We start from the raw sequence: 57671 nt of genomic DNA on the forward strand, positions 1-57671 counted from the left end.
CCGCTCCCGCCCTCGCCCCCGCTCCCGCTCCCCGACCCGTATGGGTCAGCGGCCGAGGGAGATGTCCGGCGGCTCGGTCGGCGTGGGCTTGACGGTGGGGGTGGTGGTGGTCGGCGGCGTGCGCGGACCCCGAGGCCTGCCGCCGCCCGTCACGCGCGGCTCGTCCTTCGGCTCCGTCTTCGGCTCGTCCTTCGCGGCCTCGACGAGGGTGGCCACGATGCGCACCGATTCGTCGGAGGGACCCTGCACGACGGAGTAGGGCTGGAAGCCGTCCTTCTGCACGGTGAGCCGGCGCGGCGTCTCGCGAGCCTGGTCGTTCTGGACCGAGAGCTGGAGCGGCGTGGTGCCGAGGACCTTGCCGTCCTCCATCACCGAGGCGCCCGCAGGCGTCGACTCGACCATCAACGTGAACGAGGCAGGCCTCTTGTCCGGAGCCGTCGTGGCGGTCACCGGCGGCGTCGGTCCCGGCGTGCCGCTCTGCGGCTCTTCCTTCTTGCCGACGAGGAGGAAGGCGCCGATCGCCGCCGCCACGACCAGCGCAGCCGCCACCAGGATCGGGCCCTTGGACTTGCCCGTCTGGGTGGTGTTGGCCGCGATCGCCGGAGGCGTCTTGTCCTTGTCACCCGGCACAGAACTCGGGACCGAGGCGCGCCCCGGCGAGGCGCCCACGATGGAGATGTCCTCCGCCGAGGCAGGCAGGGTCTCCGCCTCCTTCAGCGCCTTCAGCGTGCCGTTGTTGCGGAACGAGGTGATGCCGCTCAGCGACTCCACCGCGTGCGTGAACCCACCCGAGACGCCGATGGACCGCGCGCACTCCCCGAGCTGCTGGACGAAGGCGTCCATTGTCGCGGGGCGACCCTCAGGGTCCTTGGAGAGACACCGCATCACCAGCGACTCGAGCGGCTCGGGGATCTCGACGTCGGGGTTGCGCTCCTTCATCCGCGGCACCGGCTGCTGCAGGTGCGCCATCAGGATCTGGATGGACTTGTCGGACTCGAAGGGGACCTTGCCGCAGAGGAGCTGGTAGAGGATGACGCCGAGCGAGTAGACGTCGGTCCGCAGGTCGACCTTGCCGTGGGAGATCTGCTCCGGCGACATGAAGCGCGGCGACCCGAGGAACGCGCCCTGCTGGGTGAGCTCCTCGGAGTCGTCCGAGAGCACCTTCACCAGGCCGAAGTCGAGGATCTTCACCGCCTCCTCGCCGTCCTCGCTCGCGCAGAGCATGACGTTCGAGGGCTTGAGGTCGCGGTGCACGACCCCCTGCTTGTGCGCCTCGCGCAACCCGCGCGCGATCTGCTTGGCGATGCGCATGGCCTCCGGCGGCGGCAGGCGCCCGAGGCGCCGGATGCGGCGGAAGAGCGTCTCGCCCTCGAGGTACTCCATGGCCATGAAGTACCGCTCCCCGTCGGCGTCCTCGATGCGGCCGTAGTCGAAGACGGTGACGATGTTCGGGTGCTGGAGCTTCGAGAGGATGCTCGCTTCGAGCGAGAAGCGCTTGTGGAAGTTCGGGTCGAGCTGGCGCGAGGTGACGTTCGGGATGAGGACCTTGATGGCGACAGTCCTGCCGAGAGGCATCTGCTCGCCCTTGTAGATGGTCCCCATGCCGCCCGTGGCGAGCTGCGATTGGATCTTGAATTTCCCGTTGAGCACCTTGCCGAGGAGGGGATCGGCCGCCTCGGTACGCGGCGGTTCGCTGGGCTTCGGTGCGACCTTGTCTTCGGTCATGGGAACTCCGTCACTTCTCCAGACCGACGGTGCCAGACCGCAGGTCCGAGGCCGCACGAAGTGCTCCTTCCGGGATGTCTTCGAGGCAGCTCACGTTCCATGGATGTGCACGTCTGGATTGTCGGCGCAGTCTAAACGGAAGGTGGCGCCTTGGCGACCTTTCCCGCATCAGAGTCGTCCGTGAGGTGCAAACAGGTCCAGGGTGCGCCTTCGTACTTTCGCGACCAGCTTGTGTTTTCGGGCAGTCTGGGCACCTTCAGGGTACAGCCCGCGCGCGCTCCAGGAGCCTCGGGGGCGTCGGCTCGATCCTACACGAAGAGGACACGCGGGGCTTGTTTCCACGGCACGGTCAGGGTTCGACTGGGGCCGGGTCGGCTGGCCGTCCCGGAGGAACAGGAGACCTGAGCAGGTGATCCGGCGCTGGTGGAAAACGAGGGAATACCGCCGGCTGTATGATGAGGCGGCCGATGCGTTCGCGGGCGGGCGGGACGCGGCAGCCGAGGAGGCGTGCGCGCGAGCGCTGGCGCTGGCAGAGTCCCTGTACGGTCCTGACCATCCGGAGCTTTTGTCGTTGCTGTACGCGACAAGTTCGGCCCAGCTCGCGCAGGGGCGGCTTGACGAGGCGGAGGCGAGCTGCCGGAGGGCGATCGGGATCGCCGAGGAGGCGCCCGCGGCAGAGCCGCCGCTCCCACGTCTGCTGATGCAGCTCGCGTCGATCCTAGAGCGGCGCGGCGATGCGGAGGCGCTGCGGGCGCTGTTCGAGCAGATGCTGGCAGGCTACGCGCGGATGCGGGATCCCGATGCGGGGGAGCACGCGGCGGTGCTGACGCGGCTCGGTCTGCTGCTCGGGCGGCAAGGTCAGCGCGAGGAGGCGCAGCCGCTGCTCGCGCAGGCGATCACCTTGCGGGAGGAGGCGTTCGGCGCAGAGCACCCGGCCGTGGCGGAGGCGCTCTTCAACGCGGCGACGCTGAGGCCACGGGAGTCGCCGGTGGGGCCTGCCGAGGAGATGCTGCGTCGGGCGCTGGCGATCGCGGAGCATCCATCGGGAGCCGGGATGGATCCGTGCGTGCGGGCGTCGATCCTGCACAACCTGGCGGTGCTGCGGGAAGAGCAAGGGGCAACCGAGGAAGCGGCGTCGCTGTACGAGCGGGCGCTGGCGACACGGGAGGCGCAGGTGGGGGTCTCGCATGCGTCGCTTCGTCCGACGCTGGTGCGGTTCGGTCAGCTTCGCCACGCTGCTGGGCAGCTCACGGGAGCGCTGTCGCTGTACGAGCGGGCGCTGGTGATCGCGGAGGCGGAGCTCGGGGTGGGGCACGCGATTCCCGAGGCGATCAAGGCGTGGATGGCGGAGGCGCGGAGCCGGAGTTGAGGAGCGGGAGCTGAGGAGCGGGAGCTGAGGAGCCGGAGCTGAGAGGAGAGCCTGGTTCTGGAGGTGGTGGGGGGGATGGTGGGGGGATGGTGGGGGATGGTGGAGGGTGAGGTGTTGCCGGTCTGACCGGCGTCGTGAGGGAGGGGCTCTCGGCGCTTGCGTTGCGGCGGGCAGTGCAGGACGGGGGGCATCTCCTCCGGGGCCGACGCTTCGGCGGGCCCAGGGAGTGGCCCGCCTGCACTCTGGCCCCTGCGGCGATGCCCCCCGTCCTGCACTGCCCACCTCCGCTCCAGCGCCGAGAGCCCCTCCCTCACGACGCCTGCGGTGGCTCAGGGGAGAACGCGTCAACGCGTTGGAAGCAGAGGGGAAACCTTGGGCCGTGCGGGGTGGATTTTGGGGAGCGCGCCGGGGACGAGGGCGGGCAGGTGACGGGCATTTGGGGGGAGGTGAAGGAGGTGCGCTGGCACGCGAAGGAGGTGCGCTGGCACGCGAAGGAGGTGCGGTGACACACGAAGCGGGGTCACTGTCACGTGAAGCGAGAACACTGTCACGTGAAGCGAGAACACTGTCACGTGAAGCGGGATCGCTGTCACGTGAAGTGGGATCGCTGTCACGTGAAGTGGGTTCGCTGTCACGTGACGTGGGTTCGCTGTCACGTGACGTGGGTTCGCTGTCACGTGACGTGGGTTCGCTGTCACGTGAAGCGCAGGTCTCGTCAGCATCGAGGAGAGGTCGCCTGGTGAACGCGCTTCGCTGACACGTGAAGTGGGTTCGCTGACACGTGAAGTGGATTCGCTGTCACGTGAAATGGATTTACTGCCACGTAAAGGCCGTTCGCTGTCACGCGAAGCGGAACCCCTGTCACGTGAAGGTCGTTTGCTGTCACGTGAAGGTCGTTTGCTGTCACGTGAAGGTCGTTCGCTGTCACGTGAAGGTCGTTCACGGCTGCGCTAATTGAGTTGACGACCCCTGAACTGAGTTGGCTGTCACGTGAAGCGGGTTCTCTGTCACGTGAAGCGGATTTGCTGTCACGTGAAGCGGAACCCCGTTCACGTGAAGCGGAACCCCATTCACGTGAACGCCGTTCGCTGTCACGTGAAGCGGATTTGCTGTCACGTGAAGCGGAACCCCGTTCACGTGAACGCCGTTCGCTGTCACGTGAAGGCCGCTCGCTGTCACGTGAAGCGGAACCGCGTCCACGTGAAGCTCGTTTACTGGCACCCGAAGACCGTTCTTCCTCGAGGGAAGTGAGGTCGGTGCTTCACGAGGCGTGCTGAAGGGGATGGTGAGCTGGGTCGCGCGCGAGAGGCTCGACGAGGATCAGCGGATGGCGGGGCTGCTCCAGCGGGAAACGAGCTCCGGGATCACGGTGGCTCCCATCTGGAGCAGGTGAGACATGTGGTGCTCCGGGGTGTTGCCCGTGTAGCCCCGCACGTGAAGATCGCCGAGCCGGGTGTCGCTGGTGGGTTCGAGGCGCTTTTCGAGGCGCTTCGCGACCGCGCCTTCGGCCGAGCGCAGGGCGAGGTGCGCCGGGGCGGGGCCAGGGGCCGTGCGCTCCAGGGGCTGTCCTGCGGCCTCGCGCAGGAGATAGTCGGCGGTCAGGGACGTGCCGGCGTAGGCGATGGGGTCGATGTCGGCATGGGTGATGGAGAACAGGAAGTCGCCGCTGGAAGCACGGCGCGCGGCGCGGGCGAAGGCGTCGAGGTGGAGAGGGTTGAGCGCGGCGAGGTCGTGGGTGCGCGAGCCTTCGAGCCAGCCGGTGTGGATGCCGTCGAGAACGAGGAGAGCGTCGAGGGGATCGGCTCCGCGGCGCATCTCGAGGATCTTGCTGATGGCGCCGTAGCCTGCGCTCCACGAGGACAAGGCCACCCGGCGTAGACGAGGGGACGGCACGCCGCGCAGGGCGATGACCCGGTTGATCTCTTCGAGGAGGGCTTCGTAGGTGCCAGGGGCGATGTAGGCGACCTCGTAAGGGCCGGAGCCGACGCCCAGGTTCACGACGGCGACGGCGGCGTTGAGCCCGGCCACCTCGGCGCTCTCGCGCACGACACGGGTGTTGCCGTGGAAGTGAAGCAGGAGGTCGTAGTCGGAGCCCGTGGGGGCGAAGCTGTCAGGGGTGAACAGCACACCGCCAGGGATGCTGCCGTAACCCTGGTGCTCGATCCGGGGCGGAGGCTCATGCTCGACAGGGGCGGCGTCAGGGGCGGCGAAGAGCGCAGCAGGCTCGACGGCGTGGGCCGGGAGCGCGGCGCGCGTGAGGGAGGACGCCGCCACGCTGCGACCGAAGTCGAGCACGGAGCGCCACGTCGGCACGGCGACGGAGGGCGTGCCGGCGAGCGCGCGCGAGACGAGGAGCGCCACCGTGATCGCGGTGACGAGGAAAGGAGCGACGGTCCAGAGAGGAGACGAAGACCGCGTGACGTTCGGGGTGGGCGCTGCGGAGAGAGCCTCCGGCGCGACAGGGTAGGTATGGATTGGAGCAACCGCGACAGGGGGAGGCGTGGGCGTTTCGTCTCCATCACCATCACTGTCGGGGAGGCACCGCACGTTGCGTGGGAGCCGGATCATCAAGTCCAGGCCAACACGAAAAGCCTTGGAGTGCCAAACTTATTGGCCCCCAAAAGACGCGCGGATCAGGCTGTGAAGTCCGTGAACACACGCAATCTTCCATGTCGATGGCAAGACGCGTGTAGGTGCTGGTGGTCAGCGCTTTCGCGAGCGCGTGTGGACCGGTTATTGCCCACCGCCTATTGCCCGTCGAGGCGTCAGAGCGAGGCGTCGGGTGGGGCGCCGGGCGAGGCGCTGGGTGAGGCGCCGGGGACGTCCGGGGAGATGGCTGGTGGTTTTCCGGCGAGGGCGCGGACCAGGAACACGACGATGGCGGCGGTGCCCCAGGTGAGCGCAAGGGCGACGCCCACGTCGACGATGGCGCGGTAGATGGGCGGCAAGAACCGGATCAGGACCACGAGGCCCACGATGCCGACGAGGAGCGACCAGCTCACGATGAGCAAGCGCCGCGTGGCGTGGAAGAAGCCCATGCAGACCAGCGGCGCGAAGGCCACGAGCAGGGGCTTCGGGTGCGCGGCGATGTACAGCGCGCGCGCCACGACCCGCGGGGAGAAGCGCTGCTGGAAGCCGCGGTAACCCTCGGCGTAGCAGATGAGGAGGGTCCAGACGACGAGCATCACCGTCTGCGCTGTCGTCAGGCTGTGGGTGCGCAGGAGCCGGAGCGCGAGCATGCCGAGGCGCACGATGGCCTCGGCGAGGAGCAACACCACGCCACCCACACCCCAGAGGACCACTGCGACGGCGCCCATGCGCATCGTGCTCTCTCTAGCATCCCCCTCCCCGGGTGTGTCCCATGTCGTGTCCGAGGCGCGCTCATGGGCCTCGGGCCGTCGCAAAAGAGGGTCAGCGGACGTGGAGGGTCACCGTCCGTGGGCGTCCGTCGCGCGAGAGGGTCGCGGTGAGGAGGCTGGTGCTTCCGAGCTGTGCGTGGAGCGCGAGCACGGCGCGCGGGTCGCGGACGTCGGCGCCGTTCACCTGGAGGAGGTGATCGCCGCTCTTCAGGCCGATGGCGGCGAGAGGGCTGCCAGGGCGGATTCCTGTGAGCCGTAGCCCCCCGGCTCCTCCGTCCTGCGGCGCGGGCGAGGGACGCACGCCGCCGATGAGGGCCGGCTGTTCGAGGAGCATGGCGATGGCGGAGCGATCGATCTCGAAGCTGTCCTCGCCGAGAGGGCGGATGCGCTCGCGGAGGCGCTCCAGGAGAGCCGAGGCGTTGCCGGGCCCTCCGCGCGCGGTCGAGGGCTGGGGAGGCTCGCGTGCGCTGGGCTCGCGCGTGCCGGAGACGATGGCGGGGGCGCCGAGCTTGACCTCGCAGCGGGTGCCGCTGGCTTCCAGCCAGATCCGGTCGGGGCCGATGGCGGCCACCACGTGGTCACCCACGGTGTCTCCCGTGCGACGCAGGACCGCGTTGCTGCTGCCGCCACGTGTCGTCTCGCCGGAGGCGATGGCTGCGAAGGACCAGCGCGTGTCATCGGAGGCAGCGACCAGCAAAAGGCGCGTGGACGCGCAGGTGGGCACGCTGTCCGGGGAGTCGGGCGCGGGGGGCGGTCTCGTGCCGTCCAGGGGACCCGTCACGGAGTCGAAGGGGTTGCGCGCCAGGATGGCGGCCGCGGTGGTGGCGTGGTGGTCCGTGCTGTTCGTGCGGGTGCTCGTGAGCGCGCTCGCGAGCGCGACGGGAGGCACGCGGCGCCACGGCGGGGCGAGGCCATGGCGCGCGTCGTCGAGCGCGGAGGCCACGAGCGCGGCGATGCCCTTCGCCTGGAGATGGGCGGCGGTGGCGATCAACAGCAGGACGGCGGGGAGAAACGCGCGCTTGAGGGCGAGATCGGCGTGCATGGCACCTCTGTGGCCGTGCACCGTCATGGGCTGGCCGTGCGTCGGGTCGAGCAAGGGCTGCGCCACAGGGTGAGGGTGGGCGTCAGCGGGGCTCGGCGAGGATTTCGCGGCGATCCAGGGCGCCTTGTGCAGGCCCGTGGGCGGAGGACGTTGCGAGGACGTTGACAAGATGTCGGCTGCGCGGCGCACGCCTGTCAGGGTGACAGGGGTCAGCGCGCGGGGCGCAGGCGGAAGGCGCCGCAGAGCGGATGATCCATGCGTCCGGCGAAGAGCGAGCCGTCCTCGGAGAGATCGCCTTGCATGCCGACCGACACGTAATCCTCGGGCTGCACGATCCAGGCGCCGGGCGTGAGGGTGACCCGGTAGGTCTCCGGGTCGAAGCGGCCAGCCATCAGGTAGCGGCCCTCCACGCCGGTGGGGACATGGTGGAACGCGAAGAGCGCGCTCAGGTGATTGCCGCGCACCCCCAGGATGTGGAGGGTCATCTCAGTATTGCCCTGAGGGCAGTCGTAATCGCCTCGCCAGGCGCGGACTTGAGCGAGGGGATTTCCCTCGCGCGGCTCTTCAGGGATCCAGGTGTCGGTGGGCGGCTCGGCGCCCGGCTCCTGCAGCACGACCACCACCGCCGGCTCTCCCGCCGCATACCCCGGCGGCGTCTCCGGCATTTCTGGCGCCCCCCGCGCCCCCCGCGACCCCTCTGCTTCCACGTAGGGCGCGGCGCCGCAGCCGAGCAGCGACGCGCTCATGACCACGACCGCGACCAAGACCGCGCTCCCGAGCGCTTTCGCGTGGCTCATGGGAACCGAGCGTAGCACGGCGCCCGCGCGCCCGCGCTCAGCGGAAGACCATCTCGCGCTCCCAGCTCCCGGCGGGCTGGGTGTGCAGCTTCCAGTACTCCTCGGCGATCAGGTCGGGATCGTAGCGCGTCCCGGGCTTCACCATGCCGCACACCGTCACCGTGGCGGCGTGGATTCCGTCCGCTTCCAGCTCCTTCGCCAGGCTGAAGGCCAGGCTGCGAATGCCCGCTTTTCCGATGGCCAGCGAGGCGAACTGGGGGAAGGGGTCCAGGGCCAGGCCGCCGCCCGTGAACAGCAGCGTCCCTCGCTGCGCCGCCCGCATCGCGGGGAGCACCTGCTGCGCCGAGGCCAGCGCTCCGGTGACGTTCACCTGGAAGTCGTTGGCGAGCTGCGCCGGGTCGAGGGCGCTCGCAGTGGCCATGTGGAGCACCGCGGCGTTGTAGACGAGCACCGACGGATCACCGAGGGCCGCCCGCACCTCGGCGAAGGTGGCAGCGAGGGAGGCCGGGTCGCCTGCGTCGGTGACGAAGGCGTGCGTCTCCATGCCCTGCGCCGCGAGCTCCTTGCGGCAGCCCTCCAGGTTCGCGCTGCTGCGGGCCAGCGCTGCCACACGGAAGCCCTCGCGCCCGAACCGCTTCGCCACGGCGAGGCCGATCCCCGGTCCCATCCCCACCACCGCGCATACTCCTGCCGTCATGAGCACCTCCAGGAGGTCGGTAGCATAGACGGGGCAGGTCTCCGGTGGGCGCTGGGTGCTGGGTGCTGCGTCAGGGTGGGGTGACGCGGATCTGGCGGGTGTCGGTGACCACGAGGTGCACGGGCACGTCGTGGGGCGTCTCCGGCACCTCGGAGACGAGCTGGAAGTCGAAGGCCACCGCGATGGCGTGCGCAGGAGGGCAGAAGCGCGGCAGGGTGCGGTCGTAGTAGCCGGCGCCGTAGCCGATGCGGTAGCCGCGGGGATCTATCTGGAGGCACGGCACCACGACGGCGCCGAGGGTGAGGGCCTCCTCGGCGGCGGGGTCGGGCTCGCGGAAGCCGTAGCCGCGCTCCTCCAGCGCGTCGGGGGTGTCGACGAAGCGGAAGGTCATCGTGCCCGCGTCGGGATCGATGCTGGGGTACGCGACGCGGATGCCTCGCTCACGCAGGCGGGGGTCGAGGTCGACGAGGTGCACCTCGTTGCGCCCCTCGATGGGGTAGAACATCGCCACGCTGGCGGCTTCCATGATCTCGGGAAGCGCGCAGAGGGCGTCGAGGATGCGTGACGAGCGGCTGAGGATGGCGTCGCGGGGCACGGCGCTCCGCAACCCGCGGGCTCGTTTGCGCAGCTCCTTCTTGGCGCGCACGCGCAGGACAGTTTCGATCTGATCGTCGGTTTCCATGGGGATGGTCGCGGCCAGGGTAACATCCGGTGGAGGATTCGCTCACCGCGAGCGGCCCCACCACGCTGTCCTGGTTGGATGCTGATCCGCGGCCCGATGGTGCGGCCGAGCAGGACGGCTCCAGCGCTCCGGGAGCGGGCGTCGGGCGTCGAGACGTCACGCTCCCGGGTGGGAGGCGAAGGACGCAGGGGCGCGCCGCGCGCGAGAGGAGACGCCGGTCGGGTGCGCCAAGAGGCGAGGTGGCTTGAAGGAAACTGAGAATGCATTTACGGTTTCCTGAGCCCTCACCCCCCTCCGCCGTACCTCAGCTCCCAAGGAGACCGTCATGTCGGGACTGCCGCCTGGACCGCCCCTCGCTCCGCTGCACCTCTTCGCCGCCGCGATCGATACGCCCCGGTTTTTCCAGGCCTGCGCGGAGCGCTACGGGGATCCCTTCACCGTGTTGCTTCCCGCAGGGAAGGTGGTGATCACCGGTCATCCCGAGGGGATCCGCGAGATCTTCACCGCCGACCCTTCGACGTTCGGGACCTTGACGCAGATCCCGCTCCAGCCGGTGCTCGGGGAGGGCTCGATGCTGCTGCTCGCCGGGCAGCGTCACAAGCGCGAGCGCCGGCTGCTCATGCCGCCGTTTCATGGCGACCGGATGCGGGCCTATGGCGCGCTGATGCGCGACATCACCCTGCGGCTCGCCGGGAAACTGCCCCGCGGGGGAGACTTCAAGGCGATGGATCTCACCCAGGCCATCTCGCTGGAGGTGATCATCCAGGCGGTGTTCGGGGTGAAGGAGCCCGAGCGGGTCGCGGCATTCCAGGACGTGATCGCCAGGTACTTCGAGGCGTACACGATCCCGCTGATGTTCGTGCCCGTGCTGCGCCGCTCGTTCCGCGGGATCGCGCCGTGGGACCGCTTCCAGGGGGTGGCGGCCACGTTCAACCGGATGCTCGACGAGGAGATCGCGGCGCGGCGTGCGGCTGCGGCTCCGGGAACGCACGAGGACATCCTGAGCCTCCTCCTGTCGGCGCGTGACGAAGAGGGGCAGCCGATGACGGCCGACGAGATCAAGGACGAGCTGCGGACGATGCTGATCGCGGGTCACGAGACCACGGCGATCAGCATGGCGTGGGCGCTCTACCACGTGCACCGCCTGCCCGAGGTGAAGGAGCGGCTGTTCGACGAACTTGCGGCGCTCGGGCCGGACCCGTCGCCCGAGGCGCTGGCGCGGCTGCCCTACCTCGGGGCGGTGTGTGACGAGACGCTGCGGCTCAACCCGGTGGTGATCCTGGTGCCGCGCCGGCTGAGCGTCCCGATGACGCTGCGCGGTCACGCGCTGCCGGCGGGGATCGGGGTGATGGCGGCCATCGTGCTCGCCCACCGGGATCCGGGGCTCTTCCCGGAGCCCGAGCGCTTCCTGCCCGAGCGCTTCCTGGAGCGCAAGTTCTCGCCGTTCGAGTACCTGCCGTTCGGCGGAGGGTCGAGGCGCTGTCTGGGCGCGGCCTTCGCGCTGTACGAGATGAAGATCGCGCTCGGGTCGTTGCTCGCGGCCCACCGGTTCTCGCTGGCCGAGGAGGGACCGGTGCGGGCGGTGCGCAGGAACGTGACCTTCGGGCCGAAGACCGGGGTGCGCCTTCGTTACGAGGGCGAGCGCGTGCAGGCGCGGGAGGCGATGAGGCCGTCGCCGGAGTCGCCGGAGTCGCCGGAGTCGCCAGATAAGCGAGGCGCTGCGACGGAAGGGCTCGGTCCGGAGCAGGCGGCATGAGCGCGGGGTCCGCGGCGGGAGAAGGGGCGAGGGAGGCACGCGCGCAGACCGAGTCGCGCGAGCGGAGGGAGGCGCGTGAGCGGATCCTGAGCACTGCCGAGCCGCTCTTTCTCGCCCAGGGGCTCGGGGCAGTGACGATGGACGCCATCGCGGCCGCGCTGCGGATGAGCAAGAAGACGCTCTACCAGCACTTCCCGAGCAAGGAGGCGCTGTGCGTCGCGGCGATCGAGCGGGCGATGGACGTGCTCGACGCGGAGCTCGAGCGCATCATCTCGGCCGAGGGGAAGAGCTTCGACGAGGTGCTGTCCCGGGTGGTGGCGCTGGTGGCGGCGCGCCTGAAGGGGACGGGGCTGCTCCTGGAGGAGCTCGAGCGCGACGCGCCTGCGCTCTACGAGCGGCTCCAGGTGCTGCGACGGGAGGTGATCCACAGGCGACCCTTCGCGCTGCTCACCTCCGGCGTCGCGTCTGGCGCGCTGCGGTCCGACGTGCGGCCGGAGCTGGTGCTGCGGGTGATGCTGACCATGGCGCAGCACGTGATCGAGCCGCGCGCGCTCGCGGAGCTGGGGATGGACCCGGCGGACGCCTACCAGCAGGCGATGTCGATGATCTTCGAAGGGATCCGGGCGCCGCGAAGGGCGCCCGTCGTCACGTAGAGGGGGAAAGGCGCGCCTCCGCGGGGGAGATCAGGGGTTGGCAGCGCCGGGGCTGAGGGTGCTCGACGCCTGCCAGTCCGCGTTGGCGTTGTCGGTGTCGGTGCCGTTCGGGACGCGGGCCAGCACGCGGGCGGCGGTGTTGCTGTCGGCCTTCGCGGCGGCGATGGCCGTGCCCTCCACGAGGTTGACCGTGCCCACGCCCGGGATGATCGCCGCGGTGACGGAGCCCTCGTAGGAGACCTTGTCGATGACGGAGCTGCCGCTCACCAGCACCACGCCCTCGGTGTCGTTCTGGATGCGGTTCGACTGGCTGCCGGAGAACTCGATCTTCTTGGCGCCTGCGGCGACAGAGACGGTCTTCGAGCCGACGACGAGGTACTGACCTGCGGCGAGCACCCCGGCGACACCGAGATCCGCGGAGAGGTAGACCGCGCCGTCGCTGCCGTTGATGAACGCCAGCGCGTAGCCGGCGAGGTCCACGGGGGCGCCGGTGGGGTTGTAGATCTCGACGTACTCGTTGTTGTCGGTGGAGACGTTGTCGTAGTCGATCTCGTTGATGACGAGGTGGGAGGTCGGGTTCGTGTACGAGACCTTCAGGGTCACGCCCGCATAGGCCGCGTAGGCCTCGAGCATGATGAAGTACCTGCCCGGCACGGCGGTGACCGAGCTGCACGCCTCCACGTTGCCAGGGAGGTAGGGGCGGCAGTCGTTCACGGTGGCCGTGGGCATGCCTTCCAGCCTGACGCTGAGGTCGACGTCGCCGGTGCCTCCTGTGGTGAGGAACTCGAGGTTGGTCGCGCCGGGCGGTACGACGACGGAGTAGTACTTCTTGCTGCCCGTGGCGCCGCTCAGGCCGGTCAGGGGGACGTTGTTCTGGAGCTGCGGCGCAGAGGGCGGGGTCCAGTCGGGGATGCCCACCGCTTCCCAGGCCTTCGAGACAGCGTCCATCTCCGCCGGGGTGTAACCGAGGTTCACCGCTGCCTGCACGGTGGCTTCGCGCGCGTCGGCGTAGGTGGAGCTCGACATCAGGAAATGGATGTTCGCTTCGTAGAAGACCTTTGCTGCCTTGAGGATGCCGATGCCAGGGACGGTGACGGTGGTCCGGCCCCTCGGGTGGGTACCGCCCTGGGCCAGGAGGTAGAAGGCCAGGTTGCCGATGCCGGAGGCAAACTGGACGTAGGTGCCCGGCAGGTAGTCGTCGTAGAGATCGAGGGAGTAACCGTCCACCGCCGGGTCGGCCATGTAGCGCAGGCCGTCGCCGGGCGTGCCGGGCGTGGTGATGTCCTCGCCGAAGAGCCAGGTGTTGGTGGTGACGACCTGGCCGTCGCGGTACCACTCGCAGACGGCGCCGAAGATGTCGCTGAGCGATTCGTTGAGGGCGCCCGACTCGCCGGTGAAGGCGAGGCCAGATTCGGCGGCGGTGACGGCGTGGGTGAATTCATGGGCGGTGATGTCCATGGAGTGCGCCATGGCGTCGAATGTGACGCCGTCGCTGTCGCCGTACACGAGGTGCTTGGCGATGTCGTCCCAGTAGGCGCCGCCCCATTGCACGCCGTAATGGACGGTGCTGTTGATCACGGCGCCGGCGCCGTCGTAGGAGTCGCGGTTGAACAGGTTCTTGTAGCAGTCGTAGGTGTTGCCGAGGATGCCGTAGTTGGTGTTCACGGTGGCGTCGGCGACGGCAGCGCCTCCCTCGCTCCGGATGAGGGTCCCCGGCACGGAGGTGCCGTTCGCGGCGCTGTGGACCTTGCGGCTCCTGGCCGGGTGGATCTGGGGCATGCGCTGGGCGATGGAGCCGTCGGTGGCGTCGACGAGCACGATGTCGCGGATGGGGAAGCCCTCGTCGTCGGCGCCCTCGACCAGGACCTGGTAGACGAGCGCGAGCTGCTTGCCGCGCGCGTGGTAGGCGAGCCTGGGCTCGCCGCTCGCCGTGATGTCTGCGCCGTCGGTCCCGTCCCGCGCGGCGCGGAGCGCGTCTGCCGCGCCGAGGGTGGGCGCGTCTGCTGACGCGACGTCACCTCCCACGCTGCCGTTGGCGGCGATGATCACGCCGTCGCGCACGTGGAGCACGAGCTCGGCGCCGAAGACGGGCAGCCCGTCTTTCACCCGAGAGAAGCGGAGGTGATGGTCACCCTGGGCGTCGGTCCGCGCGCGGCGGAGCCGCAGCTCGCTGGCCTCTGCCTGGAAGACGGGCGCGATCGCCGCGAGGGCCGCGTCGACGCGGGTATCTTCGAGGCGGGACGCGATCTCGATCCGACCGAGGTCGCCGGTGACGAAGCGGGGCGTGGCGTTCTCGTCGAGCTGGACAGCGCGTGCATCGGGGAGTGCGGCGAGGTGCGCGAGCGGACCGACCTCCGCGGTGCGTGCGTCGTGCGCGTCGTGATCGAACGCGGGTGTTCCCTCCAGCGCGCGCTGTTCCGTCTGCTCAGCCGTGCTCTGACACGCCGTCGCGAGGGCGATCACCATGGCCACACCGAGACCCCGAACCACCGTGTGTCGCATCAATGCAATCTCCTTCCAGCGCCACGCGCGATTGGCAGTGAGCCGCCACCATTCCGTTGGCAAGGTGCCCGGATGGAGAGGTGTTCCAGGGAGAGCCGGCGTCGTTCCCGCCCGTGGGCGGCTCATGCAGCGCAGCGGAGGCGAATGGTTATCCGTTCCGGTGAGCGTGGTCAATGAGCGTCCGCATTGGACGAACACGGGACCAGATCATTGAAATCATGATTCGAAGGAGCGCTCTCAAAGCCCATCGCTCCGGCGCGTTGTCGGTGCAGGGGCGTGATTGCGTCCATCGACTCACCACCGCGGACGCGCATTGGACCGAAGCGCCGAGGTGGGTGAGCCGATGCAGAGAGCCCGGCGTCCGCGTGGGCTCTGGATCTCGCGTGTGCAGCGACGGGGCGGCGGGGCGGCGGGGGCGCGTGCACCCGCCGGGTGGATCAAGAAACCCAGCGGAGGGCGTCGGCGGAAGCGAGGGGCTCGGCCGCGCCTGGCGAGCGGCGCGTGGCCATCGGCCCGTCGAGGAGGGCGAGGTGCTGGTCGAGGCGGCGCGCCACCTCCGACACGTGCGGCGTGTCCATCATGCTGAAGTGATTGCCCGGGACACGGTGCAGAGAGAAGGCTCCCGGTGCGAGCTGTCCCCAGTCCTGCTCGGGGCAGGGGTCGAGGGGATCGCGCGCTTCCCGGGCGCGGAGGTAGACGGTCTCCACGTCGAGGGGGGTGGGCTCGTAGGTGGAGATGGCGCGCCAGGTGGCGACCATGACGGCACCGAGCGCCGTCTCTTCGCGCAGCGCCGTGGTGAACCCCTGGTAGGCGCGCTGGGCATGGTCACGGAAGGACTCGGCGTGGCGCAAGAGGTCCTCCGCGCCCTCGATGCGGGCGCGGCGGATGCCCAGGGGAGAGGGCGTGTCGAGGAGGGCGAGGAGCGCGATGCGCTCGCCGGCCGCGACGAGCTGGCGCGCCATCTCGTGGGCGATCACGCCGCCGGCCGAGTGGCCGCCGAGGGTGTAGGGGCCCGAGGGCTGGATGGTGCGGAGCTCCTGGAGGTAGCGCAACGCCATCTCGCCCACGTCGTCGAGGACGGGCTCACCAGGTTCCATGCCCGAGGCGCGGATCCCGTACACGGGGATCCCGACGCCGAGGGCGCGCGCGAGCGGCACATACGAGAAGACGGTGCCGCCGATGGGCTGGATGAGGAAGAGAGCGCGCCCTGCGCCGCGCTGGGAAGGAGGGCTGCTGTCGCGCCGGAGGCTCCGGTCGACACCTCCCGAGCCGTCGGAGAGGCGGACGATGAGCCGCGTGCGGCGGGAAGGGGGAGGGGGGACGCTCGGGGGCGCGCTCGGGGGACCGTCCACCTCCCGCGAGACGGGCAGGTCGGAGCGGATGCGCGACGTGAGCGCGCTGAAGGTGGGGGTCTCGACGAGGGCATGGACCGGGAGCTGGACGCCGAGCTGCTCCATGACCCGGGCGAGCACCTTGACGGCGATGAGCGAGTCGCCGCCGAGATCGAAGAAGTTGTCGTCAGGGCGTGTCTGGTCGACGCCGAGGGCCTCGCGCCAGATGGCGGCGATCGTCTGGACGACGTCGTTCTGCATCGTCATGTAGACGTTCGAGCTGCGCCCTGACGCGTTGGGCGGGAGGGTGGGCGGCGGGAAGCTTCCGGGCGGGAGGCTCCCGGGTGGGAAGCTTCCGGGCGGGAAGCTTCCGGGCGGGAGGCTCCCGGCCGAGGGGACCATGGTCGGCAGCGTGAGGTGCACCGAGGGGGTGGGTGGCGCGGGAGCCGCGGCGCTGCGGAAGAGGTGCGGGGTCCGCTCGAAGGGGTAGGTGGGCAGGGGGATACGGCGGCGCTGCTGGCCGCGCCACAGGGCGCCGAAGTCGACGGCGGCGCCAGCGCACCAGAGCTGGCCCACCGTGAAGAGCACGGCTTCGAGGTCGCTGCGGCTGGAGCCCGCGCCGGCCATGGTGGAGTACGCGGCGCGCTGCGCGCCGTCGGGGTGACGGCGGGCGAGGGTGGAGAGCGTCCTGCCAGGGCCGACCTCGACGAGCACGTGTGACGGGTCCTTGAAGAGCGTGGTGAGCCCGTCGGAGAAGCGGACGGTGCCGGCGAGATGGCGCGTCCAGTAGTGAGGGTCGCAGGCCTCGCGCGCGTCGAGCCAGCCTCCGGTGACGTTGGAGACGACGGGGATGCGCGGCGGGTGGCGGTCCATCCGTGCGGCGCGTTCACCGAGGCGGTGCGCGAGGGGCGCGATGAGCGAGGAGTGCGCGGCGGCGGCGAGCGGGAGGCGGCGGGGTTCGAGGCCGTCGCGCCGGATCTCGTCCTCCAGGGCGGCGAGGGGCCCGAGCTTGCCGGAGACCACGCAGACGTCCGGCGCGTTGACCGCGGCGAGCGAGAGGCCATCGCGGAGATGGCGCCGGAGGTTCGCCTCGGAGAGGGGGACGATGAGGGTGGCAGTGTCGCTGGGCAGCTCTTCGTAAAGCCTGGCGCGCAGGGCGACGAGGGCCACGGCGTCTTCGAGGGAGAGCACCCCCGCGAGGCGCGCGGCGGCGTACTCCCCGAGGCTGTGGCCGGTGACCGCGGCCGGGGTGATGCCCCAGGCGCAGAGCAGCTCGGCGAGGGCGTGCTCGGTGGCGAAGATGGCCGCGAGGTTGAGGCTCGGCGTGCGCAGGCGCGCGTCGGCCTCGGGGCGGCCTGCGTCGTCCGCGAAGAGCAGGGGTCGGATGTCGACCTCGAGCGCGTCACGGAACAGGCTCGCCACGTGGTCCAGGGCGTCGCGGTAGACGGGCTCGGCCTCGTAGAGGGCGCGGCCCATGGCGCGGTCCTGGCTGCCGCCGCCGGGGAACATGAACACCACCTTGGGGCGCGTGCTCGTGACGGCGTCGGTGCAGACCCACGCCGCGTCGCGGGTGCGCAGGCGGTTCGTGGTGGAGGTCGCGTCACCGCCGAGGATGGCGCGGCGGCGGGGGAACTCCGCGCGGCCGAGCTGCAGGGTGAAGGCGGCGTCGGCCGTGTTGAGTTCGGGCTCCGCGGTGAAGCGCGCGGCGAGCCGGTCGGTGGCGGTCTCCAATGCTGCGTCGGTCCGTGCGGAGAGCAGGAGGAGCTGGGGGTGGCCGCAGGGGGCGGACGCGGCGATCTCCGGGGCTTCCTCCAGGATGACGTGGGCGTTGGTGCCGCCGACGCCGAATGCGCTCACCCCGGCCCGTCGCGCCGTGCCGCTGCGCGGCCAGGGCAAGGGGGTGGTGTTCACGAAGAAGGGCGAGGCGTCGAGGTCGAGGCCGGGGTTCGGGCGCCGGAAGTGCAGCGTCGGCGGGATGACGCCGTGCTTCAGCGCCAGCGCGGCCTTGATCAAGCCGGCGACGCCCGAGGTGGCGCCGGTGTGGCCGATGTTGCCCTTGAGCGAGCCGAGGGCGCAGTAGCCGCGCCGGTCGGTGGCGCGGCGGAAGGCGCGGGTGAGGGCGGCGACCTCGATGGGATCTCCGAGGGCGGTGGCGGTGCCGTGCGCCTCGACGAGGCCGATGGAGTCGGGGTCGATGTCGGCGGCCTCCTGGGCGCGGGTGATCACCTCGGCCTGGCCTTCGAGGCCAGGGGCCATGAAGCCCACCTTGCTTCCGCCGTCGTTGCCGATGGCGCTGCCCCGGATGACGGCGTGGATGGTGTCGCCGTCCCGGAGCGCGTCGTCGAGGCGCTTGAGGACGACGAGCGCGACGCCGCTGGCGCCGACGATGCCCTGGGCCTCGGCGTCGAAGGGTCGGCAGTGGCCGTCGAGGGAGGTGATGGCGCCCTCCTCGGCGATGTGGCCGAGCCGGTCGGGTGGGAGGATGACCGAGGCGCCAGCAAGGGCGACGGTGCACTCGCCGGCGCGGAGGCTCTGGCAGGCGAGGTGCACGGCGACCAGGGAGGTGGAGCAGGCGGTCATCACGGTGAGCGCCGGACCGCGCAGGTCGAGCTTGTAGGCGGCGCGGGTGGTGAGGGTGTCGGCGACGTTGCCGACCATGACCTGGTACTCCTCGACGCTGAGCGGGGTGTACTGGGCACCGATGCGCTCCATCCAGTAGCGCGGCGCGTCGCAGCCACCGAAGACCCCGACCCGGGCGCCCGGGTGGGCCTCGCGCGTGCCGACCCCGGCGACGGCGCGCGGGCCATAGCCGGCGCTCTCAAGAGCCTCCCAGGCGCACTCGAGGAAGGTACGGTGCTGGGGGTCCATGAGCTTCGCTTCGAGGGGGCTGTAGCCGAAGAAGCCTGCGTCGAAACCGAGCGCGTCGTCGATCTGACCCACGGCGGGGACGAAGCGGGGGTTGCGCTGGAGCGCGACGTCCACGCCCGCAGCGTCGAGCTGCTCGGCGGTGGAGAAGGTGATGCTGTCGACGCCCGCGCAGAGGTTGCGCCACAGCTCGTCCACGTCGCGCGCGCCGGGGAAGCGGCCCGTCATGCCGATGATGGCCACGGCGTTCGGGGAGGTTGCGTCGCGCGGGGACGTGGCGGGTAGGTACGCATTGCGTGGGGGCGCGTCGCTCGAGGGCGAGGTAGGGAGCAGCGCGGGCCGATCGGAAGGCGTGGAGGCGGTCTCCGCGTGGGTAGAGGACGCCTCCTGAGGCGAGGTGGCCTCGCGGGTGGAGGCGTCGAGGTGGGCTGCGAGGCTGCGGATGGTGGGGCGCTGGAACAGCTCCACCATGGGCAGGTCGTGGCCGAGGCGCGCCGTGATGGTGGCCCGCACCCGCGCCAGCAGGAGCGAGTGCCCGCCGATCTCGAAGAACGGGTCGTCGATGCCGACCTGCTCGATCTCCAGGGCCTCGCACCAGATCGCGCAGAGCGCCTCTTCGAGCGGGGTGCGCGGCCCCGTGAAGTCCCGTGACAGCTCCGACTTCTTGCGGTCGGGGGGAGGCAGGGCGCGCCGGTCGATCTTGCCGTTGGGGGTGAGGGGGAGCTGGTCCAGCGCGACGAAGGCGCTCGGCACCATGTAGTCCGGCAGCCGGTGCTGGAGCGCCGCGCGCACGGTGGGCAGGAGGCGCTGGGCGCGCTTGCCGCTCACGGGATCGTTGGCGAGCGCCGCCGCGGGGAGGCCATCGGCGCCGGCGTGGCTTGCGTGGCTTGCGCGTTCGGGGCACCCGGTGCGCCCGGCGCGCGACCACCAGGTGCGTGGCCGACCGAGCGCTGTGCGCTCGAACAGGACGTCCACCGTGTACGGGTCCTCGTGGCCCGGGGCGACGCGGACTTCGTAGCCGAGCCGCTCGCCGAGGAGCCAGAGGTTCTCGGGAACGATGGCGCCTACCGCGTCCTCGGCCGCGCGGGCGCCGAGCGCTTCGGCGGTGCACGACAGGGTGGCGAGGCGTTCGTGGCAGCGGGCGTCACGGAGCACGCGCGCGTTCGGGACGCCGTGGATCTCGAGCGCTCGTGGCTGGTCTGCGGTGAGCCAGCGCTCGATGGATGCGAGGCTCCCCGACGCGTCGTCGAAGCGCCGCAGGCCGTCCACCACCACGGAGGGCGGGGGGGAGCCGACGTGGAGCAGCACGTCGTAGCGGTGCCGGGTCATCTCGTCGTCTCCGGGGCCCCGCTTCACCCAGACCTCGGCGCCCCCGAGGCCAGGGATCTCGCGCGCGAAGCGATGGAAGAGCCCGGGATCGAGCACCAGCTCCGACTCGGTGGCGATGGCGCGCCGTACCCGCTCGCGCAGGACCTCCGTGGGGAGGCGGGCAGGAGCGCGGTGCAGCTCCACGGAGGCGTGGAAGGCGGGCAGGAGGGGCAGGCTGCGCACGTCGCCGATGAAGATCACCCCGCCAGGGCGGACGGCGCGCGCGGCGCCCTCGACGACGGCGCGCAGGTAGCGGGCGTCGGGGAAGTACTGCACGATGGAGTTCAGGACGACGACGTCGAAGCGCCCCTCGTCGGTCGGATGGAAGCTGTTGGCTTCGCGCTGTTCGAGCCGAACGTGGTCGTACCCGCGCGCGGCGGTCCCGCTGCGCAAGAGGGAGATGGCGGCTTCGGAGAAGTCCGTGCCGAGGTACGCGGCGCAGCGGGGGGCGAGCTGGTAGAGGAGCAGGCCCGTCCCGCAGCCGATCTCCCAGACGCGCTGGGGTCGGAGGGCGAGGATGCGCGCCACGGCGCCGTCGCGCCAGGTGCGCATGTCCTCGGCGGGGATGGGGGCGCTCGTGTAGCTGCTCGTCCAGCCCGAGATGTTGAAGGTGACGTCGCCCTCGGGCGCGGGCGCGCGGCCATAGGTGTCGTCGTAGAGGTCACGCCAGTCGGAGACCTGCTCGGCCTCGATGGCGCCCTTCTCGACGGCGATGCCCGGGCAGCCAGGGCGGGGGGCGATGTACGCGACGAGGCGGCGCTCGCCAGGCGTGTCCTCGCGGAGGAGGACCGTCGCCTCCTGGACGGCAGGGTGCTCGAGGATGACCTTCTCGATCTCCTGCAGCTCGATGCGGACGCCGCGGACCTTCACCTGATCGTCGATGCGGCCCAGGAACTCGAGCTGGCCGTCAGGGAGGAAGCGCGCCCAGTCGCCCGTGCGGTAGAGCCGGGCCCCCGGGGTGTCGTCGAAGGGGTCCGGGAGGAAGCGCTCCTGGGTCAGCTCGGGGCGGCGCAGGTAGCCGCGCGCCACGCCGGAGCCGCCGAGGTGCAGCTCGCCCGGGACACCGACGGGGACCAGCTCGCCGCGGGGGCCGAGGGGCAGAACGCGGACGTTGGCGAGGGGGCGCCCGATGGGAGGCGCGCCCTGGCCAGGCGAGCACGCGGTCATGGTGGAGGCCACGGCGCACTCGGTGGGGCCGTAGGCGTTGAGGAGGCGGCGGCCCTGCGCCCAGCGGTCGACCAGCTCCGCCGGGCAGGCCTCGCCGCCGACGATGAGGGTCTCGAGATCCGGGAAGGCCTCGACGGGCTGTTGCGCCAGCACCGAGGGCGGCAGGAACACCGCGGTGATGCGGTGGCGCCGGAGCGAGCGAGACAGGTCGGCCCCGGGGAGCAGCGCGTGGAGCGGCTCGATGTAGAGCGTCGCGCCCGCGCACAGGGTCATGAGGAGCTCCCAGATGGAGGCGTCGAAGCCGAGCGCCGCGGTCTGCAGCACCCGGGAGCCAGGGGCCAGGGCGAGCGGGTCGCGGCCCGCCTCGACGAGGTGCACGGCATTGCGGTGCTCGACGACGACGCCCTTGGGCCGTCCGGTGGACCCGGAGGTGTAGATCACGTAGGCGGGATCCGCGGGGCGCACCTGGGAGCAGAGCCGGGGGGCGCCGCTCGGCTCACGACCTGCATCGACCGCCGGCATCTGCAGCGTGACGGCGCAGTGGCCCGCGAGCCGTCCGGCCGTGGCGGCGTGCGAGAGGAGCACCGGAGCGCCGCTGTCTTCGAGGAGGAAGGCGAGGCGATCGGCCGGGTGCGCCGGGTCGAGCGGCAGGTAGGCGGCTCCTGCCTTGAGGATGCCGAAGAAGGCCACCACGACGTCGCTGGAGCGGGCGAGGCAGCTCGCGACCAGGGTGCCGGGGCCCGCGCCAGCCTCCCGGAGGCGGCGCGCGAGGCGGTTCGCCGCCTCGTCGATCTCCCGGTAGGTGAAGGCGCGGCCCTCGGCAACGACGGCCGGCGCGTCGGGGTCGCGGTCGACCTGGTCCTCGAAGAGGGTGTGCAGGCAGTGCGACAGGGGAAGCGGACGCGAAGGACCGCGCCCGAGAACGTCGACGATCCGGAGCCGCTCCTCGGCGGAGAGCATGGGGAGCGTCGACAGGGGGGCGTGCGGCGCCAGGGTGGCCTCCTCTGCGAGGGCCAGGAAGTGCCGGATCATGCCGTCGATGCGCCAGCGGTCGTAGAGGTCGGTGCTGTGCTCGATGGCACCCTGCACGCTGCCGTCGCTCTCCTCCCAGCAGAAGAGGCTGAGATCGAAGATGGTCGAGCGTGCCTTTGCCGCGATCGGGTGGACGGTCACGCCGTCCAGCGCCAGGTGGCGCTCGCCGGGAGGCTGAGGCGCGAAGGCGATCTGGACGAGGGGGTTGTAGCTCGGGTTGCGCGCGATGCGCAGCTCCTGGACGAGCCTCTCGAAGGGGACGGTGGCGTGCTCGTAGGCCTCCACGCTCGCCTTCCCCACCCGGTGGAGGAGTTCCTCGAAGGTGGGATCGCCCGAGAGGTCGAGCCGCACGGGGACTGTGTTGACGAAGAACCCGAGCGTGGCCTCGAGCTCCACGCGCTCGCGGCCGGCGACGGGGATGCCGATCACCAGGTCGTCGCGGTGGGTGTAGCGGTGGACGAGCGCCGCATAGACGGCGAGCAAGGCCATGGTCGGCGTGAGGCTCCGCGCGCGCGCGAGCTCCCGCAGGGCGTGCGCGGTGCTGGCCTCCAGGCGGAAGGATGCCGTCGCGCCGCGGAAGCTCAGGGCAGCAAGGCGGGGGCGGTCGGCGGGCAGCTCGAGGAGCGGCGGCGCTCCGGCGAGCGTTGCCCGCCAGTAGGCGAGGTGCTCGTCGAGGGCCGCGTCGTCGAGGGTGCGGCGCTGCCACGCCGCGTAGTCGGCGTACTGCACGGCGAGGGGGCACAGGGGCGTCGGGAGGCCGTCGCGGCGCGCCTTGTACGAGGCGGCCAGCTCGCGCAGCACGATGCCCATGGACCAGCCGTCCGTGACAATGTGATGGAAGCCGAGGAGCAGCACGTGCTCGCCGGCACCGGCCCGCAGCAGCGCGGCCCGGAAGAGGGGCCCGCCCTCCAGATCGAAGGGGCGCGCCATCTCCGCGTCGAGGTGGCGGTGCATCTCGGCGTCGCGCTCGGGTACGGCCAGGGCCGACAGGTCCTGGGCCGTGAAATGGCACGTCATCTCCTCATGGACGCGCTGTGCAGGCGCGCCGTCGGTCTCGATGAAGGTGGTCCGCAGGATCTCGTGGCGCTGCGCCAGGTCGTCGAGGCTCTTCCGGAGCGCGTCCGTGTCGAGCGGCCCCTCCAGCCGGAACAGCGTGGCGCAGGTGTACGCGGTGCTCTCGGGGGCGAGCTTGTGGAGGAACCAGAGGCGCTCCTGGGCAAACGAGAGCGGGAGCAGACCGCCACGGGGCAGGGAGGGGATGGGAATGAGGGCCTGCGCGACGGAGGGCCTGCGCGCGCAGAGGAGGGCTGCCAGAGCGGCCACGGTGGGGCTGGCGAAGAGGTCGGAGAAAGTCAGGTCGACGTGGTGGTCGCGGCGGATGCGCGCGAGCATCTGCACGGCCTGCAGGGAGTGCCCCCCGAGCGCGAAGAAGTCGTCGTGGATGCCGATCCGGGCTGTGTGGAGCAGCTCCCTCCACAGGGCGACGAGGTGTGCTTCCTGCGGGTTGCGCGCGTCCACGAAGGCGCCGAGGTGTTCCTCGCGGGTGCCCTGGGGTGAGGGCAAGGCGCGCCGGTCGACCTTGCCGCTGGGCGTGAGAGGGAGCACGTCCAGCACCACGAACGCCGAGGGGATCATGGCGTCGGGGAGCCTTTCGCGGAGGAAGGTGCGCAGGGTCTGCGCCGAAGGAGCCTCCACGGCGGGGCGTGAGGTGGAGGTGCAGGCCACGCCTTGCGCGACGGCAGGCGGCTGCGGTGGCGCGACGACGTAGGCGACGAGGCGCACGTCGCCGGGGCCGAAGTCCCGGGCGATGACGACGGCCTCGTGCACCGTCGCGTGCTCGCAGAGGTGCGCCTCGACCTCGCCAAGCTCGACGCGGACGCCGCGGATCTTGAGCTGGTGGTCCAGGCGTCCCAGGAACTCCAGCGCGCCGTCTTCCCGCCATCGCGTCCGGTCGCCGGTGCGGTACATGCGCGCGCCGGGCGCCTCTGCGAAGGGATCCGGAACGAACCGCTCCGCCGTGAGGGCGGGGCGACCGAGATAGCCGCGAGTGACGCCGGTGCCGCCGAGGTAGAGCTCTCCGGCGACGCCCACCTGCGCGGGGTGACCGTGGCCGTCGAGCACGTAGGTTCGCGTGTTCGCCATGGGCCGACCGATGGGAGGCGCGCCCGTGCCCGGGGCGCAGTCGGCCGTGGTGGCGTAGACGGTGCACTCCGTGGGCCCGTAGGCGTTCACGAAGCGGCGACCGGGCGCCCAGCGCTCGACCAGCGCGGCGGGGCAGGCCTCCCCGATCACCACCACGGTGGCGAGGTCGGGCAGCGCTTCCAGTGGCTGCTGGTTCAGGACCGAGGGGACGAAGGTCGCAAAGGTCACGCGATGCCGACGCAAGCGCGCGGCGAGCGCCGGACCGGGCAAGGACGCGGCCGGGGGGATCAGGCACAGCGTCGCTCCCGCACAGAGCGCGAGGATGAAGTCCCCGACGGAGACATCGAAGCCGAGCGAGACGAGCTGGAGGACCCGGTCTCCAGGTCCCACCCCGAACGCGCGTCGCTGGGCCTCGACGAGCTGCGCTCCGTTGCGGTGGTCCACCACCACGCCCTTGGGTCGGCCCGTCGAGCCCGAGGTGTAGATACTGTACGCGGCGTTGAGCGGGCTCGTCGCCACCTGGGGCCGCGAGGGGCTCCTGCGGGCGATGTCCGCCCACTCCAGGTCGAGGCGCAAGGTGACCCCGCGTCGGGGCGGCAAGCGCGCTTCGAGGTGCCCGAGCGTGAGGACCACAGGGGCCGCGCTGTCTTCCAGGATGAAGGCCAGCCGCTCCGCCGGGTACGCGGGGTCGAGGGGAAGGTACGCGCCGCCGGCCTTGAGGATGCCGAGGAACGCCACGACCGCCTCGAGGGAGCGCTCCATGCAGCAGGCCACCAGGGTCTCCGGCCCCACGCCGAGTTCGCGAAGGCGGTGGGCGAGCTGGTTGGCGCGACGGTCGAGCTCCAGGAACGTGAGCGACTGGTCTTCGAGCACGACCGCTTCGGCGCCCGGGGTCAGCTCCACGTGACGCTCGAAGAGGTGGTGAACGCCGGCGTTGCGCGCGAAATCGGCAGCGGTGTCGTTCCAGCCGCTGACCATCACGGCACGTTCGCCGGCGGTGAGCACCGGAAGCGACGATACCCTCGCGGCGGGGGATTGCCTCCCGGTGCGTACCAGCGCTTCCCAGGAACGCAGCAGCCGCCTTGCAGCCGTGGTGCTGAAGAGGGCCGTGCGGTGCTCGAGCCGCAGCGTGCCATCCTGCTCGCTGAACGATGCGGAGAGGTCGAAGGGTGACCAGGAGGGGCGCAGATCAACGGCGTTGAGCGCGAGGTCCAGGCCCCCGTGGAGCGCTGGGTAAGGGATACGATGTTCGAAGAGCACCTGAGCGAGGGGTGTGCGACCCGGGATGCGTGGTGGGGCGAGCGCCTCGACGATCTGCTGGAAGGGGACCACCTGCCGTGCGCGTGCCTCTTCGATGGACGTGGCGACGCGCGCGACCAGGACGCGCCAGGTCGGGTCGTCGTCGAACGAGACCCTGACGGGGACCAGGTTCCCCACAGGCCCCATCAGATGAGCCCACCTGGGCCGGTCTCGTCCACTCGTGCGCAGGGCGAAGACCACCTCTCGCTGCCCGGAGGAGCGGTGCAGCACCGTCGCGAGCGAGGCGAGCAGCGACGCTTCGTGCTCCATGGGAGCGGCCTCTCCGGAGTGGCTTGCCGCAGCGGCGAAGCCACCGCGGAGAGTGCACTCGGTCGCAGCGGATTCGAGGGAAGGGTCCGGCTTGATGGCCACGTCGCCCCACACCTCCAGCACGGGTGCGGCTCCGGTGAGCTGCTCCCGGAAGAAGGCGAGGCCCTCGGCCGTTCCAGTGGCGACTTCAGAGGCCTGAGCGTGGGCGTACTCCACGTAATGCAGGGCCGGAGCAGGGCCTGCGTCTCCCCGGTACGAGGAGAGAATGTCTGCGAGCAGCAGCCCCACGCTGGTGGCGTCTGCAACGAGGCTGTGGAGCGAGAGCGCCAGGAGATGACGACGAGGGTGGACGTGAACGAGGCGCGTCCGCCAAGGCGGCGCCGCGCTCGGTGTGAAGGGACTCGCCGCAGCCACCCTGGCAGCCTGCAGCGCTGCTTCGTCCGAGGCCGTATCCAGCAGGATGGGCGCGAAGTCGACCTGCAAATGTGGTCTGACGATCTGCGCTGGCATCCCGTCGCGCTCGACGAACACCGTGCGGAGGATCTCGTGCCGGCTCGCCACCTCCTGCAGTGCAGCGTGCAACCGTGCGACGTCGAGATCTCCGTCGATCCAGGCACCACCACCCTCCTGGAGGGCGGGAGAGTGCCCGTGGATCTGACTCAGTAACCAGATGCGCTCTTGCTCGAAGGAAATGGGATGTCCATCGATCTTCTTCATGGTCCACCTCTGTCGCTCCGCCGCTGGACGGCGAGCGATCACCGACAAGGTTGCAGAATGCAGCAGGACGCGTGTCATTAACGACCACGCCTCCGCGCGCCTCAGGGATGATTGGATGGCTATGATTCGGTGAAATAGAGCCGATCGCCCATTGAGGGGCGAACGCAGACACCAAAGCTCACTCGGACTGGGAGGAGGGCAAGCACTGCCATCGCTCAGTCGATCTGGCCATTTATCCTAATCCTATTATGCGGACGATATGATGGATCGTGAACCCGCTGCAAGTTAAATGTCCCTTCTTATGCGGGGACGGCACCGCATATGTGCGGCACGAGCGTCAAAAATTAGACAGGTTTCGTGATATGCGAGCAATCCGCTCGACGCGTATTCTGTGCCGAAATCCGTGACCCCAGATACAGCGTGAAATCGGCGCATGCCTTCTGGAATTGTGCCATCGAAGCGGCATCTCTCGCGGGGGCGTGTCGTCGGAAGGGAGTCCGGCTACCGGGGTTGGCCCACGAAAGCACCGGGAAACGAGCCCACACCGCCCGAGACGCCGGGCCTTCCTTGCTACGCCCGCAGCGCTTCGAGGGTTTCGAGATTCCGCGGAACTTCGTTCGCGGTGCATCCGACGGGGCGAGGCGACGCGAATCTCGTTCCACGCGTGGAGGTCGCCCTCCTCCGATAGGTACGCAGGATCGCAGGCATCGATGCATGGTTCAGGTATCGCCTCGACGCGTGGAGGCACACCATGGGTCATGAATGGTGCTTCTAAGTGATAGGTGATTATCTCTACCAGCGCGCTCACTTTTCGTTCATAGAGGCAGCGACTCCGTCAGCAATTGGTGCAACGCGAAAGCCCAGGGGACGAATCGCGCAAATCATGCGCGCACCGGGGAATGTTCACCACGGAGCAGCCACCCTGCCTCCACCGAACGGTGAGACGTCCCCCTCGCGCCGTGGACGACCCGTCATCTCCACAGAATGACGCCTCGTCCGGCCGCGGCTCCCCCTGTCGCGCCATGGTCGTGTTCCCCCAGGACGATAGGGTAATCTTACGCACGAAGCAGTGTCAACTTTGGACGTAGCCCTCTCTGCTTCCAGCATCGCTCCGGCATCGCTCCGGCATCGCTTCGGCATCGCTCCGCATCGCTCCGGCATCGCTCCGGCATCGCTTCGGCATCGCTCCGCATCGCTTCGGCATCGCTCCGGCATCGCTCCGGCGCATCGCGGCTGCGTCTGTATTGGACGGGCTACGCTGAAGCGCCGCTGCCGTTGCGCGATGCACCCGAGCTGACCCTTCCGTCCCGTCACGACCTGCCGCGCATCTGACTGGTGCCCCCACGTCGCGTGCTTACACTGCGCACGTGGGATCCACGCTGCGCCAACTCTCCGTGGTCGATCACGATCGTGATGCGGCCGGCATGACCTATGTCTATCCGGTGGTATCGAGACGGGCGGGAGGGGTGTCCGTGGGCATCAATCTGAACCCGAACAATGCGTGCAACTGGCGATGCGTCTATTGCCAGGTGCCCGGATTGATCTTCGGAAAGGGCCCGCAGGTGGACCTCACGAGGCTCGAGGAAGAGCTGCGAAGCCTGCTGCAGGAGATCACGCATGGTGACTTCATGGAGCGCTGTGTCCCGGAGGGCGCGCGCCGTCTGAATGACGTGGCGTTCTCCGGTAACGGAGAATCGACGACGTCGCCTCAGTTTCGCGAAGCCGTCGAGATCGCAGGCAGGGTGCTGAACGATCTCGGCTTGCTCGGTACGGTGAAGCTCGTCCTCATCACCAACGGCTCCATGATGAACAAGCCTGCAGTCATGGCTGCAGTGTCACGTCTCTCCGAGCTGCACGGGGAGGTCTGGTTCAAGCTCGACAGCTTCACGGCCGAAGGCTCGCGCTGGATCAATGGCAGTGCCGTCCCCGTCGAGGATCACGTCGCGCGCCTCGGAGCCGCGGCCGAGCGCTGCCCCACCTGGATTCAGACGTGCCTGTTCGCGTGGGATGGGCAGCCTCCCTCCGAGGAAGAGCAGCGCGTCTACCTGGAGGGCGTGCGCACCCTGGCGGGGGGGAGCGCGCCGCTCCTCGGCGTGCTCCTGTACACCGTGGCGAGACCCTCGATGCAACCCGAGGCGGCGCGCATCACGCCCCTCTCCGAGGACTGGCTGCGTTCCTTTGCCTCGCGCATCGAAGAGGCTGGACTGCCCACGCGGGTGAGCGTTTGAGCCCACGCGGAAGCGGGATCGGGCGGCGGTGATGGGGGGGTGATGGGGTGAAGTCTGCGCGCCCTCTCGGTGGAGAGCGCGCGCAGTGTCGTCACTGTTCGAGCGGCGGGTTCTCGTCCGTCTGATCTTCCCCGCGGACCGGAGCGCGCGGTTCTGGCGCCGGCTCCGGCGGGATCGGGGCCGCTTCTTCAGGCGCGGGAGGGGGCGCAGGTACCGGCATGGGCTCTGATGGAGGTTCCACCTGCTCCTTCTCGCGCGTCACCTCTTTGTCCGGGCTGGCCGAAGGACCCGGCTTCTTCGCCTCCGACGTGCCGAGAGGCAACCCCAGCCCCCCGGGCTTCTTGGTACCACCTCCCGCGAAGGGGGAGTCGCTGCTCTTGCCACGTTGCCGGGTCGCCGCTGGCGTATCGGTCGCGTGGGGATCGAACTTCGGCCGCTTCAGCGCTCCGTGGGCATGCCACCCGTAGAAGCCATCCGAGCGCTTGGCGCGCTTCATCCGCGGCTCCAGGGTCTCGATGAGGGGGGGCGGCCCGGAGCCACTGGGATCGCCCAGCACCGATTTCGTGGTGTCGTTCTTCCCCCGGTACGCATCCGAGAACTTGAAGCGCACGTACAGATCCATCGAGGAGTTGTTCCAGGGCTCGCGCACGTTGACCTTGCCGTCGCCCTCCAGCTCGATGTCGGGCCCGCCGGCCGAGAGCTTGGTGATCTTGAGGACCCCCTCCTTGGCTTCAGCGGAGATGGTGAGGTCACCGAGGCGCGCCGTCGGCAGCTCGATCAAGCCCTTGATCTTGGTCTTGCCGTCTCCAGCCATGACCTCCGAGCCGGTGAGCTCGAGGAGGCCGTCGGCCTTGTTGAACTTCCCCTCTGGCGCTTCGAGTTCGAGCTTCCCGCTCACCGTGCCGCGCAGGGGGATGCCGCCAATCGCCTCGCCGAGCGGCTCGATCTTGCTCAGATCGAGGTTCTCCATCTCGACCTCGATCGCGCCATCCGTCTTGCCGACGGGGGCGACGCCCTGTACTTCACCGCCGAACACGCTTGCCCAGAAGTCGACCCTCACCCGCCCGAGCAGCAGCGGCAGGAGCCGCACCCGCGCGTGTGCCTCGTCGATCTCGATGACCGTGGGCTTCGGCCCCGTGGCCTTGGCGTCCGCGGAGCCCGCTCCTGCGGACGCGGTGGTGGTGCTCCGCCCCGTCGCGCCGTCGGCGGGAGGCATGATCAGCCGCGCTCCCTTCACCTCGACCCCGGTGAACCAGTAGGAGTCCAGCTCGTCGATTTCGAGCTTCTGTGCAGCCGCACCGCCACGTTTGGATTGCGTGCGATCGAACTCCGCGATCAGCCGGTCTTTCAGCCGGTCGTAGGGGAAGGTGAGGTAACCGAACATGAACAGGCAGAGCAGGTAGAAAGCCGGGTAGGCCAGCCACTTTGCCACCCTGAAGAAGCGTTCCTTCATTGCTCGCTCTCCCCATCCTCCGAGGAGTCACCTGCGCCCGCCTGCGCCGCGCCCGTGCCCGCGGCCGCGCTGCTCGGGTCGGGCTTGCGCTCGAAGGCCGAGACGCCGAGTTCCACCTGGTACGAGTCCGGCTCGCCAGCGCGCGGCTTGAGGTTCAGCTTGGACACCGAGAGCGGATAGCCCGACGTCTCGATCTGCTCCAGCATCTTCGCGAGCGGAAGCATCCCGATCTTGTTCATCTTCACCACGGTCACCTTCTCGGTGTACCGCTTTCCGTGAGGCACGTCGGGCCGCTCCTGAGACTCCGACGCCGAGAGGCCCTGCTTCTTCGCCGTCTCTTCGAGGTACCCGGCGAGCGCTGGCGCTGGCTTCGCGTAGCGCGCCAGGAGCGCGTCCTTCTGGGATTTGCGCTCGGCGAGGCGCGCATCGGCCTCGTAGACGGACGCGATCAGGTCCCGGACCTCCTGGTTCTCGCTGCGCTGTGACGACACCATGCGCAGCAAACCGAGCGGCAGCGCCAGGAGCAGCAGCGCGCCCATGAAGACGGAGAGGATCGTGAGGAGGCGCTTCTCCCGCGGCTCCAGCTTGTCGAGGCGCTCGCGAAGTGTGCTCATCAGATTCCCTCCGGCTTCTCGGACGGAGAGGCGCTGCCCTCGGCGTCAGCGCCGCTCTTGGTGGTCTTCTTCTTCTTGTCCTCGCAGGCCAGGGTCATCTCCAGCACGTACTTCTGCTTGCCCTCGGTGTACTGGGAGAAGCGGCCGACCTTCACGTCGCGGAAGCAGCGGTACTCCTTCAGCTTCTCGGTGATCGCCTGCGCGTCGGCGACGGAGGGGACCACGCCCTGAATGGTCGCGTGACCACGGCTCACGTCGAGCTCGAGGACGTCGTGGGTCACCTCCTTGGGCACCGCCTTGGAGAGCTGCACCATCACGTCGAAGGCGTCGATGCGAGGCATGGGATCTTCATCCGCTGCGGGGCCGCTCTCGAGCAGCTCGCGCGCGCGCACTGGGTCGCTGGTCTCCTCGCCCAGCACGTCGCGCGAGGCGGTCGCCAGGGCGGCCGTGAGCGCCTCGTTCTCGGCGTCCAGACCGCGCATCTCGGCGACCATCGAGAAGCCGAAGCTCAGCGCGATCACCGTCCCGAGGCCGGCCAGGAGCGGCACCTTCTCCCGCAGGAACGGGTAGCTCCGCTCCGCTTCGAGCGCGCCGCGGCGCAGGTTGAGGCCCTTGGGTCGACCCGCGAGGCCGAGCGCGAGCGCCAGGGCCTTGGCGAAGCGGGGCAGGGCAGCCGCTTGCTCCGGCGTCACGCCTTCGAGCTTCGGCTGAGGCATCGGCAGGATCGACACCCCCACCTCGCCGGCGAGGAACGCTTCGGCGCCGTGCACGCTCGCGCCGCCTCCGATCAGGTACATGCCTGCCGGAGCTTCCCCGCCCAGGTTGCGCCACGCCGCGAAGGTCTGGCGCAGCTCGCGGGCGAGCATCGACGCCGAGCCCGGCAGCCCCGCTGTCCCGCGGGAGAGCGTTCGCGCGAACACGGGCTCTCCGTCCTGGAGGATGAGCACGTCGGAGCTGTGATGCTCGAGATCGAGGATCGCCACTGGCCCTGTGGCCGCGCTCGGGGGTTTCGCCAGGGAGGGCATCACCGCGTCGAGGTTCGCGAAGGAGAGCGGCCCCGTGGACACCCGCTCGGGCTCCATGTCGATGGCCTCGCGCACGGCCGCGATCCGCTCACGCACGTCGCTGACCCGGGCCACCGCGGCGAAGATCGGGATGGTGGCCGAGCCAGCCTCGCGCTTGAGCACGCGGTAATCGAAGATGGCGTCTTCCATCTCGAAGGGGATGGTGGCCTCCAGCTCGAAGGCGAGGACGCTCTCCAGCTCCTTCTGGGCCGCGGCGGGCATGTCGAGCCGCCTGTAGAACGACTGCTCGCCGGAGAGCGCGATGGCCGCGGCGTCGGGCTTGATCTGCCCTGCTGCCTCCCGCAGGGCGGTGAGCTGGGAGCCGGCGTCGGCGACCGACACCTCGCCGAGCGCTTCCAGGAACACCTTCCGGTACGCGGTGCGGATGAGCACCGTCCGCACCACGTTCTTCTCTGCGTCGATTCCGAGCAACCTTGCCATCGAAAGACTTCCCTTGTGCTCTGATCCTACTCGATGCGCCAGTAGACGACGTTGCCGGCGGGGTTGATCCGGACCTGTGATTCGTAGGCTTGCGGCGTCAACGCCGAGCCCACCATCGTGGACCCTCCGGTGGGCATGATGGGGAACCCTTGCGCCACCTCCGTGAGCGCCTGCGCCCCCGTGATGTCGATGACCGCGTGGATGCGCACCCGCGTCTCGCGCTTGTTCCCCGGCACGACCCCATCGGCGTAGATGCTGAAGAACTTGCTGTCCGTGCTGACGGCGGCGGTGAAGTCCTTCTTGAGCGCCTGGTTGATGGTGACGGGCTGCACTCCCAGCGAGGAGAGGACCATCGCGCCGATGCCACCGCCCTGCCCCTGGCCGGTGACGGCGTTGACGAAGTCGGCGCCCTTGCCGAAGACGGGGGCGCCCTGGAGCATCCCCTGGACCAGCGAGAGCCCCATGATGAACTGCGCTGCCTGCGCGGGGTCGACGCAGAGGGGTGTGGTCGGATCGGCGTAGGCGCAGACGATGGCGAGCAGGGTCGCCGGGTTGGCGGTGTTCACGTTGACTGCCGCCTGAGGCTTTCCCCACACGGTCAGGATGCGCTTGCTCGGGTTGCTCGAATCGGGGTCGACGAAGGTCGCCCAGAAATCGTCTCCCATGCCCCGGACCATCCTCAGCTCTTCGAGCGAGTCGAAGGCCGCGTTCTTGCGGAGATAGCGCTGCCCGATGGTCTGGTAGAAGTTGTCCTCGGCGCCTGTGGCCACGGCGCCGGCCGTCGTCGCGGTCGGGTTGCAGCCGTTGATCGTGTCGTCGTAGTCCGCCCAGTCGATGATGGCGCTGCAGATCGTGGTGCTGTCGGAGAACTGCCCGTCCGCGTCACGCCCCTCGAACATGGGGCGGTACTGCTCCTGGTTGAAGAGCGCGAGGAGCTGCTGCGCGAGGCGTCCCTGATCCCTGAACGACAGGTGCCCCTTCGCGGCGAGGTTGACGTTGATCTTCGAGTCCTCGTCGACAATCTTGAGCTCGAAGCGCCCGCCGCCCGTGATCCCCAGGTTCTTGCCCGTCGACGCATCGACCCCCGCGATCCCCGTGAATGCGGCCGAGCCCGAGGCGTCGTTGAAGGGGCCGATCAGCATGTCCGCGTAGTTCCACACGGGGAGCTGCGGCGACTGCTGCATGCCCATCAGCATGAACATGGGCGCCAGCGCGTTGCGCACCGTGGGCTCCATGGCGATCACCAGCCGCGCGAGGTTCACCGCGCTCCGGGCGTGATACTCAGCCTTGAGGGAGTCACGGTCCGCGAGCGCGGCAGACAGCTCGGAGCTGGTCTCCTCTTGCAGCTCGGTGAGGAACACGGTGAGCACCGCGATCGCTCCCATGACCATGACCAGCGCGACCCCGCGCCGATCGTGCCGTCTCCGGGCACGCTTCCGCCGACCCTGCAGCCCGGGAGCGCTCATTGCCTGGTCCCTCGGGTGGAGGGGCTCCCGGCGGACATGCCGGTGCCGGTCATGCCGCCTCCTCGCGTCGCCCCGCCTCCCTGCACCCTGCCGTTGCCTGTGTTCCCCATGCCTCCTGAGAGGCCTCCTTGCGAGGCGCTGTTCAGCGCGGAGTTCACGTCGTTGCCGGACTGGACCCCGCCGTTCTGGCTCTGGCTCGAGGTGTTCGGGTTCTGATCGGCCCACCCGAGCGGCACCTGCATGGCGATGGGCACCTTGGTCTCGAACTTGATGAGCTGCCCCCCAGGACCTCCCCGGAGCACCAGCGTGATCCACACCTGGAGGGGCAACCGGTCGTACTGCCCCGTGACCTGGCTCGAGTCCCACGAGTCGGTCCATTCGCCCGTCATCGGGTCGAAATACTGAAGGCTGAAGCTGTCGATGTCCTCGGCCAGCACGTTGACGACCCCACCGCGCTCCGGCTCCAGGTCGATGAACTTCGACTCGCGCCGCACCAGATCGAGCTTGTTCCGCTGCTCTGGATCCCTCACGGCGAAGAACCCGATCTCCGTCTGATCAGACTCGTGCGCGTCGCTCATCAGCCGCCGGTGAGCGAAGGCCGTGAAATCGACGCGGTCTGCGGGCGATGAGTCCTCGGCGATGAAGATCGTCTTTCGCACGAGGTAGTTCTGATCCAGCGGCATGTGCCTGGAGAGGAAGGCTGTCTGGAGCTCACGCGCCACCCGGCTCAGCGCTTGCCGGCCCTGGTGGTATCTGTCGCTCATCTGGCCAATCCCCCTGCGGGTGCGGTTCATCCCGTCGAACGCGCCGTAGATGAGCGTGCCGATCAGGGCCAGGATCGAGATCGAGATCAGCACCTCGACCAGCGTGAGTCCTGCCTCGCCGCGGCGTGCGGCGGACGCGCGCCGCCGTCTCCTGGAAAGGACCCGCGGGGTGCTCACTTCGACGTCCCCTGCGAGCCGCCCAGGGAAGTCCCCGTCCCTGTGCCCCCGCCGAGCATGCCGCCCATGTCCAGGGGGGGCATCCCCCGCTGCGGGATGGTGAACCACTGGCCGATCTCGATCTCTCGCTCCTTGCTCCCTTCCCTCCAGGTGATCTTCACCGTGAGGCGCCTGGTGCTCGCCTCGAAGATCATCTTCAGGTCCGGATAGACCATCTGCATCACGGTCCCGAGCATTCCCGACATCGCCCCGGCAGCGCCCTCCGTCCCGCCGCCCGCGAGCTGCTGCGCGATGTCGGTGACCGAGGCGTTCTCGCCGAACGGGTTGCCTGATTGCGTCCCCTGGGCGAGTGGGCCGAGCTTTTCGAGTCCCGATGAGTCCAGGTCTGCGTTGAGATCCAGGTCGCCGTAGTTGGGATCAGGGAACTCGGGCTTCTCGATCTTCCACGAGCACCGCATGGACGACTCGTCGCCCTCGCAACAGGCGCCGCTGTCCGCCTCATCCATCTCGGGGAATACGCCCTCGCGCATGAGCCGCTCTTCCAGCTCGCTCATCTTGCAGCGGAGCAGCCCCGTGGCCTGGCTGATGTTGCGCGCCTGGGAGGCGTTCGACAGCGCCCCAGCTTGCGCCGCGAGAATGGTCGTGAGCGCCAACCCGAGGATGGCGATGGCCACCATCACCTCCAGCAGCGTGAACCCGCGCTTCTCGGATCGCATTGCCATTCCCCTTGCCAGCCCTGGAAACCAGCGAGTCACCGCCGTGCTTCCCGTTCAGAACCCGGAATCCTGGCGCTCGGACTCCTCGTCGTCGTCCCGTGGCTTCGGCAGGTTCACCGCGCCCTTTCTGATCTCCGCTTTCCCTGTCAGCGGCGAGACCAGGACCGTGAGCACTGTCCCCTCGTCGGGTTTGCCGGAGTCGCTCATCAGGAGCTGGATGGCTGCCCTCTCCGTCTGACCTCCGGGCCAGAAGTAGAGGTACGCCCGCCCCGTCTGGAGCGGGTCGTCCTGGTGCGCCGTCTCGATCTGCAGAAACCGGATGCCCTTCTCGAGCTGCTTTCCGGGACGGTCTTCTTCGAGGTTCCACCCGAACGCCTTCGTGGCCTGAAACGACGGCCGCGGTGCGCGGGGGCCCTTCAAGATCGCGTCGGCCTCCTCGATGGCGGCGCGCTCGGCCTCCGTCGCGGCCGCCGCCCCCCCGGTCGCGTCCTTCTTCTTCAGCGCCATCGAGCCCGCCGTCGACTCTTCGAGGACGATCATCCGCTCCTCGAAGTCGAAGACCAGCCGGACCGGCCGGGACTTCGCGTTGGCGTGCGCGTAGGCGATGCGCACGGCCCCGGCGATCATCGAGGCGCTACGCTTCAGGCGCGCGCTCGCCACGAGCCCCATGCTCGTCACCGCACCTCCGGTGACCACCGCGACCAGAGCGATCGCGATGAGTACCTCGACGAGGCTGACGCCTCGACTCCGGCGGTGACGATGCATGACCCTAGCCCCTCTCCTCGGCGCGCGAGCAACGCGCGCTCGATGCTTGATCGAAGCGTGATTACAGCTTGGCGACCTTCTCGATGTCCGACTGCTTGAAGTTGTCCTTCACGTCGTCGGGTGTCCCTTCCTTGCGATCGTTGCCGTTCGAGTACACGCGGATGTCACCGCCATCCTCGCACTTGATCCGGTAGGGCATACCCCACGGATCGTCGGTCTTCGAGGCGTCGATCTTCTTCCCGCTCACCAGGTCCTGGATGGTCGGGCACGCGTCCGACATCGATTCAAGCTCGCGGTACACCTCCGCAGCTTGCTTGATGGTGGTCGCTCCGACGACGGACGTCTTGATGCGCGCCTTCTTGTACTCAGGGAACACGAGGTAGGTCGCCCCGCCGGCGATGACGGCCATGATGGCCACGACGATCAGCACCTCCACCAGGGTCACGCCCCGTTGAACGGCCTTGCCGAGCTTGCGGATCCTCTTCTTCGTTGCGCTCATCTGCATGGTATTCACTCCACCCTGTCCAGCCCGCCGATCACGCCGTCGGGACCGTCGCTCGTCAGATCATACCCCTCCGCGTCACGCCTGCCTGGGCAGGTCAGCCGGAGCGGCCTCCCCCAGGCGTCGACGGGATCGATCGGTAGGTACCCCTTCTCCCTGACCTCCGCGAGGGAGGTCGGACACGTGCGGCCGTTGTCGGCCCGGTACATCTCCACCGCGCGGTGGACCACCTCCATCGTCGCGCGCGTCGACCGCTCGCCCACGCGGTCGCGCTCCCGCGCGCCGAGGAGGAGCAAGAGCAGGGCCATCGCCAGCCCGGCGGCGAAGGGGCGGGCCCTCGACAGCCCGGAGCGCCGCCAGAAGCCGCCGCCCCGCTCCCAGGGGAAGAAGATGGTCTGCTCGCGCTGTCTCCGTCGTGCCACGTCGCCCCCTCACCCTGCGAAGCTCGACATCTGGGTGAGCGGCAGGAGGATCGAGATCGCGATGAAGCCGACGGCTCCTCCCATGACCACGATGATGAGCGGCTCCAGGATGCTGGTCAGCGCCTGGATCTGGGACTCGACCTCCGTGTCGTAAGCGTCGGCGACGCTGCGCAGCATCTCTTCGAGCTGCCCCGTGCGCTCACCGATGGCGATCATGTGCGTGACCAGCGGCGGGAAGCGGCCGCTCTTCTTGAGCGGGTCGGCGATGCTCTGGCCTTCCCGGATCGAGCTGATCGCGTCCCCGACGACCTTCTCGAGATCGGCGTTGCCGAGCACGCTCCGCACGATGTTCATCGCCGTGAGCAGCTCCACGCCCGAGGAGAGCAGCGTCGCCAGGGTGCGCGAGAAGCGGGCGATGGAGACCCGCTGGAGCACCCGGCCGAAGAGCGGCAGCTTGAGGACGATGCCGTCCCACTTCAGCCGCCCCTCCGTGGTCCGTACCCACCGCCGGAACAGGGTCGCCCCGCTGACGCCCAGGAGGAGGAACACCCACCAGTAGCCGGCGATGAGGTCCGACGTGAAGATGAGCAGCGCCGTGTACCAGGGCAGCGCCTGGTCCATCGACGCGAAGATCGAGGTGATGTTCGGCACCACGCCGACCATCAGGCCGGTGATCAGCCCGGCGCCGATCAGGGTCAGGAAGATGGGGTAGACGAGCGCCCCGGTCACCTTCCCTTTGAGCTTCGCCTGCGACTCCATGAACTGGGTGAGCCGCTCCAGCACGGCCTCCAGCGTCCCTGACGCCTCGCCGGCGCGCACCATGTTCGTGTAGAGGTTCGGGAAGATCTTGGGGTGCGCCTCCAGGGATTTCGCGAAGCTCTGCCCCTCGCGGACCTGCTCGCGCACCTGCGTGAGCGCGCGTTTCAGCGCCTCCTTTTCCACCTGGTCGATCAGCGCGTTCAGCGATTCGAGCAGGGGCACGCCGGCCTTGAGCAAGGTCGCGAGCTGGCGCGTCATCAGCGCGACGTCTCCGGTGCTCGGCCGACCGAAGAACCCCTTCAGGCTGATGCCACGCGACGGGGCGGCGGACTTGGAGCGCTCCTCGGTGGCGCTCGTCAGCATGATGCCGTCTCTGCGCAGCACCACCCGCAGCGCCTTCGCGTTCTCCGCGTCGCGGACGCCCTTCACCGGCTTGCCGGTGGTGGCGAAGATGCCTCGGTATTCGAAGACGGCCAAGAGGGACCCCCTTACTCGTCGATGACCACGTCCTCTTGCGTCGCCGCGAGGACTTCTTCCACCGTCGTCATCCCCTTCAGCACCTTGCGGGCTCCATCATCCCGCATCGTGTCCATGCCGCTGCGGGTGGCCACCCGCTTGACGGTCTGCGCGTCCGCGCTCTTCAGGATGAGCGGACCCACCGCGTCGTCCACGACCATCAGCTCGTAGATCCCGCGCCGCCCGATGAACCCCTTGTTCATGCATGCGTCGCAGCCGCCCGGCTTGTAGAACACTGGGTCCACCATGGTCTGGCCGATGTACTCGTACTCCTGTCCATGAACCTGGTAGCGGGGCGTTAGCTTCCTGCGCGCCTTCCAGGACAGGCGAGTTTTGTCGAGGCCGAGCTGGTACAGCTCGTACTCGGTGGGTCGATAGGGGACCTTGCACTGCTGGCAGAGCATGCGCACGAGGCGCTGCCCCAGGATCCCGATCACGCTGCTCCGCACGAGGAAGGGCTCGATCTCCATCTCCACGAGGCGGGTCACGGCGCCCGGGGCGTCGTTCGTGTGGATCGTGGAGAGCACGAGGTGACCCGTCAGGGAGGCGTGGATCGCGATCTCCGCCGTCTCCTTGTCGCGGATCTCGCCGACCATGATCACGTCAGGGTCCTGGCGGAGGAAGGCCCTCAGCGCGCTGGCGAAGGTCAACCCGATCGCCGGGTGCACGTGGATCTGGTGGATCCCGCCGATCTCGTACTCCACCGGGTCCTCTGCGGTGAGGATGTTCCGGCTCGGTTCGTTGATGCGGTTCAGGCAGGCGTAGAGCGTCGTGGTCTTGCCGCTACCCGTCGGCCCCGTCACCAGGATGATCCCATCGGGCCGCTGGATCAGCTCGTTCATGATCCCGTACTCGCGCGGGGCGAAGCCGAGGTCGGGCAGATCGAGCAACACCGAGGCCTTGTGGAGGATACGCATCACGATGCGCTCGAACCCCCGGCTCGTCGGGACCGTGGAGACGCGGATGTCGACGCTCTTGCCCGCGATCTTCAGGGTGATGCGGCCGTCCTGCGGGAGGCGCTTCTCCGCGATGTTCAGGCTGGCCATGATCTTCACGCGCGCGATGATCGGTGCCATGAACTGCTTCGAGGCGCGGCGCGACACGTAAAGCTCGCCGTCGATCCGGTAGCGCACCACGACGTCGCGCTCCTCCGGCTCGATGTGGATGTCGCTGGCCCGCTCGCGCACGGCCTGGGCGAAGAGGCTGTTCACCCAGGCGATGATCGGCGCGTCGTCGTCCGACTCGATGATGTCGACGAGGTTGTCGTCCTCGTGGGCGTGGTCCCCCTGCAAGGTGCCGCCGTCGTTCTCCTTGCGCTCCCACACCCGGTTGATGGCGTTCACCACCGCCTCGCTGGTGGCGACCGCGATCTCCACGGGCATCCCGAAGAGCGCCCTCACGTCGTCGATCGCGGTGGTGTCGAGCGGATCGGCGAGCGCGCAGAAGACCGCCCCGTCATGGATCCCGAGGGGCAGGATCCGGTGCAGCTTCGCGTAGCCGATCGGTACCCGCTCCGCGATCTCCAGCGGCACCGCGTCGGTGTCGATCTTGGGGAGGAGGCCGTAGCCACACTCCTCCGCGAGAGCGCGCGCGATGCTCTGCTCGTCGGTCACGTTGTTCTGCACGAGGAGCTCCGTGAGCGATTGCCCCCGCTCGCGCATCGTCTCGAACAACGGGATGAGCCGCTCCTCGGGGACGACGCCCCGCCGGACCAGGATCTCTCCGAGATAGTGCTGCTGCGCGCTCATGTTTCCTTGTACCACCGAGCAGTGCTCGACGCTTCTGACCCCGCGGACGAACGGGCAGCAGCGTTACTCGACCGATTCGGCCTGAGGCCGCGCTCTCTGCGTGCGCACCCGAGGCGTGCGCGGGAGCCGCGGCGCCGATTCCCCTTGGTCCTGGGGAGCCGCGGCCCCGGGCGTGTCTTCCGGGCTCTTCGCCCCGAACGAAGGCATTCCGATGGGCTCGACGGCCGTGTGCTCCATGCGGTCCTTCGGCCGTGACTCCTCCTCGAGGCGGGCCCGCTCCTCTTCCTTGATCATCGACTGGCGGATGTCCTCCACCAGCCCGTTCTGGCGGCCCCAGTCGCGCGGAGGCTCCCACGCCCGGCTGTCGGAGAACACGAAGTACCGGTCGATGAACTCCTGCCGCTCCTCCATCTTGCGCTCGAAGATGGCGCGGAGGTCGTCCTGGTTCCGGATCACGTAGGGGGTGAGGACGAGCAGGAGGTTGCTCTTCGTGGTCGTCCGCTTCGACTGCTTGAAGAGGAAGCCGAGCACGGGCAGGTCGCCGAGCACCGGGATCTTCGTCTCCGCGTTGAGCACCACGTCGCGCACGAGGCCGCCGATGACCACCGTCTGCTGGTCCTTCACTGTCAGGATCGTCGACGCCGTGCGCTTGTTGATGGGGATCGCGCCGAGGGCGCCGACCGCGGTCCCTGCGTCCGAGATCTCCTCGGCGATCTCCATCCGCACCAGGTCGGAGTCGTTGATGTGGGGCGTGATGGTGATGGTCGTACCCACGTCCTGGCGGGGCGCCGCGAACCCGCCGAACCCGCCGAGGAGGCTCCCGACGCCGCCGAGGGCGCCCGCGGCGCCCGCCGCTCCGCCCGCGAGCCCGGCGAGGCTGCCCAGGCTCGACCCGCCGACGTTGGTCTGGAGCGGGATGTTCTGACCGATCGAGATCTCCGCCTCCTCGTTGTCGGTGGCGATGATGTGCGGCGTCGCCAGCACGTTGGAGTCGCCGTTGTCGGCGAGCCAGTGCAGCACCACGCCGAGCGCGGGAATGGACACGCCCGTCCCGAGCAGGTTGTTCGACCCCTCGATCTCTGGCCCCCGGATGCCGAGCGCCAGCGCCTCCAGGTTGGCGGGCACCCCGAGGATGGACTGCCCCGGGTTGTTGCCGCCGTAGATGAAGGCGTCGTTCGTGTTCAGCGTCGAGAACGGCGCGCCGCCGTGGTAGCCGACGCCCCAGTCCCTCACGCGCTCGACGCTGACGTCCATGATCACGGCCTCGATGAACACCTGCCGCCGCGGCATGTCGAGCTCGTCGATGACCCCGCGGAGCTGCGCGTAATCGCGCATCGACGAGGTGACCACCAGCTTGTTGCTGGCCTCGTCGCAGGTGACCTTGATCTGCCCTTCGAAGAGCGTCTCCGCCGAGCCGGGGATGGGCGGACCCGCCTGCCCTGCGCCTCCCCGCGCCCCCCGGCCACCCACGGCCGCGCCGCTCGAGGCGCCGCCCGAGCCGCCGAGGATCTGGTTCAGGGTGGTCGACAGATCCTTGCAGAGTGCATGCTGGAGCGGCAGCACGTGGATCTGCCCCTCGCCCGTCTGCGGCACGTCGAGCCGCTTCAGGATCGAGAGGACGCGCATGTAGTCCGGCTCGGTGGCGGTGAGGATCAGCGAATTGGTCCGGTCGTCGGCGATGATCCGGGACTTGCCCGCGGCGCCTCCGCCCGCGCCCCCCCGACCCCCCGCGCCGCCGCTGGCCTTCGACGGGTCGAGGATCTCGCCGAGCTTCGTGGCCATGTCGGCCGCAGAGGCGTAGTGGACCGGCTGCACCCAGAGCTGCTCGCCCGCGCCGCCCACGTCGATGGCCTCGACGATCTGCAGCATGCGCTGGATGTTCGCGCCGGTGTCGGTGATGATGAGCAGGTTCCCCGGCGCGTACACCGAGACGTCACCGTCCTTCGACTTGAACTTGGTGAGCACTCCGCTCGCATCCGTGGCGTCCACGTTGCTCAGCCGGTAGAGCCGGGTGACGTAGCGATCCTCGTCCGGCACCGGCGCGGCGGTGTTGAACACTGGCGTCGTGTCGTTCACGATCCCCTGCGTCTCCACGATCTTCAGGAAGCGTCCGTGCGGGATCACTGTCATCCCGTTGGTGTGCAGGATGGAGAGGAACGCGCTGTACGCCTCGCCGACCGTGACCTTCTCCGGCGCGTACACGCTCGCCTTGATCTGGCGGAGCTTGCCTCCGTAGATGAAGCGGCGCCCGGTGATGTTGCTGATCGCCTTCACCAGCTCCGGCAGCTCGGCCTCCTCCAGGTTGAAGGAGACCCGGTAACCGCCCGGCTTGGGCTTGAACTCGATCTCCTGCACCCCCTGCTTCACGCTCGCCATGGGGTCGTCGTCACCTGCGCCCGACGCCGCTCCGGGCGCCGGCGCGGGCGGCGCGACCGCAGCGCCCGGGGCCTGTGCCCGTGGCGATCCACCCGCGGCGGGCGGACGCTCCACCTGCCGCTGCGCCGGCGTACGCAGCACGGGGGCGCCACGCGCGGGCTGCGCGTGCGCGGCGGGAGAGGCGCCCCAGAGGGCGAGCGCCAGGGCGGACGTGGAGACGAGCCGCATGCGGCGAAGGGAACGCTCGGGGGAAATCATGGCCATCGGATCGGTCCGGCTTCTGTACTGCGTCCTCGTGGGTAGGGAAGCTCGATGGAGGGAGCGCCCGTCGAAATTCTATTCGGCGTCACCTGCGGGCGCGGCGGGCGCGGCAGGCGCGGCAGCCGCTGCGTTGCGCTGGCGGCGCGTGCGCAGGGGCTTGTTCTGCAGCGAGGGCTTGTCGGCGAGCGGCAATTCCTCGGCGGCCGCTGCCTCGTCCGGAACAGCGCTGCTCTCTGCGTCAGAGGGGAGCACCGCGCGCGTGATCGTCACGAGCAGGAAGCTTGTCAGCGCCACGAACGTCATCGATCCCAGCGCGAAGGTGCCCACGTGGACCAGCGTCCGCTTGAGCAAGCTCCCCTCGTTCAGAATCCCGATCAGCCGCGCCATGCCTCACCCTTCTTCCCTCTGTCACCACCCCAACCCTGCGCCCTCACGATCATTCCCCGACGCGCTGACGTGCGGTGCGGCATGGCGACGTGCGCCAGCGCTCCTGCACCTCACTTGATGTTGAAGTCGAGCGTCATCGGGCTGCCCTTCCGCTGCACGTTCACGCTCAGCTTGTCGGCGCTCCGGAGCCGCGCGTACGCCTCGAGCGCCTTCTGCGGATCGCTCATCTCGAAGCCGTTGATGCTCTGCAGGCGATCGCCATTCTGGAGCCCCAGGGTGCCGAGGAGAGAGTCGGGGCGGACGCCGAAGAGCCGGATTCCGACCACCTTGTCGCCCTCCTTCTCGGGCACGATGCGCGCGCTCCGCATCAGCTCGGCCTGGTTTTCGAGGATCTGGTCCACCACGCTGCGCTCGATGGAGAACTCCGTCTCGCTGACCTTGTGGATCTTCGAGGCGATGTCCGCCGGCACCTTCCGGCCCCTCCCGCGCTTCGTGGTGTCCGCAGGCGTCGTCGCCGCCGCCTTCGGGGGCGCCACGTTCTTGTCACGCATCGACGTCTGACACCGCGCGCCCCCGGCACCTGCCGTGAGCCACACCCGATCCCAGCCGACGTAGTAGACCGTCTTGCCGTTGATCTCGTCGCCCTGGCGCCGCATCTGGGTCTTGCCGTCCGAGGCCGCGAAGGCCGCGAACGACCACTCCGGATCCTCCGACTGCGAGATCAGCACCACCTTGGTCCCGTCGCAGGGCGGATCGTCGTACGGGTCCTCCTGGTTCCGGACCTCGGCCACCGGCGCGTCCTCGATGCTCACGGGCTTGCCGTCGAGCGGCCCGGTCACCGAGTCGAACGGGTTGCGTGACAGGATGGCCCCCGCGCTCGTCGCGTGGTCCTGGTTCGCTGGCACGCTCGCTGGTGCGCGCGTCGTCGGCGCTGTCGCGCCCACCGCCGGCGCTGCGCCGTCCGACACGTTGGATGCCACGAGCTGCCCCATCCCAGACGCCTGGAAGTAGGCGGCGATGGCGATCAGTACGCAGACGATCGCAGGAAAATACCGCTTCAGGATCGCGTCAAAACCCATGCGCCCGCCTCCGTGTAAGCGAGAGTCGTGCCAGAGGTCAATGCTCCGGGCCTCCCGGCCCAGGCACCCTCAGGAAGACCCCAAACAAGCCTCTCGACCAGGCACCTTCGTGGCTCGCGATCCCTGGATCGCGGGATCCATCGCGCCAACGTGGCGCGCGGGGGAGTGCCCCCGGGAGCGACTTTGCCAAAGTGACAACCCGACTTTGCGCCCCGAGGTCTCAACCTCCTGCGGCGCCGCCCGATGGCCCGGCTCCCCCCTCGACTTCGCCGAGCTTGCGGTAGATCGTGCGCGTCGAGATCCCGAGGAGCTGTGCTGCCAGCGATTTGTCCCCCCGGGCGAAGCGCAGCGTCTCCCGGATCAGCCGCCGCTCCACCTCGTCGAGCGGCGTACCCACCGAGAACGTCAGCGTGCTCGGCGCTGTGTCGGCAGCTTCGCGCACCGGATCCGGCAGGTCGTCCACCGAGAGCCGCTCGCCCCGGCACAGCACCACGGCGCGCTCGATCACGTTCTCCAGCTCGCGCACGTTTCCCGGCCACGGATAGTCCAGGAGCCGCGCCAGCACCTCGCGCGGCGCCTCCAGGCGGCTCCGGTTGTTCTTCGCGCAGTACACCCCGAGGAAGTGATCGGTGAGGAGCGGGATGTCCTCGCGCCGCGCCCGCAGTGGAGGCGCCGTGATCGCGATCACGTTCAGCCGGTAGAACAGATCCTCGCGGAAGCGCCCTGCCGTGACCTCCGCCCGCAGGTCCTTGTTCGTCGCGGCCACCACCCGCACATCGGCCCGCTGCGTATCGCCGCCCACGGGCTCGTACTCGCCCTCCTGCAGCACGCGCAAGAGCTTCACCTGCACCGCCGGCGACAGCTCCCCGATCTCGTCGAGGAACAGGGTTCCCCCGAGGGCCCGCGCGAACCGGCCTTCCCGCCGCGAGAGCGCTCCCGTGAATGCCCCCCGCTCGTGCCCGAACAGCTCTGCCTCCAGGATCGACTCCGGGATCGCGGCGCAGTTCACCGCCACGAACGGCCCCCGCGCCCGCGCGCTGCGCTCGTGGATGTAGCGCGCCAGCAGCTCCTTGCCCGTCCCGCTCTCCCCGAGCACCAGCACCGTCGCGCTCGACGGCGCAGCCTGCGTCGCCACGTCGAGCACCCGCCGGAGCGCCGGGCTCGATCCCACGATCTCGCGCCGCGTCAGGAGCTTGATCTCCTGCTTGAGGGAGCGGTTCTCGGCGACGAGCGACTGCCGCTCCGCCGCCTTGCGCACGCTCTTGATGATGGTCATGCGCTTGAGCGGCTTCTCCACGAAGTCGTACGCCCCCTCGCGCATGGCCTGGACCGCGGTCTCCACCGTCCCGTACGCGGTCATCATCACCACCTCGGTGTCCGGCGAGACCTGCTTCAGCGCGCGCATCAGCTCGATCCCGCTCGTCCCCGGCATCATCAGGTCCGTCAGCACCACCTGCACGCGGTGGTGACGCGACAGCTCCAGCGCCGCCCGCGCTCCGTCCGCGGTCAGCACCCGCATCCCGTCGCGCTGGAAGATCTTCTGGATGGACGCCAGGTTCGAGGCGTCGTCGTCGACCACGAGCACCGTGGGACTGCCCGCTTGTTCCGCGTCGGCGGCCTCCAGCGGGATCCCCGCCTGCTCGTCAGCCATCGAGCCACTATGTCACGCCCTCTGACAGGGTGTCCAGGCGACCCCCGCCTGCCAAACTGGCAAGGGATGGCTCAGCGGATCAGCTTCGAGAGCATCCGGAACGGCTCGGTCCCGGCGACCCGCAACCAGTCGAAGACCACCGTTTCCATGGTGGTGATGGTCGCCCCTGCCGACCGGCACAGATCGAGCCCCACCTGCCGGTGGTCCTCGCGTCGCGACGCCACCCCGTCCGCGGGCACCAGCACCTCGATCCCCTGCGCGCAGAGGTCCCGCACCGTCTGGTACACGCACACGTGCGTCTCCATGCCCACCACGATGGCCACGCGGGCCCCGCGCTTCGTCCACAGCGCCTCGAAGCCCTCTGCCTCGCACGCCGAGAACGTCATCTTCGGCAGCACCGTCACGCCGGCAGCGTCGAGCTTCTCCTGGATCCTGGGGATCGTCGGCCCGAGCCCCTTCGGGTACTGCTCGGTCGCGAGGACCCCTGCGCCGAGCAAGCCGGCTCCCTCGATGAGCACCGTCGCCGCGCGCGTCAGCGCCGCGAGCTGCGCCTCCGGCATCGCAGGCGCGAGGCGCTCCTGCACGTCCACCACCACCACCACGCTCTCTGCAGGCTGGACCCGTCGCACGCTCATAGAACCACCACCTTGAAGCTGCGGAGAAACCGCAGGAGTTCACCCCGCAGGTCGAACCTGAGCAGCGCCTGCCCGATCTCGTCGCCCCCCTCGCCGAGGAGCTTTCCGGGCAGCACCGTCATCGTCTCCACGAGGTCGTCGAGCCGCACTGTCTTCTCCCCCGCGAACGTGCAGCGCTGCCCCCCGTTGTCGTCGAACTGGAAGCTGTACCGGAGCTTCCCCGTGCGCAGCACGTCGAGGTTCATGAGGCCCTTCAGGTAGCGGTGATCCGCGAATCCCTCGGCGTCCACCTCGCCTTCGATCTCCGCCTCGGGCCCCTTCAGCAACCCGCGCAGGCCTCCCCGTGAGCGCGCGCGGATCGTGAACGTCATCGGCCGCTCCTCGCTCGGCCTCGTGGCCAGGTGGTAGCTCCCGGTCATCGTCTCGCGGAACTCGATCGCCTTCATGCGCCCCCCTCTTCATGCACCCCCTCGCTCACACGCCCCCTTCACGCCCCGGCTCGGCGGGCCTCGGCACCAGGGGCAGCGACAGCGCTGGCCCAGCCGTCGCCATCTCGAAATCCTCGGGCGGCAATACCAGCCGCTCCACCCGCCCCCCGGAGACAAGCGCGTCCACGATCTCCGGCACGTCCGCTTCGGTGACCCGCCCGTAGAAGTACCCGTCGGGCTCCACGGCGATCGCCGGCCCTGCCCAGCACACGTCGACGCAGCTCGCGGTGCAGGCCCGCACCTCCGTGCGCGCGAGCCCTCGCCGGTTGATCTCCATCTTCAGCGCCGCGTGCACCTCCGTCGCCCCGCGTTCGGCGCACGACCCCTTGGGCGTGCCCTCGGGACGACGGTTCACGCAGACGAACAGGTAACGCTTGCGCTGAGCCACGGCCGCATCCTTGTGCGTCGGGACCGGCCGGTCAAGCGACCGGTCCGCGGCCGTGTTTTCGGGGTGTGGAGGTGTTCAGCGCGTGGGCGGTGTGATGGGTGCGGGCGCCTGGATCCCGCCAGGGCCTGCTTGCACTGCCGGCGCCGAGGGCATCGCCGGGCGTCCCGGGATGCCCGTCATCCCCGTCCCTTGCGACTGACCAGGGCGCACCCCCGGGGCCTGCTGGTTCGACGTGTACGGCGACCCCGTCGTTGGGTTCTGGTTCGGCTGGGCGCTCGTCCCGCCCCTCTGCCCCGGCGTGTACGGCGAGCCGGTCGGCACGTTGCGCTGCTGCTGCCGCATCTCCTGCGACGAGGGCGTCACGCCCACGCCCCGGTTCCCCAGCCCCTGGTTTCCCGAGCCCTGGTTGAGCGCTCCCCGCGGGTCGATGCCGGTCATCGGCGCCCAGCCCCCGCTGGCCGGATACTCCGTCGGAGGAGCCACCCTGCTCCGGGATGCCGCCGCTGCCGCCATGTTCTCCCCCCGCTCACGCGCGGTCTGCCCCGTGACGCGGCGGTCCACCTCCTCGTCGGTGGCTACGATCGCCCCCCCGGACGCCTCCTGTGCCGCCTGCTCCTCCAGCGCTGCCTGGTCCTCGCGCAGTGCTGCCTGGTCCTCGCGCAATGCCGCCCGATCCTCGCGCAGCGCTGCCCGCTCCTCCCGCAGTGCCGCCTGCTCCTCGAGGAAGGCCTGCTCGTCGGCGGCCATCTGCTCCTCGTAACGCTGCTGCTCGTCGGCAGCCATCTGCGCTTCGTAGCGCTGCTGCTCCTCGAAGCGCTGCTGCTGCGCCTCGTCGTAGGAAGCCCGCGCCTCGTTCACGCTGTAGGCGCTCTCCACCCGAGCCTGCTCTTCGTAGTTCTGGACCTGGCCCCAGTCGATGCGGTTCTCGGCGGGCTGCGTCGCCGGCTGGCCGCCGTGCTGCAGCCCATCCCGCTCGGCGCCCAGCGCACGATCCGACTTCTCATCGGCCCTGCAAGCCGTCAGCGCCATCGCTGAGGCTGCCACGATGTACCAGCGCATTGTGTCACCTCCGGCCCCGTCCTCGATGCGAGGGCCGTGCCCACACCGGGGCGTGCTGGACATTCCCGCTTCTCCCGGAGATCGTGCAGGGATTGCGGTCAGGTCGCCGCGATCGCCCGCGTCTGTCCCCTGTGTGCCCGTCGCGCCGATCAGCCGGCGAGCGCTGGTAGAGCCTGCGCGAACGTTTGCGCCAACCGCTGCCCAGTGGCGGCGGCCGGCATCCCGGCGACCGCGCACAGGTCCTCGGCGTATCCCGCGCGCGCCTCGTCCGCGACTTCAGCGAGTGCCTGCTGCCGGGCGGCTTCCACCCGCGCGAGCGCCTCCGGGGACAGCCGCGACCGCGCCCAGGCATCCACAGCCCAGGCGAGCGAGGCGTGGGCAGCCTCGTCCTGCGCGACCCGCCGCATCACCCGGCGCACCACCTGGTCTCGCGCGAAGCGCGCCTGGTGCATGCCGACCAGGGCGCCGTAGGTCTCGCGCACGCACCCTTCGGCGGCGTTCTCGAGGGCGACCTCTTCCAGCGAGCGCGGGGCCCGCGGTGCGACCACCGGCTCGCGTACGACTCCGCCGAACCTCGCAGCCACGCGCTTCATGATCCGGGCATGGCGCACCTCGTCCTCGCGCGCGGCGTCGGCCTGGTCGAGCAGTGCCTGGGGCGCGCCGTGCAGCGCCAGCTCCTCGCGCAGCACGGCGAAGGCGTGCACGGAGGCCGCTTCGAGCTGGGCGACCTCGGCGAAGTAGGCCCCGAGCCTGCTCGACCCGCGTCCCCGCGCCTCTGCGAGCCCCGCTGGCCGCCGGCCGACGCAGGCGCCGCTCTCCGAGGAGAGCACCTCCGACTCCAGCACCGCCACCTCGCCCTCGGCGCTGACGCTCAGACGGAACAGCGACTCTTCGATGGGATCACACAGGGCCGTGTACCGGGTCGCCAGCACCTCGTATCCCCCGCCCGCCTCCTTGAATCCGCCCTCCAGGACGTCTCCGCAGCCCACCGAGTAGCCGGCCGCTTGCGCGAGCAGCCGCGCCTCGGTCGGCGTGTCCACCGGCGCGAGCCATGCCGTTAGGGCCTCGGGGGTGTCGAGCACCGACACCTCGTCTCCCCGGTTCAGCACCAGCATGTACGAGGGGCAGAAGCTCACGCATTCTCCCACCAGGAAGCCATTCGTCGACGTCGCCTCCGCGAGCGCCTGCTGGCAAGCCTCCACGTCGGTCGCCGTGGCGCAGGGCGTCCCGATCGCGCTCCCTCCGAGTCCCAGGTCCCCGGTGCCCGGGGTGGGCCTCAGCTCCGCGTAATCCCACGCCTCGGCGGGGGTCAGTCCCTCGAGCGCTCCTGTCGACCCGTCCGCCGTGCAGGCGAAGGTCTCGAACCCTTCGACATCGATCTCGCCTGCTCCGCAGGCACCGATCAAGGGCGCGAGCGACAGCGAGAGCACACGACGCAACACACCTGCGACACGATCATTTGAACGCATGGATCCAGATCTCCTCGACGAAGCAAGCGTTGAAGCAAACCCCCGCGCCTTCAGGGGCGATCAGGAAAGCATGCTTGCCTTCCCGTCGCCCCTCCGGCGCACGACTCAAGCGGCGAGCGCCGGCATTGCCTGCGCGAAGGCCTGCGCCATCCGCTGGCCCACCTCGGCGCCCGGCATCCCGGCGACCGCGCACAGGTCCTCGGCGTATCCCGCGCGCGCCTCGTCCGCGACTTCGGCGAGCGCCTGCTGCCGGGCGGCTTCCACCCGCGCGAGCGCCTCCGGGGACAGCCGCGAGCGCACCCACGCATCCACGGCCCAGGCGAGCGAGGCGTGGGCCGCCTCGTCGCGCGCCACCTGCCGCATCACCCCCCGCACCACCCGGTCCTGCGCGAAGCGCGCCTGGTGCATGCCGACCAGGGCGCCGTAGGTCTCGCGCACGCACCCTTCGGCGGCGTTCTCGATGGCGACCTCCTCCAGCGAGCGCGGAGCCCGCGGCGCGACCACCGGATCGCGCACGACCCCGCCGAACCTCGTGGCCACGCGCTTCATGATCCGGGCATGGCGCACCTCGTCCTCGCGCGCGGCGTCGACCTGGTCGAGCAGCGCTTGCGGTGCCCCGTGTAGCGAGAGCTCCTCGCGCAGCACGGCGAAGGCGTGCACGGAGGCCGCTTCGAGCTGAGCGACCTCGGCGAAGTAGGCCCCGAGCCTGCTCGATCCCCGTCCTCGCTCCTCTGCGAGCCCCGCCGGTCGTCGGCCGATGCACACCCCGCTCTCCGAGGAGATCACCTGGGACTCCAGCTCCTCCACCTCTCCCTCGGCGCTGACGTTCAGCCGGAACAGCGCCCTCTCCACCGGAGCGCAGAGGCTCGTGTACCTGGTCCCCAGTACCTCGTAGCCCCCGCTCACCTCCTTGAAGCCGCCCCGGTCGAGGGCGTCGCAGCTCACCGAGTAGCCGTCCATCTTCGCCACCATCACGGCCTCGCTCGGCGTGTCCACCGGCGCGAGCCACGCCTTCACCGCGTCCACGCTGGAGAGCACCGACACCTCGTCGCCCCGGTTCAGCACCAGCATGAAGCGGTCGCAGATCTCGGTGCATTCGCCGAGCTGGAAGCCGTTCGTCGCCGAAGCCTCCTGGACTGCCTGCTCGCACGCCTCCACGTCCGTCGCTGTCGCGCAGGGCACCCCGGACGACGCGACTTCCTCGCCACCCGCGCCGCCCGCGTCATCCGCAGCGCGCCGGAGCGAGATGTACTCCCACGCCTCCGCGGGCGCGAGCTCGGCCACGCCCTCGGACGCGCAGGGGAACGCCTCGAAGGTCGCGGTGTCGATCTGCGTGCCTCCGGTCTCGGTGCCCCCCGTCTCGGTCCCGGTTCCTCCGGGGCCAACCCCGCCATCGCCTCCCTCTCCGCAGGCACCTACCAGAGGCGCGAGCGAGAGCGAGAGCACACGGCACAGGACACTCAAGACGCGGTCGTTGGAACGCATGGACTGATCTCCTCCACGGCGCAGGAGGTCCGTCCTCCTGACTCACGGCCGCGACCAAGGAGAGCACAATCCGCGCCAACCCCGTGGCCTCAGGCCCTCGGCAGCACCTCGAACAGGTTGAGGCGGTAGGCGTTCACGAACCTCTTGAACAGCAGTGGCCCAACATGGCTCAGCACCCGCAGGTAGAGGGGCAGCTTCGACCACAGTGTCTCCTGGGCCTCGGCGTAGGTCCGCGTCTCCAGGAGCCGCAGCCCGGGCACCCACCGCTCCAGGCGCTCCGGCTCGTCGCACGCCCACGAGAACTGCGCCGCCATGTCCTTCATCACGTCGTGCCGGTGCTGGTTGCGCACCATCAGCGTGCCTGCCGTGTCGAACGCGACCCGCGCTCCCGGGAACTCCTGGGCGATGCGGGAGAGCGCCTGCTTCACCTCGTCCTCGGCGAGGTAGAGCAGCACCGCCTCCACCACGATGAAGAACGGCCCGTTGCTCTCCTTCACCCGGGTGATCCAGGACTCGTCGAGCACCGAGGCCGCGACCGTGGTCCGCCGCGCGCTGTCCGTGAAGAACCTGTTCCGGAGCGCCACCGAGTCCGGCAGGTCCACGTCGAACCACCGGAGCTGCCCGTTGTCGAGCCGCTCGAAGCGGGTGTTCAACCCTGCCCCGATCTCCACCACCGTGCCCGTCGGGTGCGCCGCGAGGAAGTCCTTGATCCACTCGTCGAGCATCACCGTGCGGAGCACCGACCCCACCAGGCTCGTTGACCGATCGAACTTGTGGAAGTCGTAGTCGATGGCTGCCACCATCTCGACGGCCTTCGGGTCGCTCAGGAGGGGCCGACGCTTCCTGGTCTCCACCGCCCGTCCATACAGCGGGATGAGCAGCGTCTCCTGCACCTTGCCGAGGTCGACCTTCGCCTTCTCACCCATCACAAGCCTCGCTTGCCGTCTGCCCAGTAGGCCTTCGAGCGCACTGCCCGCCGCGGAATCCCCCGCTCCTCCACGAGCCACCGCCGCAGCTCCACCAGCGTCCCCGCGTGTCCGGCCAGGTAGAACACCGTGTCGCCGTTGTGCGCGCGCCGCTTGTCGAGCCACGCCGGGTGCTCTTCCACCCACCTCCGCAGCGCCTCTCCTCGCTTCCCCGCGCGCCGCGGCGCCCCGTCGAGCAAGCTCCCCGCGAGCGCCGGCCAGCGCTCGCAGCCCGGCTCCACCTCCACGGCACCCACCGCGCGGCTCCCTGGCGGCAGCGAGCGCCCCATCGCGCTGAAGAGCCCGAGGCTCGTCTCGTCTCCGAGGAGCACGTGGGTCGCCGCGAAGGGGTCGAGCGTGAACCTTCCCCCTGGCCCGAGCACGTTCGCCCTGGTCCCTTCGCGAAGGCCGCTCGCCCAGGTGCTTCCTGGCCCGTGCCCGTGGAGGAAGAACAGCACCTCCAGCGCGCCCTGCGTCCCGTCGAATGCCGACGGCGTGTAATGGCGGAAGGCCGTCTCGCTCACCCGGAATTCCACTTCCTGTCCTGCGTGGAAGCGCACCCCGCGCAGCGCGCTTCCCTCGAAGCGCACCCGCTTGAGCCGCGGCGCCAGGTCCTCCACGGCCGTCACGTTGGCGCTCCGGGCGAACCAGGGCTCCATCACATTCGCCAGCACCGCAGGCACTTCAGGCATGGCTCCACCTCGCGTCGCTCTCTCGCCGAGCGCGTCCACGACACTACCGGCTCTTGATGAAAACGCAAGTCAACTTCACATGCCCTGAGTCTGCAGGCGGCTGCCCTGAGTCTGCAGACGGTTGCCCTGAGTCTGCAGACGGTTGCCCTGAGTCTGCAGAGCCTTGCCCTGAGTCTGCAGAGCCTTGCCCTGAGTCTGCAGGCGGCTACCGCCAGGGTCTGCGGCGCCCGAGGAGCATTCCCGTCACTGCGGCGAGTGCAGCGGGCCAAGCTCCCCCTCCCGACGTTCGCGTCCCGCGCATGGAGCAACTTCCCGCGCTGTCCGCACGAGCCACCTCGCCGTTCTCCGTGTCCTCCTGCCCGAGCCCGTGGTCCCGCGCGTCGGCCGCCGCGACGTCGCCGCACAGACCTTCCGCGTAGAGATCGGCGTCGCTCCACACGGGAAACAGCTCTTCCCAGGGTGACGCCCCGCTCCCTCGATGTTGCGCGCGCGCAACGCGAGAGGCGCTGCGTGGCGCGTGGCGCGTGGCACGTGGCGCGTGGCGCGTGGCGCGTGGCGCGTGGCGCGTGGCGCGTGGCCATGGAGGCAATTTTCTTCGATGCCCCGATCGGGCTGACCTCGACATCGTGAGCGCGCACCCACCCGTTGACCCGGGTCCATCGTTTCGGTACCCAAATTGGACTGACGCCGGTCCGTCGAGGATCGCGAGGGGCGGGATCTAGAGCAGCGAAGTGCAGGGTTCTCCGGCCACACGCCGTGGGCGGTGGCGCGGACGACCCCGCGGGAAGACAGCAGGAGAGGGAGCGCCATGCGGGCAAAAGGATTCACCTGGGTCGTCCTGATCTCGTCCGACAGCGGGTGTACCCCGCCCCAACCCGCCTTCCCCGAACCCGGCGGCCCATTAGCGCTGCGCACGCTGCACGCGGTGCACGGCGCTGAAGCGGGCGACCGCGCCGCCGGCAGCACGCGCCGGGACGCCTGGTCCGAGCGCTGACGGTGAGGTAGGTAGGGCGGGCTGATGCGCTCGCCCTGGATGCTCACCGCCCTGATCCTCGGGGCCACGGCTTGCGCGCCGACCAGTGAGCCGCCTGGCCGCTCTGCCGTGGAGCGCCTCGACGCGCCCACCCTGCAGCCGCCGCCTCCGCCTCCGCCCGAGCAGGAGGCCGACTTGACGCCCGTGGTCAGCCCCGACGCGCTCCGACCCGGTCAGGGCGACCAGCTCGCCAGCATCGCCATGCGCACCTTCGTGCATGCCGAGCCCCGGCGCAGGTCCGCGCGCCTCGGCTACCTGCGCGCTGGCACCGTGGTCGAGCGTGCCGCTGCCCCCGCGGGCACCGACGGGTGCACCCAGGGGTGGTACGCCATCCATCCCCGCGGCTACGTCTGCGTGGGCAGGACCGCGACCCTCGACGCCGACACTGCCATGGTCCACGCCACGCCCCACGGTCCTCGCCGCGGCGAAGCGTACCCGTACCACTACGTGGTCTCCCGCAGCCCGCCGCCGCACCTCTACGTCCGCCTGCCCTCCGAGAGTGACCAGCGGCGCGTCGAAGGCCGCGTTGGCTCTGTGGAGAAGTCGGGCTGGGAGCAGCGCAACGAGCAGCTCCTCGGCCCTCCGGACGCCCTCACCGAGTACCTGCAGAGTGGCCGCGATCTGCCCAAGCCCTACGGCGCCGAAGAGAAGGTCCGCTTCCCCGTGCACCGCGGGCGCGCCCGGCACAACACGGCGTTCGGGCTGATTGCCACCTTCGACTGGACGGGGCGCCGCTTCGGCCTGACCACCGAGCTGGATCTGCTCCCCATCGACCGCACCCGCGCGGTCATCCCCTCCGAGATGCGCGGCGTGGAGGTGAAGACCGAGGGGACGCCGGCCTTCGTGATGCACCACGGGGTGCGCACCCTGAAGCCCGACGCCTCGGGCGAGCTACGCCCCGAGGGCTGGGCCGGGTATCGCTCCGGCTGGGTCCTCACCGGCCGCTCCGCCGTGAGCGGCGTGTACGTGGAGACGGACGCGGGCCTGTGGATCCCTGCGTCGAGCCTGCGCATCGCCGTGCTGGGGCGGGACCTCTGGGCGCACGCGGCGCGGGGGCTGAAGTGGATTGATGTGTCCATCACCCGGCAGATCCTGGTGGCCTACGAGGGGACCCGTCCCGTCTTCTCCACCCTGGTCTCCACCGGGCGTGGCGAGCTGGCCGATCCCGAGACGACCAGCGCCACCGTGCAGGGGACCTTCTTCATCCAGTCGAAGCACGTGAGCGCCACCATGGATGGCGACGAGGCCGACGAGAACGCGCGCGACCTGCGCGATGTGCCCTACGTGCAGTACTTCCACAAGGGGTACGCCCTGCACGGGGTCTACTGGCACGACGATTTCGGCAAGGTGAAGAGCAACGGCTGCGTGAACATGTCCCCGGCCGACGCGGCCTGGCTCTTCGACTGGACGGAGCCCGTGGTGCCGGCGGCGTGGCACGGCGTCATCCACGAGAAGGGCGGCACGCTGGTGTACGTGCACCCCTGAGCCGAAAGCCTCTCCCCAGCAGGGGTGGCGACCATCGGGAGCGTAGAGGCCGCAGGCCCCTGCTTGTTAGTCGCGGATGGCGGTGACGACGAAGCGCTCGCTCACGCGGGCTTCCTTGGATTCGTGGCGGACCTGGATCTCGTAACGGCCGGGTTGGGCGAAGGCGACGCGGAGGGGGCCGCCGTCGACCTCGCTGTGCTTGAAGCTGTGCAGGCAGCGGGACTCGGCGCAGGAGCGCTCGAGGAAGCTGCCGTCGCCGCCGGGCAGGCGCACGCTCACGCTCTCGGGGACCTCGAGGTGCACCGTGGCCTCGCGGCCCTCGTGGTGGTGGGTCACCAGGTCGAACTCGGCCCAGGTCTGGCCCTCGGCGTCGAGGCCGAGGGTGCGCTCCTCGGAGCGCTCCAGGGTGGCGGTGGGGTCGCTTTCGGGGAGGGTGCCGAGCGCGCCGCGGGTCGCGGCCAGGTGGAAGGCCACCACGCCCACTGCGGCGAGCGCGGGCGCGAGGGCGAGGCTGCCGAGGAGCCAGCGCGAGGTCGGACGCTCCCGGTTGGAGGAAGGCCGCGCCGACTCCGGGCGGCGGTCGGGCAGGGCGCCGAGGGCGCGCTCCACGAGGTCGTCGGTCGGCCCCATGCCGCGCAGCGCCTGCATCCCGCGGGCGAGATCTTCGGGCAGGGGGGGTAGCTCATGATCGTGACGCTTCATGTCGACTCCTCCCGCGCCGGGGCAAGGCTCCCGGTCGCCACGCGCTCGTACACCTCACGCAGCCGCGCGCGCCCACGCGCATGCCGACTCTTCACTGTACCCTTGGGAATGCCGAGCATTCCAGCCACCTCGTCGTAGCCGAGCTCCTCGATGTCGCAGAGCACCACGACGGTGCGGAAGTCCTCGGGGACCTGCTGCAGGCAGGCGAGGAGCAGCTCGGACTCCTCGCCCTGCATGAGCAGTCGGTCGGGTGCCTTCGCGTCGCTCGGCGCGAGGCCCAGGGCCTCGGTGCAGGCGTCGACGAAGCGATCGAAGAGCCCGTGACGGCGCGCCTCCGTGCGCCGCGTCTCCAGGTACTCGTTGCGGGCGATCCCGCACAGCCAGCCGGCGAGGTCGCTCCGGCCCTCGTACGAGGACGCGTTCAGGAATGCCTTCAGCACTGCGTTCTGGAACAGATCGTCGGCGCGATCGCGGTCGCCGGTGAGCGAGATGCAGTAGCGGTACACGCGCGGCAGGATGGGGCGCACCGCGGCCTCGAACTGCGCGCGTGTGCTGCCGAGGGGCGTGGATCGCGGGGCGGTCATGGCAAGCTCGTCTCGCGAGGGCGGCGTCGGCCCGCGGACTCTAGCCGGGCGCGGGCGGAAGTCTACCGCCTGCGCTGGTGACCAGAGGGCCTCGGCAATACCGAGCGCCGGGTGCATCGCCGCTTCCATGACAGTGCTAAAGACGGGACGACCTGGCCGGCGGTTCCCGGGTTGCCCTGGGCAGCTCCCGAATCTGACCCTCGGGAACCTCCTGGCGCTTCATCCCGTCTCCCCACGTCCGAACCGAGGCAACCAGCGCGTCCCGCGCTCGCTTGTCCCCGCGGACCTCAGGTCTCCATGGCCCCCACAGAGCAACAGGTCGCGTCAGCCCCGCCGGCGGGACCGTCCTGGAAGAACGACCTCGTCGCAGGGTTCCTCGTGTTCCTCATCGCCCTCCCCCTCTGCCTGGGGATCGCGATGGCGAGCGGCTTCCCTCCCGTCGCTGGCATCCTCACCGCCGTCGTCGGCGGCGTCATCTCCACCTGGATGGGGAGTGCCCGGCTGACCATCAAAGGGCCGGCGGC

At 69.8% G+C, this 57671-nt stretch carries 40 protein-coding genes (1 of these 40 running past the window's edge); 6 read left to right on the top strand and 34 right to left on the bottom strand.

Annotated elements, in window-relative coordinates; all coding sequences use genetic code 11:
• Positions 1-45 precede the first annotated feature (45 nt).
• Positions 46-1725, bottom strand: a complete 1680-nt coding sequence (locus CAP_RS28730; protein WP_044246860.1) for a serine/threonine protein kinase — start codon at positions 1723-1725, stop codon at positions 46-48.
• Positions 1726-2134: 409 nt separating this feature from the next.
• Between CAP_RS28730 and CAP_RS28735 the strand changes: the two genes are divergently transcribed.
• The gene (locus CAP_RS28735) at positions 2135-3094 is read left to right on the top strand and encodes a tetratricopeptide repeat protein (protein WP_044246861.1); all 960 of its coding nucleotides are present in this window, start codon (positions 2135-2137) and stop codon (positions 3092-3094) included.
• Between the two features lie 1320 nt (positions 3095-4414).
• On the opposite strand, the gene CAP_RS28740 is transcribed toward CAP_RS28735, so the two are convergent.
• The 6 genes from CAP_RS28740 to CAP_RS28765 form a co-directional block, all read right to left on the bottom strand.
• The gene (locus tag CAP_RS28740) at positions 4415-5662 is read right to left on the bottom strand and encodes a hypothetical protein (protein WP_156041225.1); all 1248 of its coding nucleotides are present in this window, start codon (positions 5660-5662) and stop codon (positions 4415-4417) included.
• A 197-nt stretch (positions 5663-5859) separates the two neighbouring features.
• Entirely contained in the window at positions 5860-6417 is a 558-nt protein-coding gene (locus tag CAP_RS28745) for a hypothetical protein (protein ID WP_052376224.1), read from the bottom strand.
• A gap of 88 nt (positions 6418-6505) precedes the next feature.
• Positions 6506-7495, bottom strand: a complete 990-nt coding sequence (gspC, locus tag CAP_RS28750; RefSeq protein ID WP_052376226.1) for a type II secretion system protein GspC — start codon at positions 7493-7495, stop codon at positions 6506-6508.
• A gap of 209 nt (positions 7496-7704) precedes the next feature.
• Complete coding sequence (locus CAP_RS28755; RefSeq protein ID WP_052376227.1) at positions 7705-8292, bottom strand: hypothetical protein; 588 nt, start codon at positions 8290-8292, stop codon at positions 7705-7707.
• Positions 8293-8329: 37 nt separating this feature from the next.
• Positions 8330-8989 carry an SDR family NAD(P)-dependent oxidoreductase gene (locus tag CAP_RS28760; protein WP_044246864.1) on the bottom strand — a complete coding sequence of 220 codons (660 nt, stop codon included), beginning with the start codon at positions 8987-8989 and terminating at the stop codon, positions 8330-8332.
• 70 nt (positions 8990-9059) lie between these two features.
• On the bottom strand, positions 9060-9671 hold the full coding sequence (locus tag CAP_RS28765; RefSeq protein ID WP_044246865.1) for a 5-formyltetrahydrofolate cyclo-ligase: 612 nt from the start codon (positions 9669-9671) through the stop codon (positions 9060-9062).
• 325 nt (positions 9672-9996) lie between these two features.
• On the opposite strand from CAP_RS28765, the gene CAP_RS28770 reads away from it, so the two are divergent.
• Both CAP_RS28770 and CAP_RS45765 read left to right on the top strand, forming a co-directional pair.
• Positions 9997-11427, top strand: a complete 1431-nt coding sequence (locus CAP_RS28770; protein WP_063748768.1) for a cytochrome P450 — start codon at positions 9997-9999, stop codon at positions 11425-11427.
• On the top strand, positions 11424-12080 hold the full coding sequence (locus tag CAP_RS45765; RefSeq protein ID WP_052376232.1) for a TetR/AcrR family transcriptional regulator: 657 nt from the start codon (positions 11424-11426) through the stop codon (positions 12078-12080). The genes CAP_RS28770 and CAP_RS45765 overlap by 4 nt, the downstream gene beginning before the upstream one ends.
• Before the next feature lie 30 nt (positions 12081-12110).
• Here the strand turns inward: CAP_RS45765 and CAP_RS28780 are convergent, their stop codons facing one another.
• Both CAP_RS28780 and CAP_RS45770 read right to left on the bottom strand, forming a co-directional pair.
• Entirely contained in the window at positions 12111-14546 is a 2436-nt protein-coding gene (locus tag CAP_RS28780) for a M4 family metallopeptidase (protein WP_052376234.1), read from the bottom strand.
• A 473-nt stretch (positions 14547-15019) separates the two neighbouring features.
• Entirely contained in the window at positions 15020-26773 is an 11754-nt protein-coding gene (locus CAP_RS45770; protein ID WP_052376236.1) for a hybrid non-ribosomal peptide synthetase/type I polyketide synthase, read from the bottom strand.
• Positions 26774-28140: 1367 nt separating this feature from the next.
• Here CAP_RS45770 and CAP_RS28790 point away from each other — a divergent pair.
• Positions 28141-29001, top strand: coding sequence for a radical SAM protein (locus tag CAP_RS28790; protein ID WP_197041398.1), 861 nt, complete (start codon positions 28141-28143; stop codon positions 28999-29001).
• A 91-nt stretch (positions 29002-29092) separates the two neighbouring features.
• Here CAP_RS28790 and gspN read toward each other — a convergent pair whose 3' ends face one another.
• The 23 genes from gspN to CAP_RS28905 form a co-directional block, all read right to left on the bottom strand.
• On the bottom strand, positions 29093-30454 hold the full coding sequence (gene gspN / locus CAP_RS28795) for a type II secretion system protein GspN (RefSeq protein ID WP_044246866.1): 1362 nt from the start codon (positions 30452-30454) through the stop codon (positions 29093-29095).
• On the bottom strand, positions 30451-31068 hold the full coding sequence (locus CAP_RS28800) for a type II secretion system protein GspM (protein WP_081865361.1): 618 nt from the start codon (positions 31066-31068) through the stop codon (positions 30451-30453). Before CAP_RS28800 ends, gspN begins: the two co-directional genes overlap by 4 nt.
• Entirely contained in the window at positions 31068-32573 is a 1506-nt protein-coding gene (pilM, locus tag CAP_RS28805) for a type IV pilus biogenesis protein PilM (protein ID WP_044246867.1), read from the bottom strand. The genes CAP_RS28800 and pilM overlap by 1 nt, the downstream gene beginning before the upstream one ends.
• 26 nt (positions 32574-32599) lie before the next feature.
• A complete protein-coding gene (locus CAP_RS28810; RefSeq protein ID WP_231511748.1) occupies positions 32600-33958 on the bottom strand; it encodes a type II secretion system minor pseudopilin in 1359 nt (452 codons plus the stop codon).
• A 77-nt stretch (positions 33959-34035) separates the two neighbouring features.
• Positions 34036-34980: a type II secretion system protein GspJ gene (locus CAP_RS28815; RefSeq protein WP_081865362.1), complete on the bottom strand. Its 945-nt coding sequence runs from the start codon at positions 34978-34980 to the stop codon at positions 34036-34038.
• Positions 34977-35696, bottom strand: coding sequence for a type IV pilus modification PilV family protein (locus CAP_RS28820; protein ID WP_044246869.1), 720 nt, complete (start codon positions 35694-35696; stop codon positions 34977-34979). Before CAP_RS28820 ends, CAP_RS28815 begins: the two co-directional genes overlap by 4 nt.
• A 54-nt stretch (positions 35697-35750) precedes the next feature.
• Entirely contained in the window at positions 35751-36461 is a 711-nt protein-coding gene (locus CAP_RS28825; RefSeq protein ID WP_044246870.1) for a pilus assembly FimT family protein, read from the bottom strand.
• Positions 36462-36522: 61 nt separating this feature from the next.
• On the bottom strand, positions 36523-36966 hold the full coding sequence (locus tag CAP_RS28830; RefSeq protein ID WP_231511749.1) for a type II secretion system protein: 444 nt from the start codon (positions 36964-36966) through the stop codon (positions 36523-36525).
• Positions 36967-36971: 5 nt separating this feature from the next.
• Complete coding sequence (locus tag CAP_RS28835) at positions 36972-37385, bottom strand: type II secretion system protein GspG (RefSeq protein ID WP_044246871.1); 414 nt, start codon at positions 37383-37385, stop codon at positions 36972-36974.
• A gap of 9 nt (positions 37386-37394) precedes the next feature.
• Positions 37395-38621: a type II secretion system inner membrane protein GspF gene (gene gspF, locus CAP_RS28840; RefSeq protein ID WP_044246872.1), complete on the bottom strand. Its 1227-nt coding sequence runs from the start codon at positions 38619-38621 to the stop codon at positions 37395-37397.
• Positions 38622-38632: 11 nt separating this feature from the next.
• Entirely contained in the window at positions 38633-40408 is a 1776-nt protein-coding gene (locus tag CAP_RS28845; protein ID WP_044246873.1) for a GspE/PulE family protein, read from the bottom strand.
• 63 nt (positions 40409-40471) lie between these two features.
• Positions 40472-43048 carry a type II secretion system secretin GspD gene (gene gspD, locus CAP_RS28850; RefSeq protein ID WP_081865363.1) on the bottom strand — a complete coding sequence of 859 codons (2577 nt, stop codon included), beginning with the start codon at positions 43046-43048 and terminating at the stop codon, positions 40472-40474.
• A gap of 72 nt (positions 43049-43120) precedes the next feature.
• Positions 43121-43432 carry a hypothetical protein gene (locus tag CAP_RS28855; protein ID WP_044246874.1) on the bottom strand — a complete coding sequence of 104 codons (312 nt, stop codon included), beginning with the start codon at positions 43430-43432 and terminating at the stop codon, positions 43121-43123.
• A 110-nt stretch (positions 43433-43542) separates the two neighbouring features.
• Positions 43543-44511 (bottom strand): type II secretion system protein GspC, encoded by a 969-nt coding sequence (gene gspC, locus CAP_RS28860; protein WP_044246875.1) that lies wholly within the window; start codon positions 44509-44511, stop codon positions 43543-43545.
• A gap of 220 nt (positions 44512-44731) precedes the next feature.
• Positions 44732-46162 carry a sigma-54-dependent transcriptional regulator gene (locus tag CAP_RS28865; RefSeq protein WP_044246876.1) on the bottom strand — a complete coding sequence of 477 codons (1431 nt, stop codon included), beginning with the start codon at positions 46160-46162 and terminating at the stop codon, positions 44732-44734.
• A gap of 71 nt (positions 46163-46233) precedes the next feature.
• Positions 46234-46797, bottom strand: coding sequence for an isochorismatase family protein (locus tag CAP_RS28870; protein WP_044246877.1), 564 nt, complete (start codon positions 46795-46797; stop codon positions 46234-46236).
• Entirely contained in the window at positions 46794-47243 is a 450-nt protein-coding gene (locus CAP_RS28875) for a hypothetical protein (RefSeq protein WP_044246878.1), read from the bottom strand. Before CAP_RS28875 ends, CAP_RS28870 begins: the two co-directional genes overlap by 4 nt.
• A gap of 28 nt (positions 47244-47271) precedes the next feature.
• A complete protein-coding gene (locus CAP_RS28880) occupies positions 47272-47673 on the bottom strand; it encodes a (2Fe-2S) ferredoxin domain-containing protein (RefSeq protein WP_044246879.1) in 402 nt (133 codons plus the stop codon).
• Positions 47674-47748: 75 nt separating this feature from the next.
• On the bottom strand, positions 47749-48732 hold the full coding sequence (locus CAP_RS28885; RefSeq protein WP_044246880.1) for a hypothetical protein: 984 nt from the start codon (positions 48730-48732) through the stop codon (positions 47749-47751).
• Positions 48733-48881: 149 nt separating this feature from the next.
• A complete protein-coding gene (locus tag CAP_RS51060) occupies positions 48882-50174 on the bottom strand; it encodes a ferritin-like domain-containing protein (protein WP_156041226.1) in 1293 nt (430 codons plus the stop codon).
• Positions 50175-50306: 132 nt separating this feature from the next.
• Positions 50307-51686, bottom strand: a complete 1380-nt coding sequence (locus CAP_RS28895; protein ID WP_052376240.1) for a hypothetical protein — start codon at positions 51684-51686, stop codon at positions 50307-50309.
• Between the two features lie 89 nt (positions 51687-51775).
• Positions 51776-52612 (bottom strand): class I SAM-dependent methyltransferase, encoded by an 837-nt coding sequence (locus CAP_RS28900; protein WP_044246881.1) that lies wholly within the window; start codon positions 52610-52612, stop codon positions 51776-51778.
• Positions 52612-53343: a siderophore-interacting protein gene (locus CAP_RS28905; protein ID WP_044246882.1), complete on the bottom strand. Its 732-nt coding sequence runs from the start codon at positions 53341-53343 to the stop codon at positions 52612-52614. Before CAP_RS28905 ends, CAP_RS28900 begins: the two co-directional genes overlap by 1 nt.
• A 1018-nt stretch (positions 53344-54361) precedes the next feature.
• Between CAP_RS28905 and CAP_RS28910 the strand changes: the two genes are divergently transcribed.
• Positions 54362-55861: a L,D-transpeptidase gene (locus tag CAP_RS28910; RefSeq protein ID WP_044246883.1), complete on the top strand. Its 1500-nt coding sequence runs from the start codon at positions 54362-54364 to the stop codon at positions 55859-55861.
• Between the two features lie 66 nt (positions 55862-55927).
• On the opposite strand, the gene CAP_RS28915 is transcribed toward CAP_RS28910, so the two are convergent.
• Both CAP_RS28915 and CAP_RS28920 read right to left on the bottom strand, forming a co-directional pair.
• On the bottom strand, positions 55928-56563 hold the full coding sequence (locus CAP_RS28915; protein ID WP_044246884.1) for a hypothetical protein: 636 nt from the start codon (positions 56561-56563) through the stop codon (positions 55928-55930).
• The gene (locus CAP_RS28920) at positions 56560-57147 is read right to left on the bottom strand and encodes an RNA polymerase sigma factor (protein WP_044246885.1); all 588 of its coding nucleotides are present in this window, start codon (positions 57145-57147) and stop codon (positions 56560-56562) included. Before CAP_RS28920 ends, CAP_RS28915 begins: the two co-directional genes overlap by 4 nt.
• Before the next feature lie 297 nt (positions 57148-57444).
• Here CAP_RS28920 and CAP_RS28925 point away from each other — a divergent pair, with 297 nt between their 5' ends.
• Positions 57445-57671 carry the beginning of a SulP family inorganic anion transporter gene (locus tag CAP_RS28925; protein ID WP_044246886.1) on the top strand. It continues 1414 nt past the right edge of the window, so the window shows 227 of its 1641 coding nt (coding positions 1-227); the start codon lies at positions 57445-57447; the stop codon falls past the right edge of the window.

The sequence above is a fragment of the Chondromyces apiculatus DSM 436 genome, assembly GCF_000601485.1.
GTDB lineage: Bacteria > Myxococcota_A > Polyangia > Polyangiales > Polyangiaceae > Chondromyces > Chondromyces apiculatus.

What these genes read in the sequence shown, in the direction of transcription:
- gspD (WP_081865363.1), bottom strand. Translation starts at nt 43,048, where the DNA reads ATGGCCATGATTTCCCCCGAGCGTTCCCTTCGCCGCATGCGGCTCGTC.
- gspC (WP_052376226.1), bottom strand. Translation starts at nt 7,495, where the DNA reads ATGCACGCCGATCTCGCCCTCAAGCGCGCGTTTCTCCCCGCCGTCCTG.
- CAP_RS28870 (WP_044246877.1), bottom strand. Translation starts at nt 46,797, where the DNA reads ATGAGCGTGCGACGGGTCCAGCCTGCAGAGAGCGTGGTGGTGGTGGTG.
- CAP_RS28810 (WP_231511748.1), bottom strand. Translation starts at nt 33,958, where the DNA reads ATGGGAGCGATCGCGGTGCTCACCGTGTTCCTCACCGAGCTGCAAGAG.
- CAP_RS28915 (WP_044246884.1), bottom strand. Translation starts at nt 56,563, where the DNA reads ATGAAGCGTCACGATCATGAGCTACCCCCCCTGCCCGAAGATCTCGCC.
- CAP_RS28830 (WP_231511749.1), bottom strand. Translation starts at nt 36,966, where the DNA reads ATGCAGATGAGCGCAACGAAGAAGAGGATCCGCAAGCTCGGCAAGGCC.
- CAP_RS28865 (WP_044246876.1), bottom strand. Translation starts at nt 46,162, where the DNA reads ATGGCTGACGAGCAGGCGGGGATCCCGCTGGAGGCCGCCGACGCGGAA.
- CAP_RS28900 (WP_044246881.1), bottom strand. Translation starts at nt 52,612, where the DNA reads ATGGGTGAGAAGGCGAAGGTCGACCTCGGCAAGGTGCAGGAGACGCTG.
- CAP_RS28920 (WP_044246885.1), bottom strand. Translation starts at nt 57,147, where the DNA reads ATGACCGCCCCGCGATCCACGCCCCTCGGCAGCACACGCGCGCAGTTC.
- gspN (WP_044246866.1), bottom strand. Translation starts at nt 30,454, where the DNA reads ATGAAGGAACGCTTCTTCAGGGTGGCAAAGTGGCTGGCCTACCCGGCT.
- CAP_RS28745 (WP_052376224.1), bottom strand. Translation starts at nt 6,417, where the DNA reads ATGCGCATGGGCGCCGTCGCAGTGGTCCTCTGGGGTGTGGGTGGCGTG.
- CAP_RS28800 (WP_081865361.1), bottom strand. Translation starts at nt 31,068, where the DNA reads ATGAGCACACTTCGCGAGCGCCTCGACAAGCTGGAGCCGCGGGAGAAG.
- CAP_RS28760 (WP_044246864.1), bottom strand. Translation starts at nt 8,989, where the DNA reads ATGACGGCAGGAGTATGCGCGGTGGTGGGGATGGGACCGGGGATCGGC.
- CAP_RS28885 (WP_044246880.1), bottom strand. Translation starts at nt 48,732, where the DNA reads ATGCGCTGGTACATCGTGGCAGCCTCAGCGATGGCGCTGACGGCTTGC.
- CAP_RS28875 (WP_044246878.1), bottom strand. Translation starts at nt 47,243, where the DNA reads ATGAAGGCGATCGAGTTCCGCGAGACGATGACCGGGAGCTACCACCTG.
- CAP_RS45765 (WP_052376232.1), top strand. Translation starts at nt 11,424, where the DNA reads ATGAGCGCGGGGTCCGCGGCGGGAGAAGGGGCGAGGGAGGCACGCGCG.
- CAP_RS28780 (WP_052376234.1), bottom strand. Translation starts at nt 14,546, where the DNA reads ATGGTGATCGCCCTCGCGACGGCGTGTCAGAGCACGGCTGAGCAGACG.
- CAP_RS28755 (WP_052376227.1), bottom strand. Translation starts at nt 8,292, where the DNA reads ATGAGCCACGCGAAAGCGCTCGGGAGCGCGGTCTTGGTCGCGGTCGTG.
- CAP_RS28730 (WP_044246860.1), bottom strand. Translation starts at nt 1,725, where the DNA reads ATGACCGAAGACAAGGTCGCACCGAAGCCCAGCGAACCGCCGCGTACC.
- CAP_RS28910 (WP_044246883.1), top strand. Translation starts at nt 54,362, where the DNA reads ATGCGCTCGCCCTGGATGCTCACCGCCCTGATCCTCGGGGCCACGGCT.
- CAP_RS28855 (WP_044246874.1), bottom strand. Translation starts at nt 43,432, where the DNA reads ATGGCGCGGCTGATCGGGATTCTGAACGAGGGGAGCTTGCTCAAGCGG.
- pilM (WP_044246867.1), bottom strand. Translation starts at nt 32,573, where the DNA reads ATGGCAAGGTTGCTCGGAATCGACGCAGAGAAGAACGTGGTGCGGACG.
- CAP_RS28770 (WP_063748768.1), top strand. Translation starts at nt 9,997, where the DNA reads ATGTCGGGACTGCCGCCTGGACCGCCCCTCGCTCCGCTGCACCTCTTC.
- CAP_RS45770 (WP_052376236.1), bottom strand. Translation starts at nt 26,773, where the DNA reads ATGAAGAAGATCGATGGACATCCCATTTCCTTCGAGCAAGAGCGCATC.
- CAP_RS28820 (WP_044246869.1), bottom strand. Translation starts at nt 35,696, where the DNA reads ATGCGATCCGAGAAGCGCGGGTTCACGCTGCTGGAGGTGATGGTGGCC.
- CAP_RS28845 (WP_044246873.1), bottom strand. Translation starts at nt 40,408, where the DNA reads ATGAGCGCGCAGCAGCACTATCTCGGAGAGATCCTGGTCCGGCGGGGC.
- gspC (WP_044246875.1), bottom strand. Translation starts at nt 44,511, where the DNA reads ATGGGTTTTGACGCGATCCTGAAGCGGTATTTTCCTGCGATCGTCTGC.
- CAP_RS28905 (WP_044246882.1), bottom strand. Translation starts at nt 53,343, where the DNA reads ATGCCTGAAGTGCCTGCGGTGCTGGCGAATGTGATGGAGCCCTGGTTC.
- CAP_RS28895 (WP_052376240.1), bottom strand. Translation starts at nt 51,686, where the DNA reads ATGCGTTCCAACGACCGCGTCTTGAGTGTCCTGTGCCGTGTGCTCTCG.
- CAP_RS28740 (WP_156041225.1), bottom strand. Translation starts at nt 5,662, where the DNA reads ATGATCCGGCTCCCACGCAACGTGCGGTGCCTCCCCGACAGTGATGGT.
- CAP_RS28765 (WP_044246865.1), bottom strand. Translation starts at nt 9,671, where the DNA reads ATGGAAACCGACGATCAGATCGAAACTGTCCTGCGCGTGCGCGCCAAG.
- CAP_RS28825 (WP_044246870.1), bottom strand. Translation starts at nt 36,461, where the DNA reads ATGCATCGTCACCGCCGGAGTCGAGGCGTCAGCCTCGTCGAGGTACTC.